Source organism: Proteiniphilum sp. UBA5384, assembly GCF_002410825.1.
Classification (GTDB): Bacteria; Bacteroidota; Bacteroidia; order Bacteroidales; family Dysgonomonadaceae; genus Proteiniphilum.
This window is the reverse complement of record NZ_DHOS01000010.1, coordinates 97,941-155,611: the sequence shown is the minus strand read 5'-3', so window position 1 is coordinate 155,611 and position 57,671 is coordinate 97,941. Positions and strand designations below refer to the sequence as shown.

At 43.2% G+C, this 57,671-nt stretch carries 44 protein-coding genes (1 of these 44 only partly in view); 14 read left to right on the top strand and 30 right to left on the bottom strand.

Going from position 1 to position 57,671, the window contains the following annotated elements; translation table 11 throughout:
• Both recG and glyA read right to left on the bottom strand, forming a co-directional pair.
• Positions 1 to 145, bottom strand: the beginning of a protein-coding gene (recG, locus tag B4G81_RS03540; protein WP_294080180.1) for an ATP-dependent DNA helicase RecG. It extends 1,949 nt beyond the left edge of the window; 145 of the gene's 2,094 nt are visible here — the first part of the coding sequence; it begins with the start codon at positions 143 to 145; the stop codon falls past the left edge of the window.
• Positions 146 to 154: 9 nt separating this feature from the next.
• Positions 155 to 1,435: a serine hydroxymethyltransferase gene (glyA, locus tag B4G81_RS03535; RefSeq protein ID WP_294080177.1), complete on the bottom strand. Its 1,281-nt coding sequence runs from the start codon at positions 1,433 to 1,435 to the stop codon at positions 155 to 157.
• Positions 1,436 to 1,671: 236 nt separating this feature from the next.
• Between glyA and B4G81_RS03530 the strand changes: the two genes are divergently transcribed.
• The 4 genes from B4G81_RS03530 to B4G81_RS03515 all read left to right on the top strand — a co-directional run bounded on the left by B4G81_RS03530 (position 1,672) and on the right by B4G81_RS03515 (position 5,952).
• Positions 1,672 to 2,223, top strand: coding sequence for a hypothetical protein (locus B4G81_RS03530; RefSeq protein ID WP_294080175.1), 552 nt, complete (start codon positions 1,672 to 1,674; stop codon positions 2,221 to 2,223).
• Positions 2,224 to 2,230: 7 nt separating this feature from the next.
• Positions 2,231 to 3,292 (top strand): GDP-mannose 4,6-dehydratase, encoded by a 1,062-nt coding sequence (gmd, locus tag B4G81_RS03525; RefSeq protein ID WP_294080173.1) that lies wholly within the window; start codon positions 2,231 to 2,233, stop codon positions 3,290 to 3,292.
• A gap of 89 nt (positions 3,293 to 3,381) precedes the next feature.
• Positions 3,382 to 4,449 (top strand): GDP-L-fucose synthase family protein, encoded by a 1,068-nt coding sequence (locus B4G81_RS03520; protein WP_294080169.1) that lies wholly within the window; start codon positions 3,382 to 3,384, stop codon positions 4,447 to 4,449.
• A gap of 120 nt (positions 4,450 to 4,569) precedes the next feature.
• The gene (locus B4G81_RS03515; RefSeq protein WP_294080166.1) at positions 4,570 to 5,952 is read left to right on the top strand and encodes a tyrosine phenol-lyase; all 1,383 of its coding nucleotides are present in this window, start codon (positions 4,570 to 4,572) and stop codon (positions 5,950 to 5,952) included.
• 83 nt (positions 5,953 to 6,035) lie between these two features.
• Here B4G81_RS03515 and rfbB read toward each other — a convergent pair whose 3' ends face one another.
• The 5 genes from rfbB to B4G81_RS03490 all read right to left on the bottom strand — a co-directional run bounded on the left by rfbB (position 6,036) and on the right by B4G81_RS03490 (position 11,837).
• Positions 6,036 to 7,082, bottom strand: coding sequence for a dTDP-glucose 4,6-dehydratase (rfbB, locus tag B4G81_RS03510; RefSeq protein ID WP_414703160.1), 1,047 nt, complete (start codon positions 7,080 to 7,082; stop codon positions 6,036 to 6,038).
• A gap of 55 nt (positions 7,083 to 7,137) precedes the next feature.
• Entirely contained in the window at positions 7,138 to 7,677 is a 540-nt protein-coding gene (gene rfbC / locus B4G81_RS03505; RefSeq protein ID WP_294080164.1) for a dTDP-4-dehydrorhamnose 3,5-epimerase, read from the bottom strand.
• 27 nt (positions 7,678 to 7,704) lie between these two features.
• Positions 7,705 to 8,577: a glucose-1-phosphate thymidylyltransferase RfbA gene (gene rfbA / locus B4G81_RS03500; protein WP_294080162.1), complete on the bottom strand. Its 873-nt coding sequence runs from the start codon at positions 8,575 to 8,577 to the stop codon at positions 7,705 to 7,707.
• A gap of 113 nt (positions 8,578 to 8,690) precedes the next feature.
• A complete protein-coding gene (gene trmD / locus B4G81_RS03495) occupies positions 8,691 to 9,365 on the bottom strand; it encodes a tRNA (guanosine(37)-N1)-methyltransferase TrmD (protein ID WP_294080160.1) in 675 nt (224 codons plus the stop codon).
• 21 nt (positions 9,366 to 9,386) lie between these two features.
• Complete coding sequence (locus B4G81_RS03490; protein ID WP_294080156.1) at positions 9,387 to 11,837, bottom strand: outer membrane beta-barrel protein; 2,451 nt, start codon at positions 11,835 to 11,837, stop codon at positions 9,387 to 9,389.
• Positions 11,838 to 12,055: 218 nt separating this feature from the next.
• On the opposite strand from B4G81_RS03490, the gene B4G81_RS03485 reads away from it, so the two are divergent.
• Positions 12,056 to 13,189 carry a metallophosphoesterase gene (locus tag B4G81_RS03485; RefSeq protein WP_294080154.1) on the top strand — a complete coding sequence of 378 codons (1,134 nt, stop codon included), beginning with the start codon at positions 12,056 to 12,058 and terminating at the stop codon, positions 13,187 to 13,189.
• 3 nt (positions 13,190 to 13,192) lie between these two features.
• Here the strand turns inward: B4G81_RS03485 and B4G81_RS03480 are convergent, their stop codons facing one another.
• Positions 13,193 to 14,491 carry a UDP-N-acetylmuramoyl-tripeptide--D-alanyl-D-alanine ligase gene (locus tag B4G81_RS03480; RefSeq protein WP_294080152.1) on the bottom strand — a complete coding sequence of 433 codons (1,299 nt, stop codon included), beginning with the start codon at positions 14,489 to 14,491 and terminating at the stop codon, positions 13,193 to 13,195.
• 19 nt (positions 14,492 to 14,510) lie between these two features.
• Positions 14,511 to 15,680: an aminopeptidase C gene (locus tag B4G81_RS03475; RefSeq protein WP_294080149.1), complete on the bottom strand. Its 1,170-nt coding sequence runs from the start codon at positions 15,678 to 15,680 to the stop codon at positions 14,511 to 14,513.
• A 356-nt stretch (positions 15,681 to 16,036) separates the two neighbouring features.
• Between B4G81_RS03475 and B4G81_RS03470 the strand changes: the two genes are divergently transcribed.
• Complete coding sequence (locus tag B4G81_RS03470; protein WP_294080147.1) at positions 16,037 to 16,489, top strand: hypothetical protein; 453 nt, start codon at positions 16,037 to 16,039, stop codon at positions 16,487 to 16,489.
• Between the two features lie 9 nt (positions 16,490 to 16,498).
• Complete coding sequence (locus B4G81_RS03465; protein WP_294080145.1) at positions 16,499 to 17,149, top strand: ribonuclease H family protein; 651 nt, start codon at positions 16,499 to 16,501, stop codon at positions 17,147 to 17,149.
• Positions 17,150 to 17,153: 4 nt separating this feature from the next.
• On the opposite strand, the gene B4G81_RS03460 is transcribed toward B4G81_RS03465, so the two are convergent.
• The 17 genes from B4G81_RS03460 to B4G81_RS03380 all read right to left on the bottom strand — a co-directional run bounded on the left by B4G81_RS03460 (position 17,154) and on the right by B4G81_RS03380 (position 40,047).
• Positions 17,154 to 18,461 (bottom strand): histidine-type phosphatase, encoded by a 1,308-nt coding sequence (locus B4G81_RS03460; RefSeq protein ID WP_294080426.1) that lies wholly within the window; start codon positions 18,459 to 18,461, stop codon positions 17,154 to 17,156.
• Positions 18,462 to 18,689: 228 nt separating this feature from the next.
• Positions 18,690 to 19,625 (bottom strand): glycerophosphodiester phosphodiesterase family protein, encoded by a 936-nt coding sequence (locus B4G81_RS03455; protein ID WP_414703162.1) that lies wholly within the window; start codon positions 19,623 to 19,625, stop codon positions 18,690 to 18,692.
• Between the two features lie 51 nt (positions 19,626 to 19,676).
• On the bottom strand, positions 19,677 to 20,765 hold the full coding sequence (locus B4G81_RS03450; RefSeq protein ID WP_414703159.1) for an SGNH/GDSL hydrolase family protein: 1,089 nt from the start codon (positions 20,763 to 20,765) through the stop codon (positions 19,677 to 19,679).
• A gap of 195 nt (positions 20,766 to 20,960) precedes the next feature.
• Positions 20,961 to 21,242: a hypothetical protein gene (locus B4G81_RS03445; RefSeq protein WP_294080142.1), complete on the bottom strand. Its 282-nt coding sequence runs from the start codon at positions 21,240 to 21,242 to the stop codon at positions 20,961 to 20,963.
• A 97-nt stretch (positions 21,243 to 21,339) separates the two neighbouring features.
• Positions 21,340 to 23,685 (bottom strand): beta-galactosidase, encoded by a 2,346-nt coding sequence (locus tag B4G81_RS03440; protein ID WP_294080140.1) that lies wholly within the window; start codon positions 23,683 to 23,685, stop codon positions 21,340 to 21,342.
• A 15-nt stretch (positions 23,686 to 23,700) separates the two neighbouring features.
• The gene (locus B4G81_RS03435) at positions 23,701 to 25,323 is read right to left on the bottom strand and encodes a sulfatase family protein (RefSeq protein WP_294080136.1); all 1,623 of its coding nucleotides are present in this window, start codon (positions 25,321 to 25,323) and stop codon (positions 23,701 to 23,703) included.
• A gap of 120 nt (positions 25,324 to 25,443) precedes the next feature.
• Positions 25,444 to 26,487, bottom strand: coding sequence for a family 43 glycosylhydrolase (locus tag B4G81_RS03430; RefSeq protein WP_294080134.1), 1,044 nt, complete (start codon positions 26,485 to 26,487; stop codon positions 25,444 to 25,446).
• Between the two features lie 7 nt (positions 26,488 to 26,494).
• Entirely contained in the window at positions 26,495 to 27,655 is a 1,161-nt protein-coding gene (locus B4G81_RS03425; RefSeq protein WP_294080132.1) for a hypothetical protein, read from the bottom strand.
• A gap of 15 nt (positions 27,656 to 27,670) precedes the next feature.
• Entirely contained in the window at positions 27,671 to 28,849 is a 1,179-nt protein-coding gene (locus B4G81_RS03420) for a hypothetical protein (RefSeq protein ID WP_294080130.1), read from the bottom strand.
• 21 nt (positions 28,850 to 28,870) lie between these two features.
• Complete coding sequence (locus B4G81_RS03415) at positions 28,871 to 30,499, bottom strand: fibrobacter succinogenes major paralogous domain-containing protein (RefSeq protein WP_294080128.1); 1,629 nt, start codon at positions 30,497 to 30,499, stop codon at positions 28,871 to 28,873.
• Positions 30,500 to 30,551: 52 nt separating this feature from the next.
• Complete coding sequence (locus tag B4G81_RS03410) at positions 30,552 to 30,698, bottom strand: hypothetical protein (RefSeq protein WP_294080126.1); 147 nt, start codon at positions 30,696 to 30,698, stop codon at positions 30,552 to 30,554.
• Positions 30,699 to 30,751: 53 nt separating this feature from the next.
• Positions 30,752 to 32,293: a fibrobacter succinogenes major paralogous domain-containing protein gene (locus tag B4G81_RS03405; protein ID WP_294080124.1), complete on the bottom strand. Its 1,542-nt coding sequence runs from the start codon at positions 32,291 to 32,293 to the stop codon at positions 30,752 to 30,754.
• 25 nt (positions 32,294 to 32,318) lie between these two features.
• Positions 32,319 to 33,017, bottom strand: a complete 699-nt coding sequence (locus B4G81_RS03400) for a hypothetical protein (protein ID WP_294080122.1) — start codon at positions 33,015 to 33,017, stop codon at positions 32,319 to 32,321.
• A gap of 95 nt (positions 33,018 to 33,112) precedes the next feature.
• On the bottom strand, positions 33,113 to 34,774 hold the full coding sequence (locus B4G81_RS03395) for a RagB/SusD family nutrient uptake outer membrane protein (RefSeq protein WP_294080120.1): 1,662 nt from the start codon (positions 34,772 to 34,774) through the stop codon (positions 33,113 to 33,115).
• 19 nt (positions 34,775 to 34,793) lie between these two features.
• Complete coding sequence (locus B4G81_RS03390) at positions 34,794 to 38,213, bottom strand: TonB-dependent receptor (RefSeq protein ID WP_294080118.1); 3,420 nt, start codon at positions 38,211 to 38,213, stop codon at positions 34,794 to 34,796.
• Between the two features lie 15 nt (positions 38,214 to 38,228).
• Positions 38,229 to 39,428 carry a FecR family protein gene (locus tag B4G81_RS03385; RefSeq protein ID WP_294080116.1) on the bottom strand — a complete coding sequence of 400 codons (1,200 nt, stop codon included), beginning with the start codon at positions 39,426 to 39,428 and terminating at the stop codon, positions 38,229 to 38,231.
• A 46-nt stretch (positions 39,429 to 39,474) separates the two neighbouring features.
• Complete coding sequence (locus B4G81_RS03380; RefSeq protein ID WP_294080114.1) at positions 39,475 to 40,047, bottom strand: RNA polymerase sigma factor; 573 nt, start codon at positions 40,045 to 40,047, stop codon at positions 39,475 to 39,477.
• A 304-nt stretch (positions 40,048 to 40,351) separates the two neighbouring features.
• Between B4G81_RS03380 and fldA the strand changes: the two genes are divergently transcribed.
• Positions 40,352 to 40,858, top strand: coding sequence for a flavodoxin FldA (gene fldA / locus B4G81_RS03375; RefSeq protein WP_294080112.1), 507 nt, complete (start codon positions 40,352 to 40,354; stop codon positions 40,856 to 40,858).
• A 208-nt stretch (positions 40,859 to 41,066) separates the two neighbouring features.
• Here fldA and B4G81_RS03370 read toward each other — a convergent pair whose 3' ends face one another.
• Entirely contained in the window at positions 41,067 to 42,596 is a 1,530-nt protein-coding gene (locus tag B4G81_RS03370; RefSeq protein ID WP_294080110.1) for a BACON domain-containing protein, read from the bottom strand.
• A 21-nt stretch (positions 42,597 to 42,617) separates the two neighbouring features.
• Entirely contained in the window at positions 42,618 to 45,884 is a 3,267-nt protein-coding gene (locus tag B4G81_RS03365) for a TonB-dependent receptor (protein ID WP_294080108.1), read from the bottom strand.
• A gap of 320 nt (positions 45,885 to 46,204) precedes the next feature.
• Between B4G81_RS03365 and B4G81_RS03360 the strand changes: the two genes are divergently transcribed.
• The 6 genes from B4G81_RS03360 to B4G81_RS03335 all read left to right on the top strand — a co-directional run bounded on the left by B4G81_RS03360 (position 46,205) and on the right by B4G81_RS03335 (position 55,330).
• Positions 46,205 to 46,783: an RNA polymerase sigma-70 factor gene (locus B4G81_RS03360; protein WP_294080106.1), complete on the top strand. Its 579-nt coding sequence runs from the start codon at positions 46,205 to 46,207 to the stop codon at positions 46,781 to 46,783.
• A 41-nt stretch (positions 46,784 to 46,824) separates the two neighbouring features.
• Positions 46,825 to 47,988: a FecR family protein gene (locus tag B4G81_RS03355; RefSeq protein WP_294080104.1), complete on the top strand. Its 1,164-nt coding sequence runs from the start codon at positions 46,825 to 46,827 to the stop codon at positions 47,986 to 47,988.
• A gap of 157 nt (positions 47,989 to 48,145) precedes the next feature.
• Positions 48,146 to 51,454: a SusC/RagA family TonB-linked outer membrane protein gene (locus tag B4G81_RS03350; protein WP_294080101.1), complete on the top strand. Its 3,309-nt coding sequence runs from the start codon at positions 48,146 to 48,148 to the stop codon at positions 51,452 to 51,454.
• Positions 51,455 to 51,471: 17 nt separating this feature from the next.
• Positions 51,472 to 52,980, top strand: a complete 1,509-nt coding sequence (locus B4G81_RS03345) for a RagB/SusD family nutrient uptake outer membrane protein (protein WP_294080098.1) — start codon at positions 51,472 to 51,474, stop codon at positions 52,978 to 52,980.
• Between the two features lie 11 nt (positions 52,981 to 52,991).
• A complete protein-coding gene (locus tag B4G81_RS03340) occupies positions 52,992 to 53,795 on the top strand; it encodes a DUF4843 domain-containing protein (RefSeq protein ID WP_294080095.1) in 804 nt (267 codons plus the stop codon).
• A gap of 23 nt (positions 53,796 to 53,818) precedes the next feature.
• Positions 53,819 to 55,330, top strand: a complete 1,512-nt coding sequence (locus tag B4G81_RS03335; protein WP_294080093.1) for a PKD-like family lipoprotein — start codon at positions 53,819 to 53,821, stop codon at positions 55,328 to 55,330.
• A gap of 100 nt (positions 55,331 to 55,430) precedes the next feature.
• On the opposite strand, the gene groL is transcribed toward B4G81_RS03335, so the two are convergent.
• The gene (gene groL, locus B4G81_RS03330) at positions 55,431 to 57,065 is read right to left on the bottom strand and encodes a chaperonin GroEL (RefSeq protein ID WP_294080090.1); all 1,635 of its coding nucleotides are present in this window, start codon (positions 57,063 to 57,065) and stop codon (positions 55,431 to 55,433) included.
• A 113-nt stretch (positions 57,066 to 57,178) separates the two neighbouring features.
• Positions 57,179 to 57,451 (bottom strand): co-chaperone GroES, encoded by a 273-nt coding sequence (locus B4G81_RS03325; protein ID WP_294080089.1) that lies wholly within the window; start codon positions 57,449 to 57,451, stop codon positions 57,179 to 57,181.
• Positions 57,452 to 57,671: the final 220 nt, after the last annotated feature.

Genomic DNA, 57,671 nt, shown 5'->3' with positions numbered 1-57,671 from the left:
AAATCCTGCTTCTGTCGATATAGCGGTAGGGGTACCACCTCAACAGGTCGCCCACCGTAAAGATATTGATCTCCTTATTCAGGATCTCCGCCTTTTTTGGTCCTACGCCGGGCACGAATTGTATTTCGGTCTGAAGAATACCCATTTGGATAAATCACCATCCAAATAGCGGATATTGCCGCATGGTGGCGTTCACCTTCTCGCGTACTGCAGCGATCGTTGCGTTATTGTCCGGGTTAGAAAGCACGGTATCAATCATTTCCACGATTTCATCCATCAATTCCTCCTTCGCTCCACGGGTAGTGATAGCCGGTGTACCGAAACGCAGTCCCGATGTCTGGAAGGGAGAACGGCTGTCGAAAGGTACCATATTCTTATTCACAGTGATATCGGCTTCCACCAGTGCTTTCTCCCCTACCTTACCGGTCAGGTCGGGGAATTTGGTGCGAAGGTCCACCAGGATAAGGTGGTTATCTGTTCCACCGGATACCACTTTATATCCTTTATCAATAAAAGCCTGTGCCATCCGTGCAGCATTTTTCTTTACCTGTGTCTGATAAGTTTTATATTCGGGCTGTAGTGCTTCATAGAACGAAACAGCTTTTGCGGCAATCACATGTTCCAATGGCCCCCCTTGCATGCCGGGGAATACGGCTGAATCAAGCATCGCCGACATCATCTTCACTTCTCCTTTGGGTGTAGTGATGCCCCATGGATTTTTGAAATCTTTTCCCATCAGGATCACACCTCCACGCGGACCTCTTAAGGTTTTATGGGTGGTAGAAGTAACAATATGCGCATATTTCACCGGGTTATCGAGTAATCCGGCAGCGATCAGTCCGGCAGGGTGCGCCATGTCTACCATAAAGATCGCACCGATCTCATCGGCTACTTTGCGGATACGGGCATAATCCCACTCGCGGGAATAGGCAGAAGCACCGGCAACGATCAGTTTTGGCCTTTCCCTGCGCGCGGCCTCTTCCAACTGGTCATAATCAACCTGCTGGTTATCTTCCCGCACATTGTATTCTATCGGTTGGAACATCAGTCCTGAGAAATTGACCGGTGAACCATGGGTCAGGTGCCCACCATGTGACAGGTTCAAGCCGAGGAATTTATCACCCGCTTTCAGACACGCCAGAAATACCGCGGCATTTGCCTGTGCCCCGGAATGCGGCTGCACATTCGCCCATTCAGCGCCGAACAACTCTTTCAGCCGGTCGATGGCCAGTTGCTCACTCATATCCACCACTTCACAGCCACCATAATAGCGTTTCCCGGGGTATCCCTCCGCATATTTGTTGGTCAATACCGATCCCATGGCCTGCATCACCTGATCACTTACAAAATTCTCGGAAGCAATCAATTCGATACCTTTCAGTTGCCGCTCACGTTCTTTACCTATGATCTCCGCGATCTGCCTGTCTTGATTCATTTTGTTTTTCTTTAAAATTGATTGCAAATATAGTGAAAGCAGAGAGAAAAGCCAAGCTTGCTTAAAATTTTCCGAGGCGCATCCTATATTATTGAAATATAGTGAAAGCAGAGAGAAATGCCACCTAATAAAAATACTGACAATGATTTTTGCGCCCGTAATGAAGTAAGAACAGAATTAACTCACTATATTTGCATACTCATCTTTGGATTATTTACATAATAAAGCATAAAAAAATGAAGAAATCTATCATCATCGTTATTCTGCTCGCCGTCTTGACTATCCAATCGGCAAAAGCGCAGCAATCAAATTACATTCATGTTTCGGTTGATGCCGGCTTGGTAGCCAATACAAGTCGCGACAAGAAATTTGGTCTGGGCGGCACGCTGGGTTGGCTTACGCAGGACAATTTACTCTGGGGCAATCCTAACGCTTATTTTTCTTTAAGTGTAAAAGCATTCAATAATCCTTACGGAGAGGGAAAACTCTTCTCCAGCATCAATAATGATGCTGACGATGCGTTCAATTACATCATGCCGTTAGTTGGTTACCGGATTACCCGGAATGGTATTTCCGACGGTTTTTTTGTAGAGCCTCGGATGGGGGCAGTATTCGGAGCCAACAGTTATGCCGGATTCGTCTTCTCACCCCTGGCAGGTTATGCCTTGCGGCAGTTCGATTTCGCCATATACTGTGACATGGGTTTTGGCAGCAAGGAAAGTGCGATTCTCAAAAAGAGTTTTTTTACACCGGGTATCAGCATTGCATACAACATCGGTTTGAATTAAATCAAATATGAAAAAAGCATTGATTACCGGTATTACAGGCCAGGATGGTTCTTACCTAGCTGAATTCCTTCTTGAAAAAGGCTATGAGGTGCACGGCACATTAAGACGCTCATCCTCTTTCAATACCGGCAGGATAGAACATCTCTATCTGGATGAGTGGATCCGCGACATGAAAAAACGTCGCCTCATCAATCTTCACTATGCCGATATGACCGATTCCAGCTCACTCATCCGTATTATCCAGCATATCCAACCCGACGAGATCTACAACCTGGCTGCTCAGAGCCATGTGAAAGTGAGTTTCGATGTACCCGAATATACCGCAGAAACTGATGCAGTGGGGACCCTCCGTCTGCTGGAAGCAGTAAGGATATTAGGATTGGAAAAAAAGACACGTATCTATCAGGCATCTACTTCCGAGTTGTTCGGATTGGTACAGGAAATACCCCAAAAAGAAACGACACCTTTTTATCCACGTAGCCCTTACGGCGTAGCGAAATTATACGGATACTGGATCACTAAAAATTACCGGGAATCATACGGAATGTTTGCAGTAAATGGCATTTTATTCAATCATGAGAGCGAACGAAGAGGAGAAACATTTGTCACCAGAAAAATCACACTGGCTGCCGCCCGCATTGCGCAGGGTCTTCAGGATAAACTCTACATTGGCAATCTGGATGCGAAACGCGACTGGGGTTATGCTCCGGATTATGTAGAATGTATGTGGCTGATACTGCAGCATGAGGTTCCTGAAGACTTCGTGATTGCCACGGGTAAGATGCACAGCGTTCGTGAATTTTGCACGCTTGCTTTCGCTGAAACGGGAATAATCCTCCAATGGGAAGGAGAAGGTATCGTTGAGAAAGGAATAGACAAAGCTACCGGACGTGTATTGGTAGAGGTAGATCCAAAATATTTCCGGCCAGCCGAAGTAGAGCAGTTATTGGGAGACCCCACCAAAGCCAAAACATTATTAGGCTGGGATCCTCATAAAACATCATTCGAAGAATTAGTCAGGAGGATGGTAAAGAACGATATGGATGCTGTAAAGAGATTTCCCCGATAAACTTGTAAAAAGCGGGAGATTATGAAGTCGGGAAAATTGAGGCAGAAGATCGAAGCGCGAAAGAGAGAGGGAAATAATAAAGAGCAATTATGGATAAAAACAGCAAAATATATGTCGCCGGCCACCACGGTCTGGCAGGATCGGCCATATGGCGAAACCTCGAATTGAAGGGATATACTAATCTGGTCGGCAAGTCGCATATCGAACTGGATTTACAGGATATTGTAGCTGTAAAGGCCTTTTTCGACAAGGAAAAACCCGAATATGTCATTCTTGCAGCTGCACATGTGGGAGGTATTATCGCTAATAACACTTACCGCGCCGATTTCATTTACCGGAACCTGCAAATCCAAAACAATGTCATAGGAGAGAGTTTTCGTCATAAGGTGAAGAAATTGCTTTTTCTTGGCAGCACCTGCATCTATCCCCGGGAAGCACCTCAACCCATGTCGGAAGAGGCACTCCTTACCGGCCCACTGGAATACACCAATGAACCCTATGCCATTGCCAAGATTGCAGGTCTCAAAATGTGCGAAAGTTTTAACATCCAGTATGGTACGAACTATATTGCCGTGATGCCTACCAATCTATACGGTCCTAACGACAATTTCGATCTGGAAAAAAGCCACGTATTACCTGCAATGATTCGCAAAATACATTTGGCCAAGGCATTGATTAATGGCGATTGGAATTCTATCAGAAAAGACCTTAATAGGCGTCCTGTAGAGGGAGTTTCGGGCAGCAATAGTCAGCAGGAAATTGAGGCTGAATTGCAGAAATATGGTATCACTAAGGGCCGGATAGATCTATGGGGCAGTGGGAAGCCGCTACGGGAGTTTCTCTGGAGTGAAGATATGGCCGACGCCTCTGTCTATATTATGGAAAAAATTGATTTTTCAGATCTGGTAGCAAGTAAAACCGAGATACGGAATTGCCATATCAATATAGGAACGGGGAAGGAGATCAGCATACGGGACCTCGCCGCACTGATCAAAAAAACAACAGGCTATACGGGAGAAATTGCTTTCGATATTTCGAAACCCGATGGCACAATGAGAAAACTTACTGATGTATCCAAATTAAATGCATTGGGATGGCGCCATACCATCGATATTGATGAAGGGGTAAAAAAGATGTATGATTGGTATTTGCGATAATGGTTTTTGTATTACATTTAAATAATGCAGGATTCGCCGAGAGAAATGCTTAAATAAATTTGGCATTCCTCTCGGCTTTCACTACATTTGTAAAGGAAAAAACATTAAAACGACATTACTATGAATCTAAACAACTATCCTGCCGAACCATTCCGTATCAAATCGGTAGAACCGGTAAAAATGATCCCGCTTGAGGAACGGGAAAGAGTAATCAGAGAAGCCGGTTTCAACACATTTCTTATTCCAAGTGACGAGGTGTATATCGATCTGTTGACAGACAGCGGTACCAACGCCATGAGCGACCGGCAATGGGCCGGCATGATGATGGGTGACGAAGCCTATGCCGGCAGTCGTAATTTCCTTCACCTGGAAAAAACCGTACAAGAGATTTTTGGGTTCAGGCATATAATTCCCACTCATCAAGGAAGAGGGGCGGAAAACCTTCTTTCCCAAATTGCCATCAAACCGGGGCAATATGTGCCGGGAAATATGTATTTCACTACTACCCGATACCATCAGGAACACAATGGAGGTATTTTTATCGATATTATTCGCGATGAAGCCCATAATGCCGGCCTCAATATTCCATTCAAGGGAGATATAGACCTGAATAAATTACAAAAGCTAATTGATGAAAAAGGAGAAGAGAACATAGCCTATGTATGTCTTGCCGTAACGGTCAACCTGGCCGGGGGGCAGCCTGTATCCATGAAAAATATGAAAGCGGTACGCGAGCTGACTGACTACTATGGCATCAAGGTATTTTTTGATGCCACCCGTTGTGTAGAAAATGCCTATTTCATTAAAGAACAGGAAGAAGGGTACAGTAATAAATCCATTCAGGAGATTGTGAAGGAGATGTTCAGTTATGCCGACGGATGTACCATGAGTGGCAAAAAGGACTGCCTGGTAAATATCGGTGGATTTTTATGCGTAAATGATGATGACCTTTTCTCCGAAGCGAAAGAGCTGGTAGTAGTGTATGAAGGAATGCCGTCATACGGAGGAATGGCCGGGCGCGATATGGAAGCAATGGCAATAGGACTGAGAGAATCATTGCAATATGAATATATAGAGCACCGCGTAAAACAAGTACGGTATCTGGGCGACAAGCTGCGGGAAGCAGGCATTCCGATGATTGAGCCGACGGGAGGTCATGCGGTATTCCTTGATGCGGCACGTTTCTGCCCGCATCTTACCCAAGATCAGTTCCCGGCACAAAGCCTCGCGGCCAATTTATATGTAGAGTCAGGCGTACGCAGCATGGAGCGGGGTATCGTCTCTGCGGGTCGTGACAATAATACCGGTGAACACCATCGCCCTAAACTGGAAACAGTACGACTCACCATTCCCCGCCGTGTCTATACCTACCGGCATATGGATCTGGTAGCGGAAGCTGTTCAATCGCTCTACCGACGACGGGAGACCATCAAGGGGCTCCGCTTTGTCTATGAACCGAAACAGCTACGCTTCTTCACCGCCAGGTTTGAGGAGATCGATTAACCTTTTTGAAATACGAGGGTGAAATCACCCTGTGATCCACCCTCGTACAATTGCGAAGTATGCTAAATATCATATATAAGTAGTTAAAGAGTTGTCATATGCTGATAGGCTCCGCTGGCGATGTCATCAAGCCACTCCTGGTTCTCAATGTACCATCGGACGGTTTTCCCGATACCTTCTTCAAACTGGAGAGAAGGTTTCCATCCGAGTTCATCCTTGATTTTGGTAGCATCGATGGCGTAACGTAAATCATGCCCCGCGCGGTCGGTGACATAGGTAATCAGTTTTTCCGACGCACCTTCCTCACGTCCGAGCAAACGGTCCACTGTCTTGATGATTACCCGGATCAGGTCGATATTTTTCCACTCGTTGAAACCACCGATATTATAAGTTTCGCCGGCCTTTCCTTTGTGGAAGATCAGGTCAATGGCACGGGCATGGTCCTCCACATAGAGCCAATCCCTTACGTTTTCCCCTTTTCCATAGACCGGGAGTGGTTTATTCTGTCGAATATTGTGGATAAACAGCGGGATCAGCTTCTCCGGAAACTGGTTGGGACCGTAATTATTCGAACAATTGGAAATAACAGTAGGTAAACCGTACGTATCGTGATAAGCCCTGACAAAATGATCGGACGAAGCTTTCGATGCAGAATAGGGGCTATGCGGGTCGTAGCGGGTTTCTTCGGTAAAAAGGGTACTGTCGAACCCCAATGCTCCATACACTTCATCGGTGGAAACATGATAAAAAAGCCTATCATCATAAGCTCCCTGCCAATTTTCTTTGGCTGCCTGCAGCAGATTAAGGGTGCCTAATACGTTGGTCCTCGCAAATGAGAAGGGATCGGTAATCGACCGATCGACATGACTTTCAGCCGCTAAATGGATCACATCGGTAATCTGATAGCGTGTGAATACCTCTTTTATTTGTTCGAAGTTGCAGATATCTTCTTTCAGAAACTTGTAATTGGGTTTTCCCTCCATATCTTTCAGATTCGCAAGATTTCCTGCGTAAGTCAGTTTATCGAGGTTGATGATTTGATAATCGGGATACTGATTCACAAATAATCTTACGACATGGGAGCCTATAAAGCCGGCTCCACCAGTAATCAGGATAATTTTTTTCGACATGATATAATTCTCTATAGTGAATAGTGAATAGTGAAAAGTGAATGTCTATACATTTTTAACTTTTAACTAAAAAGGATGGATTTTTCCGGTCTTTTTCCGAGAGGATAACGTCATTGGCAGGTAAGCCCCAGTCGATTCCGATTTGCGGGTCGTTCCAAAGAATAGCGCCTTCGTAACCGGGGGCATAGTAATTGTCGCATTTATAAGCAAAAACAGCCTCTTCACTCAACACTGCATATCCATGTGCAAAACCACGGGGAATAAAAAGCTGTCGCTTGTTCTCTCCCGAGAGTTCCATCGACACATGACGTCCATAAGTAGGAGAATCCTTTCGGATATCCACAGCTACATCCAGCACACATCCTTTCACCACCCGCACCAGTTTCGCCTGTTCATACGGGGGCTTCTGGAAATGCAATCCTCTTACCACACCATATCTCGACGAGCTCTCGTTATCCTGCACGAAAACGGTTGCAGACACTTTTTCTTCAAACTCTTTCTGTGAAAACGACTCAAAAAAATATCCCCGCTCATCGTCAAATACTTTCGGTTCGATAATCACAACTCCTTCTATATCTGTTTTTACTATATGCATATTTTTTCACTATCTCACTTTCCCACCTTATTTTATCAGTCCAAGCAAATACTGTCCATAAGGGTTATTCTTCATTGACGTCCCTATTTCCCCTAACTGTTCATCGGTAATCCACCCATTCCTCCAGGAGATTTCTTCGAGACAAGATATTTTTAACCCCTGCCGTTTTTCCAACACCTCGATAAAAGTCGATGCTTCCGAGAGGGAGTCATGGGTACCGGTATCGAGCCATGCAAATCCCCGGCCAAAGAGTTGCATCTTTAATTGTTTTTCGTTCAAAAAAACTTCATTTACCGAAGTGATCTCCAACTCTCCACGTGCGGAAGGCTTAATTTTCCTGGCAATCTCCAACACCCGGTTCGGATAAAAATAGAGCCCTGTAACTGCCCAGTTTGATTTAGGTTCAGAAGGTTTCTCTTCGATGCTTATCACCTTCCCCTCACTATCCAACTCAGCTACACCATAGCGCTCAGGACTATTCACATAATAGCCGAATATAGTTGCCATATCCTGTTCTTCCACATCCTGTACTGCCTGGAGTAACATAGCGGGAAGTCCCTGTCCATAGAAGATATTATCACCCAGTACCAAACAGACGGCATCATTCCCTATAAACTCCTCACCGATAATAAAAGCCTGTGCCAATCCATCGGGTGAAGGTTGTTCCGCATAACTGAAGTGTACGCCATAGTCAGTCCCATCGCCCAGCAATCTCTGAAAACCCGGCAAATCAAGTGGAGTGGAGATAATAAGGATATCCCTGATGCCCGCCAGCATCAATGCGGAAATGGGATAATAGACCATCGGTTTATCGAAAATGGGAAGTAATTGTTTCGATATTCCTTTTGTAATAGGATATAACCTTGTACCGGAACCTCCGGCTAAAACGATTCCCTTCATGATCAATCCGGTTTTTCCACAAAGATAAGGAAAATTGAGAGCAATCAAGAGAATTTACTCTCTAAAGATTGCCGAGATGCATCCTATTTTCTTGAAAGGTACAAAATTTTTGTCTATCGAAAAAGATCAGGTCTCAATCTTTTTGTACGTTCTACTGCCTGTTCATGCCGCCATTCCTGTATTTTCCGTTCATGTCCTGACAATAGTACATCAGGGACTTTCCATCCCTTGTATTCAGCGGGACGTGTATATACCGGCGGCGCCAATAATCCGTCTTGGAACGAATCGGACAAAGCGGATTGTTCATCCCCGATAGCACCGGGAATGACACGCACCACCGCATCGGCAATCATGGCTGCCACCAACTCTCCTCCGGTAAGTACAAAATCGCCAATAGAAATCTCCCGCGTAATAAGATGCTCTCTTACACGATAATCCACCCCTTTATAATGGCCACAGAGAATAATAATATTCTCTTTCAGGGAAAGTTCGTTTGCAGTAGATTGGGTAAATTGTTCCCCATCGGGAGTAGTAAATATCACTTCATCATAATCACGCTGTGATTTCAGACAACTGATAACCCTATCAATAGGCTCTATCTGCATCACCATACCGGCTTCACCCCCAAATGGATAATCATCCACCCGTTTGTGTTTGTCGAGCGTATAATCTCGTATGTTATGCAGCCCGAACTCTACCAATCCCTTCTCCTGAGCGCGTTTCAGAATACTGGTATGAATAGCCCCCTCAATCATCTCCGGAAGTACGGTAATAATATCGATTCTCATATAATTAAAATATTCATCCACTTATTGTACGGGAACAGTACTGCCTTGGGATGCTCCATCCTGGCCCTGCAGCACATCTTCGTTGGTAATTGTACGTTGCACCTTCTTCATTGAGGACTTCAGGTCTCCAAACCGATAGGTAATACTCAATCCGAAGTTACGCATTGGATTGAGGTATGTGCTTTTTTGGGAGAATCCTACACCGGTTGTGGTGGAAGACATTTCCCTATATTTAGAGAAAACATCTTGTATGTTAAGGGAGATATCCAGATTCTTCTCCATGAGACTTTTCATTATATTGAAAGAATAGAAATAGAACGCAGATTGTGAGGTTTGCAATTGTATGCGATTCAAAAACAATCCTCCATTTGCCCCGATCCTGAGATCTCCCGGAAAAGAGAAGGTAACCCCTCCGAAAGCGCGTCCCGAGAAACCGTTGTTACGTAATTTACTGTTTTGGGTACTCTGGATATCCGTATAATTCACACCTCCATTGATATAAGAACGGATCATTTGGGTGGGAGTCCAACTCAGATACATATTTGTACCGAACATATGATTGCGGCCGATATTGGCGTAAGTGTTATGGGTAACGGCATTCTCAATAAAACTGTAACCGGTCACAGCATTCTTTGCGAATGAATAGCTAAGTGTGACATTGAAATTGAGTTTTTGGGAGAAAGAACCATAATTGATATTGAAGTTATGCTGCTGTTCCGCATCAAGGTTGGGATTCCCATAACTAATATTATTGGGATCGACATCATTGATATATGGATTCAAATACCAGATCCCCGGTCGGGAAACACGCATATTGTATCCGCCACGTAATGTGCGGGTCATCCCCATTTGATAAGACACCGTAACAGAAGGTACCAGATCAAAAAAATAAGTATTGACAATCGTATCCTGGTCGCTATTCATAAAATGAATTTCTTGCGCGGTATACTCTCCGCGCAGGCCGGCTTTAAAACCTAATTTACCGGCTTTATAGCCATATCCGGCATAGCCCGAAGTGATGTTTTGGGAGTGGTCGAGGTCATTCTGTCTCCCAGGATCGGGTTTCCATATCTTTTCTTCGGTATCAAAAAAAGTGTTATCACTCCTACTGGAGTTATCCCTGAAAATATATTTTGCTCCCGCTTCTATACTATGCTTACCATTAAGGGGATTCACATAATCAACCTGACCGGTATGTTCACTTCCGCCGGCATCATTCACGCTTCTTTGCTGATATCCATCAGGATAATAAAAATCATCTTTTACATCCTCATATGCACTACTATATTTACTATCCATAGGACTATGCTCATACCGGTAAGAAGCGGTAAGCATTTCTCCTTCTCTATGGAAACTACGTTGATAATCGGCCGTCAGGCTTATACCCCCATATTCTGAAGTACTATTGCTTCTCGTATTATAGGAATAAAGGCGAGCGCCCTCCGAGACCACATCTAATAAAGACAGCGCTTTAAATTTCCCCGCATGACGGGATGCAGATAAATTAAACAGATTCACCGTGTCGGGTTCAAAACTGAGTGCCCCATTCAGAAAGAGTCCATGTCCCCGGCTATTATTCGATCCTTTCTGCGACAATGTATTTATCGGGTCAGTCTCTTCCCGCAGGAATTCCGACTCAGACTCGGGACGTTTATGGTAATAATATCCCGCATTGCCCGTAAAACCGAATTTTCCGTATTTAGTGGCCAGATAGGCATTCCCTCCATAACCGCCAAAGGTATCCCCGTTGGCACCCACAGAACCGGAATAGCCATCGTCGGTACGTTTATCGGTGACGATATTGATAATTCCCCCTACTCCCTCGGCATCGTATCTGGCTCCCGGATCAGTAATCACCTCAACATCTTTCACACTGTTGGCGGGCATACTTTTCAGTACCTGTGACGGATTGGAACTAATCATATTAGAGGGTTTGCCATTCAGATATATCTTGAAGTTGGAGGAGCCTTTCAGTTGAATCTCATCTTCTCCGTCGACCGTAACAAGTGGCACCTTGCGCAGCAGATCAAGCACGCTGGAGGTAGATGACTCCGGATCGTCCTTGGCATTATAGGTCAGTTTATCGATCTCTACTTTTACCAGAGGAGCCTGTGCCACGACACTGATCTCATCGAGTTCAGTAGAATTTTCAGCCATTTCGATTTCTCCCATATTCATCGGGTTTTTCGATGTGGTGACTTCTATCCTTTTTTCCAACGTGTCCATTCCCACAAAATGAAAAGTAAAGATATATTTTCCGGGATTAAGAATGGTAGAGAATGTACCATCCTCCTGCGTTGCCAGTTTCTTCTCTGCTGTGGTCGGAGTAGCTTCATGTGCTATTGAAACAGTAGCATAGGGTAATCCTTCCCGATCAGACACCGATATTAACTTTCCCTGTATGGTAACATTCTGCGCTACTAATGCTGTTGAAAACAAAAAATTTATCAGAAAAATGAATATCTGTTTCATCGATATATCGGGAATTTTTAATTTTATTTTGAAGGGTTAAAAATACACATTTAATTGCAAGGGCAACGAATCGGATTCCGATTGTTACGAAAATTTAGTAATAGCCATTTCGATAATATTCCTTTTTTGCATATTTAAACATCAGAAAAATTTACAGACGGAACAAACAAAAGTGCCTATTCATTCGTTTTTTACATTGATCTTCAAATTTTTTCATTATGCGCGCATTAATCAATGCTTTTATTATACATCTCACGCTGAATATTTTGGTTTTTCTCAAAGGATGGAACGCCTTTGAAGGAAAAAAAACAGCCCGTATCATAATGGCTGTCATTTTTGGGTTGGAATTGCTTATTTATTCCATTGGTTTTATATTTTACCGTCACCTGCCTGAAGCAGTCACTCAATTTATCCGCGTGATGGGTACCAGCTGGATGCTTTTTCTTTTATATAACGGGGGATTGTGGTTAATTATCGACCTGGCCAATATGATACGACAGAAACTGTCCCATAAACCATGGAGCATCAAGCGGCAATCTCAACGGTTCAAAATAGTCACTTATCTTATTCCAATGGTAGTGGTAACAGCCATCATGGTACAGGGAAGGTACCGGTTTATGCACCCGGTAGTGCAACAGGTACCCATCACGATCAATAAATCCGCCGGAGAGATGGATTCGGTGCGCATCGCAATGATTGGCGACCTCCATATGGGATACATGATCAACAGATATCATACAAAACGGTTTGTAGACCTGATCATGGCACAACAACCCGACTTGATTCTTTTTGTGGGAGATATTATAGACGGCCATATTGAACCGATCGTACAACAGCGGATGGATGAAGAACTGTCACGTTTACATGCCCCCTTAGGAGTGTTTACCTGTACCGGAAATCATGAATACCGCCATGATACAGAAGAAAAAATCCAACTGTTGGATAATGCCGGAATTACCGTATTACGTGATTCTGCGGTGTTGATTGACAGCAGTTTCTATGTGGTAGGGCGCGAAGACAAAGTAGTGCCTACACGAAAACCGTTACGGGAAATACTATCAGGGCAATCCGTGGAGATGTCAAGGCCGGTGATCGTATTGAATCATACGCCTGACAATCTGGCTGAGGAGGCAGATGCAGGTGCGGACATCGCCCTTTACGGGCATACACACCACGGGCAGGTCTTCCCGGGGAACATAGCCACGGAATTAACCTTTGAGGTTGCCCATGGTTACAAGAAAAAAAAGAACACACATATCTATGTTACCTCCGGTATCGGGTTAGTGGGCCCCCAATATCGGATAGGGACAGTTTCGGAAATGGTGATGTTGACCGTAAAATTCATGCCGTAAAGGTTACAAGCTGTCAACGGCTTTTTCCAGATGAACGGAATGGGAGCCTTTCAACAATATATAATAATTGGTCACAGGCTCCTTTTGTAACGATTCTATTAACTCATCTACATTATCAAACAAACGGAAAGTATCATCCGTGGCGCTCCATTTGTTGAAAACGGCACCTACCAGATAGACTTTATCGTAAGGCTGTTCTTTCAGAAAATGTATTATCTTCTCATGCTCTTCATCACTACTCTCTCCCAATTCCTTCATCTCTCCCAGAATCACCATTTTAGGCAATGTGGTAGGAACTGACGAAAAAAATTCTAATGAAGCTTTCATGCTGGTTGGATTGGCATTGTAGGCATCTATGATCAGATCGTTATTATCCGTCCGTTTGAACTGTGAACGATAGTTCGTGGGTTCATACTCTTCCAGGGCTGTACTAATACGTTCGGCATTGATTCCGAAGAATTTGCATACCGCCACCGCAGCGATGGCATTATCGAAATTGAATTCACCCACCAATCGGGTTTTAACATGATAGGAACTATCGAAAAAACTCCAGTCGAATTCAAGGAAAGGAGTGGCATTGGCAATAGTACCCGAAGCGAAAAGTGAAGGATCATTCTTGCCATAAAGGATACGGTCCATGCCTTCTGACCGTTCAAAGAGCAACTGGTTATCTTTATTTACAAATACTTTGCCTCCATGTTCACGGATAAAATCATATAATTCGGCTTTGGTGTTGACCAGATTTTCGAAAGTACCAAAACCTTCCATATGTGCTTTCCCCACATTGGTAATAATTCCGTAGTTTGGTTCGGCGATCCCGCATAATTCCCGGATATCCCCCGCATGGCTGGCCCCCATCTCCACTACTCCTATTTCATGCGATTTATTCATCGACAGCAAGGTAAGCGGAACCCCAATCTGGTTATTCAGGTTCCCCTGTGTATAAGCCACTTTAAACTCTTTAGAGAGAGCCACTGCAATGAGTTCTTTGGTGGTTGTTTTACCATTCGTCCCGGTGATGCCGATAATGGGTATTTTCAATTTCTTCCGGTGACAATTAGCCAACTCCTGGAGAGATTCCAGTACATCCTTCACCCGGATAATCCTGTCACTCCTGCTCTCCGGCTCCTCATCTACCACTGCATACGCACAACCTGCCTCAATCGCCTTCTCCGCGAACAGGTTCCCATTAAACCGCTCTCCTTTCAAGGCGAAAAAAATGGCCCCCTTTGGGCACATTCTCGAATCGGTTGTAACCACAGGATGTTTGAGAAACAAATCATAAAGTGTTGCTGTTTCCATATTGCTTCCGGTCAATAGCTTATAAACCCAGTTTGATTGTAGTCTCTGCGGGGATAGCATCCCTGTGTAATACAACACTCAAAGTCTTATAACGGACAAAAGGGTCAGAGGCATACCAAATTCCCTTATAGGGACCGGCCTCACCCCATGAATTTTTCACCATAAAAAACTTGTTACCGTTCTGGTCTTTTGCAATACCATAAATCTGCATACCATGGTCATCGGTAGTCTGATAGTTGTCGAACGACTCTTGTCTCATCTCCTGTGTAATTTCTTTTTCTGCCAAGACTTCCTTTCCAATACGCGACTTAAGGTCGGCATCCCGTTCACGGGTAGAAAGGCCGAGCCATTTGGCCTGGTCGGAACCGGCATTTTCGGCTGCATTCTCATCGGGTATAATTGCTATACCTTCACGGGAAAAACCAGCCTCACTCACGTCGGAAGCCCAACCGACAGTATATCCCTTCATAAGCGCATTCTCAATCACTTCCATCAACTCATCGATGGGGAGATTATAAGAATTAGCCCAACGCCAGTTATCAGGCACTTCAATTGCGAAGGATTTATAAAACGGATGATGGATGAATGAAGTCAACGAGATATAGTCATCCTGTTTGATTCCAAGGAAATCTTTAAAAGTTTGGGGAGTGTATTGCTTCCCCTGATAAGTAAATGTTTCCGGCAATGGTCCCAGATATGTATCGAGTATGGCTGAAAATCCGTTCATCCAGACTGGCGACAAACTTTTTGCGCCAATAATTCCATCCATGTATCCTTTCAGCACCTTATCTAGTTCGCCATGATTATGTGTCTCAGAACCATAATTCAGTCCGCGATAAGCATCTTCCGGCATTATACCATATTCATTAAGGGTCTCTACCACATCGGCGAAAGACCCCCCGGCACTAAAATTCAGACTGCCATGCAAACGGGCATACTTCCGGGCTTTATCTTCATAATTCCTGCGTACAATATACATCTCGGACAGATCAAACTCCCCTTTTCCCATACGAAGCAATTCTGATTCCAACAGTCCCACGCCGGAGAAACTCCAGCAGGTTCCCGAACTGGCTTGATTTTTAACCGGTGTAACGGGATTTTCCTTTACTACAGAAAAGTTATATGCATTTTGTGACGAAACGGTAATCACCGTCAAAAGAAAAATAAAGACTCCAATTAATCTGTTCATAATTATTATTCGGCTCTTATTCAGTTATTATTCGGCTGTTACTCGGTTGTTATTCGGTGATATCCAGTCGTTCTACGTGCGAAGTACCAATAACACCCAAAGTGAGAATAATACGCGCGGAGCGAATGAATAGCGGCGAAGTCGAATAACTATAAAGCATGAGCACAAATGTACCATTTTTTGAGGAATTCTCTAATGTTTTTCTCGGTGCGATTTCCATAAAAAGTCAAAAAAAGAATATCTTTACGCTCTCATGCAAATTATATGGATAGGAAAAAATATTTATTTTAAACGGTTTCATGTGGAAGTCGGGAAAATCATGTACATTTGCGAAAACATATTTAAATTCGTTTGATATGGATGATTTGAAGCCTAAGAAGAAAAGATTACGCAAAGGACTGGGATGGTTCTTTGGAATACTGATACTCGCTCTTGGAATTTTTATTTATGTTCGTTTCTATTATGTATTTGGGACGGGAGTAAAATCAGGAGAATTAAATTATCTTGTTTATAAGGGAGTGGTCTTCAAGACCTATGAAGGGAAACTGATTCAGTCCGGTTTTCGTGCCGACAAGCCCGGTGGTTTACAGTCAAACCAATTCGAGTTCTCGGTTGTCGACAAGAAGATTGCAGAACAACTAATGATATCAAGTGGCAAACATGTGCAATTACATTACAAGGAATATTTCGGCACAATACCCTGGCGGGGATACACCAAATTTATCGTGGACAGCATCATCATGATAGAGGAGCCGTCCAAGCAAAGTTTGGAAGAGGAGTTAACACCCTATTTCCTTGACTCGATGTAAGGAGGTTTGATGGCAAAAAAGAAGTTTTATGTTGTTTGGAAAGGAATAAAACCGGGGATTTACAGTTCGTGGGAAGAATGCAAAGTACAGGTTTCCGGTTTTGAAAATGCCCTCTATAAGTCTTTTTCGACTCTGGAAGAGGCCGAAAAGGCGCTCTCCTCCAATCCGTGGAAATCGTTGAACAGCCAACAAGGGAAAAAGGTGAAATCGCCTGTCACGTCGAAGTCCCCGACCATATCCGGCACTACCCTCCAAATCATCCACGAGAGTATTGCAGTGGATGCCGCCTGTAGTGGCAATCCCGGCCTCATGGAGTACCGGGGTGTATTTGTGGCAGACGGCAAAGAGATCTTCCATATAGGTCCCATGGCAGAAGGAACAAACAACGTGGGTGAATTTCTTGCTATTGTGCATGCCTTGGCCCTACTTAAAAAGAAAAACAACAATATTCCCATCTATTCCGACAGTGTGAATGCCCTCAAATGGATAGCCAAGAAAAAATGCAATACCAAACTGGCACAGACTGCCGTAAACAGACCGATTTTCGAACTGATTGACCGTGCCGAAACTTGGCTGCGCACCAATCATTACTCCAATCCTCTCCTGAAATGGGAAACAAAACTGTGGGGCGAGATTCCCGCCGATTTCGGCAGGAAATGATTTATCAAATGATATCGGCCACCATTTTTTCGACAGCCGGCAGATGCTTCAAGCCTGCATCCAATTTTGTACGATAATACTGTTCCACATCCTTCCATCGGTAATAAGGCGCCATATCGCTCTCCACGGGAATCATCTGTTCCTCCTCGTTAAGCAGTATTTTGACTAAAATATCCGGATTTTTCTTGTGCCGATAGAATACCAGTTGAATGTTGCTCGCCATGGGGAAGAATTTATAGGCTCTCCATACTTCATGCAGATTCTCTAAATCGTCAGTTTGGTATCCACAGTTGCCCAATTCCATTAAACAAGCCAATGGAAGTAGGCAGGACTCATGCCCAAATCGCAGGGTCGCACTGCTTTCCTTTTTTGTCAGGCAGGTATCCGCCGTGTTCAGTATATTTTCCAATAAATTAGCTTCCACAAATGGGAGTTGTCCGTCCGACAGGGGCGTAGCCGCGGAACGTATATACCAACGGATATTATCCCTCTTCCACAGGTCGTAGCACTCCTGTTTGGTAAAGAAGCTGAACAAATCCAGACCGGTATCATGGCTCTGCATATTACGAGCCATCTCAAACAGCGCAATCATCAGGTTTTCCGAATCAATATGCTCCTCAACATAATTCATATCCTTGAACATTACCTTCATGAGCCGTTCAGGATGGACAAACTTTCGTTGAAGGTCCTTTGTAGCTTTATCGTTTTTCTTCCTTTCCGCCGAAAAGAAATCATCAGAATAATTCATATAATACATATCATGCTCGCTTGCGTCATAGCTGAATGTAAGTTGTGGATTCAACTCCTTCAATTGTAAACACTGGGAAGTCATCGAAAGGATACAACGGATTATAATGGTGGAACGGGCATCGATATGCGCTTTTTTCCGGAATATTTGCGGATAATCCTGATACATTCTTTCAGCAATACCCTGATGTTGGCGTACACCTACCGGAGTGAGTTCTCCATAACGCTTTCTGGCCATATTGGCCATACTGTCCGTAATTATAAGTATTTGTTTGCCCGCCCCGGTCAACACATCTGCTTTATCCGCTGCTTTTAGTACCCGAACCGGTTCGTTATAGGCTTTTTCTTCATTGATCAGAAAGCGGGATCCATGACGGGCATAATGACTTAAATAAAAAGGGGCATATCCTTTTGGGGGTGCCGTATGTTTTCCGGAAGGTGTTGGATAAGCATAATAGTTGCCACCTGCAAGGTTTATATTTTCAAAAATCTCCTCTTGTGCCGTTTGTGCGTGGATACTCAACGTGATGCACAACAGCATCAATAGTCCATAAAAATACTTCATTCCTTTCATCTGTCTGTTATTTAATATTCAAGCCTCTTCACGTAAAAACTATCTACAAATATATCAATCTTATGATCAAACAAAAACTGAAACAGAAATTTTAACAATTTCAAACCTCCATTAGTCTCAAAAGTTTTCACCTTCACGCACCACGCTCCGGATCATAATCATTGGCGCACCGAAATTTCAATCGCGGAAGGGTTCAAATATTACCATCAAAGGAATTATCTAATTGCGCAAACCTCTTCTTTTTAGATATTCCAACAAATAAGCCGGCCGGTCAGTTTGAATCAGGCGTGCCCCCAAAGTATCGATCAGGTAGCCATAGCCTTTATCCGGATCCTCCAGCGACATATCGTCATCATGTCCTCCCGCCATGGTATCCCACAATGTGTTATACCAAATCAGTGATTTCCCTTTTAGATTAGGCACCAACTGTTTGGGGAGAGGATTGGTATCGGAAACAAAAAGTAATTCGAATGCCACAGGATTAAAATCGGATATAAAATCATCGATTATCTTTTCAGCATTTTCCTTATCCAGATTGACAATAGGCATATAGATCACATCGTCGAGATAATTCCCGAACTGCTCTTTAACCTGCCGGGGGGATTTACTTCCTTTCATGATTATTTGCCTTTCAGTACCGGTCTTTTTCAAAAGGGCATATACCTCATCAAAATAACGGTCGGCCTTGTCCAGATTCAGTAAAATCTTCCCTTTCGCCAATAACAGCGCCTCTTCCAGTGTCGGCACCACTTCTTTCGTCCTGATTGCACACCCATTCCTTAACCTTAACGTCTTGATAGAATCCAGGGTCCACTCTGCAACTTTACCTTTCCCGGTAGTGGTACGATCCAATGTGGCGTCATGCATCAGTATGAGCTGTCCATCTTTTGTGCGTTGGATATCCAGCTCCACGATATCCACTCCCATTTTTATGGCATTCTCTATGGCCGGTAGTGAATTTTCCATCGCATAACGCCAATCGCCCCGATGCGCGGCCACAAGCACTTTGTTCAAATTGGGATTTATCAAATCGGCCCTTATTGCCTCGGCATTCCTCACATCTTGCGACACTAACCCCGAAGGACTTTTACATGCTGTAAGAAAAATGAAAGAGCTAAAAATAAAAACGACAGTACCGTGTAATTTATTTCTCATCATAATCGATTGTTTTATCTCTAACTTATATTGGGTCATTCACTATCTCTCTCAGACCCCATATTGCCGGAGGATCTCCAGAATAGGATTTTCAATCACATCCAATATCCTGTCAAAACCCAAATCATTGGGATGCACGCCATCCGTGGTTCCTTCATGATCAGTGCCCAGGAGTTCACCTTCAATAAAATAAAGGTCCTTTATTCCTGCGGACTTTAATTTTTCAAATTCATGTTTGAAGTTTTTGTTTTGGCCGGTCACCCGTTCTTTTACTTTCACATCAAAGTTTCCACCCTCACGCACAACGCTCTGGATCATAATGATTGGTGCACCGGGATATCGATTGCGGATGGTTTTCACAAGGTATCCGGTGCGTTGGCTGATCTCATCCGGGCTTGGGTTAGCGGCACAATCAAGAATATAAGCATCCGCTTCAATATCTGCAAGCATATCGGCTACCGGTTGATGCATTTTCCCATTTCCGCTTAATCCAAGATTAATAAAGTTGATACCCGACTTTCTGGACAAGCGTGCGGGATATGCCATTCCCGGCCTGCTGGCAGATGCCCCTTGGGTGATGCTGGATCCATAAATCAGTACCTTTTTACGGAATGGATTAACAGACGGTTCTATAAAACTATCTTCAGCGACTCCGATTTCTAAACTTTTAATTTCATCATACAGAGGGAGATATAACAAGCATTCTTTCTCTCCATCCTCCATATTTTGCACTACCTGTGCTGTAGTGGAATTGACCGTTGGACGTCCTACTCCGGCAAAAATCCACTCTCCGTCCCGTTTTATATAGAGATCAAGGCCCTTATGCGCGATAGCAGTCATGTTACTACTCGTCTTTGGATTTGCAGTGGTCCACCGTGCCGAAATTGTATTGCTGTTTGTTTTGAAAACAATGGCCAATCCCGCCGAGTTGGTAAATAACTTCTTCACCGCAGCCGGCATCGTCTGATACTGTAAAGTATCAATTCGGTGATAATGATGAGGTGTAGGATTAGCTTTACCTATCAGAGTCAGTTCTTTCGCATCCACATAGACAACATTGCCGATCTGTTGCCCCAAAAGATAGCTGATGGGAGCCATGGTGAAAAGGCAAAAAAGCAGCATTAATTTTGATGTTTTCATTCTTATTTTTTTGATCGTTGGGTATTGAATCGTAAAGGTAATAATTTTATACATCTTAAAAGGAAAACATATTATTATCTCCAAGGGCAACGCATTAAAACTTTAGCAATGAAAGAAGATTATCCTTATCCCAACCGGCTCTCCGTCTTTTGGAAACTAGGCTTCCTTTCGGAACTTTAACCTTTTTCAATAAGTTCAAGGAAATTTTCCATACAATGGCGAAAATTGGAGCGGCGATCTCGTTGTTTTTCGATTCCGTTTTCCTTTGGCCAAAGCATGGGTTCTGTTCCACGCTCCAGGCATGAACCAGATGGATGGGGAATTTACCGTGGAAAGAATCCGGGGAACCCCGATACTCTTCCCGTCAATAGCTATCACCTTGTCCAGTTTGCCGCTCTCCTTCATATGGGATGACCATTCTATAAAGAGTCGTTCGAAGTGGTGTAAATTGATCAGGCCGCATACCCGGTTGATCATATCATAGAAGACAAACTCTACCTGAGAGTCAACCGTGAGAAGTTTCTATTTTCATTCTCCGAAAAGAGAGTAACGTCCATTTTCTTCAACAATCCAGTTATTTGAATAATTTAAAAGGTGAATCCTTTACATATATCCTGTAATCCTTTATCATGCCCGGTTTTCCCGATTCGGGGCGTGGTAGGTATGAAAATCCGCTTATCACCTTGTCTTCCCCTAAATCAATCACGATATGATGAGGATGTCCGGGGTTAGTGGCAGAATAATCGGTATGCCAGAAAGTCGATTCCTGCAGGTCGAATACATTGGATGCAATGTTATTGGCATCATTCGTCTCTTCACTGTCGGCATATACCACTTTCCAATGTTGACGAGAAATAGGTTTTCCATCTTCGCCAAGCAATTCCAGTTCAGCAATAGCTGCATAGTCGTCTCCTCCGTGTGAATTAAGTGATTTAAGACAGAAATAACGGATCAGCTCCTGTTTTCCGAATTTCACATGCTGCCACCCGTTCCCGGGTTTGAATGATCCGGCATAATAGGGTTGCTCTCGTTCGAGATTCAACTCTTCGCCCACTTTCCGGTGTGTATACGCTGAACCTAGTAGTGAGAGTTCATCAAGAGTGGGGGCACGCAATCCTGTCAGCGATGCCTTTTCAGGAGAAGCCATATCCAACACGATTACTTCGTTTTCTCCTTTTTTCAGCCAGCATCCGGGCACATACAATGCCTGTTGAGGCCCAATCTGCCAGTAACGCCCGATGGCATGTCCATTCACCCATGCCATTCCTTTGCTCCATGTACTCATGTCGAGGAAAGTATCCCCGATCTCATCAAGCGTGAAGCTTGCCCGGTAAAAAGCGGGGTGTCCTTCGCTGTTCGCTTCATCCTTGTAAATCCGATTTTTGGCAAATTCGTAATCTACGGGGATGTTGTACACTTTCCAGTCTTTCAGGTCGGTTGTCCCATTTTCAGAAATGAGTTCCACCTTTTCGGTGATTCCCTTCCGGTCATATATCCCTTCACCGAAGTTCATACGTCCCATCGCTTCCACAAGGATATCCAGCACATCGCCCTCCTTCACGGGAGGCAGCACGACGGTTCCTTCCCCTTTTAATCGGCTGAGTGTGGCGATCCGCTCACCATTAAGGAATACCTGTGTCCAGTCGTGGGCCTCGGTGATCACTAATGTCTGGCGTACAGCCAATTCCTTCAGTTTGGTACGATATAAGATGCTTCCCCACCCCTGATCGAAGTATTCCATCGATTTAATATCTTCACTCCGTTTCGGCTCGGGAAGGTTATCGAATAAAACAGCATTTTCTGTCAACTCAAATTCTGAGATCGAAATGGTCGGTATCGAATCCGGCACCGGAGCCAATTGTTCTCCTTCGGGGAGGTATTGTTCCAATAGTTTACGCACTTCGTAGTACTTGGGCGTTGCCCGTCCATATTCGTTGATGGGAGCATCATAGTCATAGGAAGTGGTGGTAGGCGAGAAATTGGGAAAATTGGCGCCGCCCCAATGTCCGAAACTTGTTCCTCCGTGTGTCATGTACAGGCTGAATGAGATATCCTGATCGAGCATTTCCTTCAATCCTGCCACGAGTGCTTCCGCGCTGCTTGTTTCGTGTTGCCCGCCCCAGTGGTCGAACCAACCGGACCAGAATTCGCTGCACATCAACGGGCTTTCGGGGCGCAGTTCTTTCAAGCGGCGGAACTGGTCTTCTATATTCGCACCGGTCCCGAAATTGATCGTCCACAGCAGGTCGTCGAGTGCGTTGTTCTCGAAATTGGAATTCCAGTCGCACTGGAAAAGAGGCACCTCTCCCAATCCCGCCTCTTTCACAATATCGCGTATATTGGCTACATATTCCTTGTTGGTACCATAGGCACTATATTCATTTTCCACCTGGAACATGATAATATTTCCGCCCCTTGTTATCTGCAAGTCTGCCAACTGTTTCCCTACTTCATTCATAAACAACCGTGTACGCTCCAGATAATAGGGATCGTTATCACGAAGTTTAATATCACTCCTCTTCAGCAGCCACCAAGGAAGTCCGCCCATCTCCCATTCGGCGCAGACATAAGGGCCGGGGCGTACGATCACCTGCATCCCATGCTTCTGTGCCAGCCGGCAGAAGGCGGCCACGTCGTTATTCCCTGTAAAATCGAATTTACCTTCTTCCGGTTCATGGATATTCCAGAAGATATAAAGACAGATCGTATTCATTCCTAACGCTTTGGTCATTTCAATACGGTGTTCCCAATATTCGCGGGGGATACGCGGATAATGAAGTTCCGCCGCCTTCACCACGTAAGGTTCGTTATTCAGGAGAAAAGTGTTCTGTCCTATATTGAACGACCCTTTCTCGCGGTTGTTACAACTACTTGTCAGTACAGCCAAAATAACACCGACTAAAAAGATACTTTTTTTCATTTTGGTTTATATTATTTACTCATGTTTCTTATACGCCTCATAATCCGTTGGATTCACCCAGGGGGTCAATGTCCAAGGTTCTTTGATCGTACCGTCCACCACTTTTTCATAAAAATCCCAGGATGACGGGTCGTCATAAGGATAACGGTCGAAGATATCACCATCTCCTACCACCCTCGGATCTTCCTGTTCACGTAAATGTGAGAATAACAACTCCCGCAGTTCTCCCTGTATTGAGGCATACTGCTCTTCTCCGGCAAGATTCCCCACGCAGAAAGAATCCTCCCGGAGGTTATACAGTTCTTCGGCCGGACGCAATCCCATCGAGAGTGTATAATATGAACTGTCAACGCCATCGCGCATCATATCCAGGATAATTGTCTTGGTAGGCGAACCGTCGATATCCAGATAACCCGTTTCCGGATTACCCGCAGGCATCAGATGGGGCTTTAAGTTGTTAATGTACAGAAAATCGCCGGAAATAATAGCCCTTATGGGATAGCCCTGGTTGTCGGGGCGGCCAATATCGTCCCGTTCCCGCCCAAGCAACGTGTAACTTCTTTCCGGATCCACCTTGCCGTCTTTCCGACTTTTAAAAATATTTACCAAACTCTTTCCGGGCGAGGAATGCATTCCGGAGGACTCCCACTCGATAGCTGCCGCGTCAAGGAACGTAGGGGCCAAATCGACAAAATTAACCAGATCGTTGATTTTCCTTCCGGGTTTATTTATTCCGCTTTTCCACATGATTGCCAACGGAAGATGATGGGAATATTCATAATTATTGGCCTTGGCGCGCGGGAAGGGCATCCCGTTGTCGGAAGTGACGACGATGATGGTATTGTCGAGCATTCCCCTCTTCTCAAGCTCATCGAGCATTTTTCCGATCTGTGTGTCAAAATATTCTATCTCGAAGGCATAATCGAGCATGTCGGTACGCACCTCTTCCGTGTCCGGCCAGAAAGGAGGTACTTCGTCAATCATGTCCGTGCTCTTTCCTCCCAGGGTGATACCCGAACCGTATTCGTAAGCCCTATGCGGTTCACGGCTGCCAAACCAGAAAAACCAGGGTTTACCGCCGCTACCGTCTTTATCCAGGAACTCGATAAAATTGGCCACGTAGTCTTCCGTGCTCATTGAAGCTGTCGGGGCGGTCGTCCTATTTTTATTATAGTGCTTGCCTGTCAACAACCTTGGCTGCCCGTCCACCATCCCCGGGTTTCCGGGAGCCCATCCCTTCCCGGTATATGCCACCATATAGCCGTTATCGGAAAGCGCCTCTGTAAAGACCTTGAACTCGGAAGGGAAATTGGTGATATGGTTCCCTCCTTCTTTCAACTGCCATGAATAACGACCCGTGAGAATACTCGCCCGTGAGGGGGCGGATTTCGCATTGGAGGTATAGCAGTTATTGAAGAATAGACCTTCCGAGGCAACCCGGTCAAAAACTGGTGTTTCAACCCAACTGCAACCTGCCATGCCAAAATGATGGAACGAGGCATCGTCCGCAATACAGAAAAGGATGTTAGGGGGCTGACTGTTTCCGGCATGATCCCGGGTACACATGGCTAAATTTCCCGGAATGAGCACGGAGAGAGACAGCGCTTTGATGATGGAGGAGTTGTAATTTATTTTCATCTGACATTGACTTTTAATTCATCACCTTTGATATTGTCCGAAGTGATATTGATTTTGATATCTTCTTTTTACCGGAATAATAATCAATCTTTTACACTCACTCCCCTTCTTATACTCTTTTTATTTTTCAAAAACCGACAAATCCCATTTATCTCTCCACTCTATATTAAAAGTATCTCCTTCTACTTCAATCGGCAGCCAAACGAACAAACCGTCAAAAGGATGTTCCGGTTTCCAGAGGTCAAACATGGCGATAAATGCGTTCTCTTTGCCCTCTACTTTTATTATATAGGATGACTGTCCTCCAAAAGTCTTCTCCTCATTCATACCATTATGCGGATTCACTCCTTTGGTTGGATTTCCTAATTCTTTATAGGGGCCTAAAAGAGAGGTAGCGGTGAACGCCCTGGCAGTATTGGGCTTCCACCCGGTAGAGCCGGAACCCAAGATAAAATAGCGACCATCTTGTACAAAAATAGCAGGAGCTTCCGTGTGTGGAGGTATTTCTTCCATTACCCTATACGCTCCATCGGGATAAGTATATTCTCTATTAAATTTACCAACAACAAATGCTTTATCCGGTTTACGCACGGTGAAATGGTACACTGAACCATCCGTATCCTTGAATAAAGTAAAATCTCCTGATCCTTCTTCTGAATCAGCTGCTAAGAATTTGTGACTATATGTAAATGGGCCACTCGGTGAATCTGCTGTGGCTACGCCTAAATAACCGTATTTGTATCCTTTTCCTTTAGGATAGAGTTTGAAATACATCATATATTTGGAAGTAATTTCATTATAAACAACCTTTGGGCGCTCCAAAATACATCCAAATGCAATCTCACTATCGGGGTTATCGTAATCTACTGAAAGTATTACTCCCTCATCTTTCCAATTGTAGAGATCTGCGGACGAATAGCAATGTACTCCTCCTCCCGCTTTATCATCCTCTGAACGACCCGGGATCTTATGCTCTCCATACCAATAATAAATACCATTTTCATACAACACACCTCCTCCATGCGCGTTGATACGATTTTTGCTGGCATCTTTCCATTCGATACCCGGTATAATCACATTTTCAGTTTCTTTGTTTTGCGCCTGACATGACACACACAATAATAGCATCACAAAAATCCCATAAATTATTTTTAGTCGTTTCATATTTGAATTATTTATTATTAATCTCCTGAAAAATTGTTCCGCTTTCCAGCAATGTCCCATTTTCCCAAATACTATGGTTTTTATTGAGATCAAAGTCGAATAAAAGTGTCATTTCCGTATTACCAATCTTTTCTACAGCTTGTATAAATAGACGGAAATATTGCAATCTTTTTGCTTCTCCTCCGTTATTTTCAAATAGTTCTTTTCTGAATCCCCATTCTGTTATCCAATAAGGCACCGGTTTATCCAACACGTTATTTATTACATCATAATAATAAGTCAGAAGTGAGCCTTCCATATCTTCGAAAAGTTCAGGATAGGCATGAAACCCGATTCCGTCAGCAAACTGAAGATAATTTGTTTTATCAGCCTGATCCGGGTGTTTACCTTGAAGTAAAGTCATGAACATATCGGCTGCAACAATGGTATAACCATTATTAATAGCCCATCTAAAATCATTTTGTTCTCCCCCACTTTTCATACCCTGGGTAATCAATTTTACATTTCTCCCCGTGAAATGAATATCCATTAAGTTCCTGGTAATTTCCAGACATTTACTGTACTTTGTAATTCCCGCATAAGCGTCCTGAAAAGAGGATTTATCAAGCGGTGTATCTAATTTAAAAATCTCACCCTTACCTTCCGGAGTCGGTTGTAAATCGCCATTAAAGTCTGCATGATTTGCCTCATTGAATAATTCCAGGCCAATTATGGCATCTTTCTGTGTATGGAGTGCAAGCTCTTCCAATAACTTATTCATAAAGATACGAAAACGGTTCGGGTCTATATCAGACATACGACTCGGTCCTGACACTTGTTCATAACCTTCCGGATACATCTCTATCCACATGGACTGCATCAGCAGCACTTTAACTCCCTTTTGTGCAAAGGTATTAATGTTATGAATGACCTGGTCTATACTTCCACCTTCTTTTATTCCGTTTATCCTTACTACAGGAATATTGCTCTGAACAATATTATTGGCAATTTCCACAACTTTCCCATAATTCTCTCTCTGCAGATTCATTCGACATACACCATGCGTAGTTTCTTCGATAACTACCTCGTTTTTACCTTCTTCCTGAATAGGGATTGTTTTTGAACAACCTTGCATACTTCCCAGACAGAAGAATAATACAAGCACAAGATAAAAAATTGTTCGTTTCATCCTATTTGTTATTGTTCAGTTAATTTCTTGAAAAATTGTACCGCTTTCCAACAATACTCCATTTTCCCATATACGATGATCTTTATTGAGATCAAAGTCAAATAAAACGGTCATTTCCGTATTACCTATGATTCCTATAGCTTGAATAAAGCTCCGGAAATACTGTAGCCTCCTCATTTCACCTCCATTATCTTCAAATTGCGGTTTTGCAAATCCCCACTCTGTTATCCAATAAGGCATTGGTTCTTCTAATACCGCGTTGATAGGATCAAAATAGTATTCATATAAGATATCTGACATATTATTAGCTAGCGGGGGATAGCAGTGTAGCCCAATAACATCAGCACACCGGAGATAATTTGTTTTATCCTGCTGCTGTGGATGACTACCCTGCAAGATGGTCAAGAACATATCCGGTAATACGAGGGAAACACCCCGGTTGATATGCCATTGAAAGTTAATCCATCCACCACTGCTAACGATACCGTGGGTAACCAGTTTGATATTTTTCTTTGGAAAATGAATGTTCAACAAATCTCTGGTAATTTCCAGACATTTGCCATACTTGTTGATTCCGGCATAGGCATCTTGAAAAGAGGGTCTATCGAGCGGTGTATCTAAATTAAAGATCTCTCCCTTCCCTTCCGGTGTCGGTTGCAGGTCGCCATTATAACCCGCTTGATTTACCTCATTGAATAGTTCCAGACCGATTAGGGCTCCTTCAGGGGTGTGAAGCACAATCTGCTCCAACAGTCTATCCATAAAGATGCGGAAACGGTCTGGAACTATATCAGACATTTTATAAACCAAGAAACTAGGACCGGGTATTTGTTCGTAATCATCTGGAAACATTTCCATCCACATCGGTTGCATCAATACCACTTTGCCCCCTTTTTGGGAAAAGGTATTGATATTATGAATGACCTGATCTATACTTCCTCCCTCTTTTACCCCGTTTATCCTTATCACCGGAATGTTGCTTTGGACAATATTATTAGCAATCGCCACAACTTTCTCGTAACTCTCGTTTTGTAGATTCATCCGGCATACACCATGTATAGCCTCTGTAAGCACTTCTCCTCCATTTCCCTCTGGATCAGGAGTTGAAAACACTGGCTTTTCAGAACACCCCTGAGCACCCATACTGCTAAAGAAGAGCACAAGAATGAAATAATAAATTGTCCACTTCATCATTTTCATTAGTTGTTATTAATGCTACTTATCCCGTACACAGCGAACTGATATCCCTTCTTGTTTGAGAAGAGTATGATCTCTAAATATAGTGTGTCGGTTATTGTTTTGCAATAGTCTCCTAAAACCTCGAAGATCAGTCCCCGGAGCGTTTGTAGAGGTCCAAAACATAACTCTGCTTTGGGCTCCCCAAAAAGAACTATAACTTCCATTATTTGTCCGGACACCTGCAGGTAATGCTTTAAAACCCACATCATCTGTCCCAGGAATATCCCAACCTGCCGTACTACGTAGCTTCAGACTAAATCGGTCACCATCGGAGCCTCTCCATGCTGTGCCATCTGACACTGCTTCTGACATTCCAACTATATATTCTAAATTTTTAAAATCTTCGTCTGTCGCAACACGCCAACCTTCCGGTGCAAGTCCTCTTGCATCTTCAACTGCAAAACCATTATAAAGCAAGCCATATTTTGCAATCATTTCTGCTTCCGAACCCACCATTCCATTAGTTTCGGTATAAGGATAAATAGCATAAGCGCCTAAACGCTCATTATTTGTAGCTGCCCATTCTGCATTAGAAAGACCTGTAGCGATTAGATCACCATTACGATAACGAGTCACCTTGAGGTTTTCAGTCATCCATTCTAGGTCACCGATCACAACTGTTGTGTACACATTGCCTTCAATGTCTTTTAGAGTTCCTGCCTGAATAAAATTCAAGTCTGTCCCATTATAGACAGCAGGAAAGTAAAAAGCTTTTCCAACAGCAGTAACAGATCCACGTGCTGATTTACTATTAGTACTCACGGCCAATTCGGTATCCGAAGCATTTAAGACTTTCAGGTTTATTTCCGGCCAATTCTGATCTGCAACGGGTACAAACCATCCCCAAAATTCCTGCTCCCCTCCGGATGCAAGATTGGTCGCTTCCGACAATTCAAATGTCAATTCATTCCCTGAAGCAGTCCCGGAAATAGTGCCCATAGCCAAATCGAGTACCGCGGTATTGCCATAGACTCCTATAGGTGTCCCTGCAGAAAGTTGAACCTTCTTTATATTATCCCAGGAATATTTACTCCCATTTTTCAATTGAATACAAAACAGAGAGCCCTCATGTTTCAAGTCTAACAAAAGATTAGCCGCTGTCGTTTCTATACCGGTTTCGGCAAAAGCAAGCATTACCGCTTTACTTGTTTTCAAATCATCCAAACTTCCCGAGATGTAGGATTCAGCGGGGGATAATTTCGCTTTAGTCGGATCATTTTTGTCAAGACCTCCTCCGCCATATATTCCATACAAATTAAACGTTTCAATACCTTGCGGAATCTCCACTGAAAAATCTGCTGTTTTCCCATCTTCTGAAATATTAGTGGCCTTTATAGTTTGTATTTCAGTCATTTCCCCGTGCTGTAAACAGACTTCAAGTTCATCACCGACTTCCCATATAAGTTTGATATCCAAATCCTCACGCTCCAAACCGATCCTTGTTTGAGGACCTTCGCCTGGCATCTTCGCAGTAAAAGAGACAACAGTATATTTATCGCCTGTTCCCTGTTCGTCTACTTTCTGTTCATCAACCAAAGATTCGTTAGAACAACCGGGTGTGATAAGCAGGATTGCACAAAGCATACTTAAATATAATTTTTCCATGCTCTATATTTTTTATAGTTCCTATTTTCAATTCATATAAAATCAATCAAGATTACCAATATTCTCCCGGCATATCACGTGGAGAGTTATTATCGCTTGCAGCTTGTAATATGTTCTGTTCAACTGCAATCTCAGTTACTTCAATCATGGGAGTTTCATAAAACCCTGCCATCTCTTGTCCTGTTTTTTGCTTTTCCATATTTATAATATTTTAATTAATATAAAAATCCTCCATAACACCTACATCTATTATTATTGAGGTTGTTTATCCCGAACACAGCGCACACTGGCCCCCACCCGTGTTGTGACCAACTGTCTTAGAATGGGGTGAACCCGGATGGATCTTCTATATATAAAATTAGAACTTCCTCCTGAAGTACTTGTCCAAAGATTGTTCCCTTCCCAATGATTAAATCTTATAAACTCTCCATCGCCTGCTCCTTGCCTATATCCTGAAGATAAACCGTTAAAACCAAATTCATCCTTTCCGGCAGGATCTCCAATAATCCATTCCGTACTACGTAACTTATATGCAATTGAGGCATCCATCCCTCTATCATTCCCTGTCTTGTCAAGTTCACTTTCCGGTAATCCCGCAAAATATTCCAAGTTTTTATAGTCCTCATCAGTAGCGACACGCCACCCTATCGGCGCCAGTCCTTCCGAAGACATTACCGCATAACCATTATACAAGAGACCATGTTTATTAACCATTTCTTCTGCTGAACTTATTTCTCCATTCGTACTCGTATATGGATATACTGCGTACGCCCCAGTAGTTGTTGTTATCCATTCAGTATTAGACAGGTCTGTTGGTATAGGAGCTCCATTACGGTAGCGGGTTACTTTAAGATTTTCTGCCATCCATTCCAAATCACCGATTACAACGGTCTTATAGACATTCCCATCAATATCTGTGAGCGGACCATTCTCATTGGCATACCATTCTGACATCTCCATGGTAATATTACCGCGCACACTTATATTTTCCGGTAAATCTCGACCTTTTTCTACATCATTGACGGATATTCCTCCATAAAACATCGCTATATCACCATAACTCAAATTACCGTCGTCATTTATATCCACATAAGCCAGTGCATATAAAAAGGGGAAATCTTGTACGTTTTCAAAAGTGGAAGTCAAGCCGTTGATTATATCATCTTCCGAAAGTATATGCTCCCAAAATATATCAGGATCACGATCCAACAAAGCTTCCTCTTGGCTTTCGGCATAATATAAACCAAAAGTTAACCTTGATCCCGGTAACGGGGGAGAAGGAAATGTGAAATCAACCTCTAAAGGTGGGCGTATTGAGGAATATACCTGATCCATTGTTAACGTAAGGAATTTCCTGAAACTCACATTTTCTGCTGCTGCAATTCCTTTTATCACTTCACGAACGGATTGGGCCAAGTAACAAATGGCTATATCACCATCACTCAGCACTCCGTTTGCATCAACATCTACATAAGCAATAACATACGCAAAATCTAAAGGTATAGGATCATCAAAAGTCAATGTCAAACCATGTTCTATATCCCGCGCATTAAGAGTATGTTTAAGTATCTTATCCGGATTCCTGTCATAGAATGGTTCATTTTCCTCTTCTGTATAATAGAGATTAGCTATCAATTCCATTCCCGGATCGGGTTTATCAACAAAAGTAAAATGAAGATCCAATCCAGAAGATTCATCTACTTCTAATTTTATATCCCTTAAATCTTCTCGACAGGCGGTAATGATAGATATCAGACCCAGCATAAACCATAATAACAAAGCATGCTTTTTCATCTTGTTTTCCTATTTAGAAAATCTACTATTTACCTTTTCTCCTTAACTCTTCTAAGTTTTTAGCCTGTTGCGGTGTTAATATCTCTGACAGCCTATTATTTCTCTCTTTTTCATTATTCCAAAGAGCATTTTTCTGTACATCACCTGTAGTTTTTTCTTTGATCGACTTCTCTCGTTCCGTAGCAGTAGCCAGTTCTTCATAAACTCTATCAGTTTGCTCATCTGTGAGACCTAACTCCTTTTTCAAATATTGTGAACGTTGCTTCGCCCATTGATTTGAAAGTGGATTTGTGGGGACATTCATTTGTTGGACAGTCTTTTGTATCCCCATCTTCTCTTGCTCTCGTAATTCTTTTAATTTCTTGTTCTGTGAAGGAGTAAGAATAGAAGATATCCTGTCATTTTGTTTTTTATCGACCTGCCAAAGTGTTTTCTTCAGTGCATTACCCGTAGTATTTTCCTTAATATCCTGCCTTTCTTGAGCTCCAATAGTAAGCGCTTCATAGATTTGGTCAGCTTGTTCTTCTGTAAGTTCCAATTGCTTTTTCAGGTATTGTGCCCGTTGTTTTTCCCAACTACTTTCCTGTGCCTGTAACATAAAAGAAAATCCACTAATAAGTATTGTCATCATTATCAGTCTCTTCTTCTTTATTCCAATTATTTTCATAATATTCCGTATTTTATTAATTAATTTATTAACCTGTAATTTTTCGTATTCTTTCATCTAATCTTTTTAATATCAAATAAACAACCACCAGATACAAATCAAGTACGTTTCTTCATAGTTATAATATTTACAAGTAGCAACATCAAAAAAAATCAATAACCGGGATTTTGCTCCTTGTTTAAATTGGGATTAAGTCCTGTTTCTCGCAAAGGAATTGGGAACCATATTTTATAAGGTTTCCAATTCAAGTGCAAATCACGAACTCTTTGATTGGGGTCTCCAGCATTAGGGCTTAACGACATAATAACATCGTTCAACCTATTAAAGCGAAACAAATCTATCCTCCTTTTACTTTCATAACATAACTCCCTGCTCCGTTCTTCAAGTAGCTCATCCACGAAATCATCCCTGTTATATTCAGCATCCAGTTCTTCAACTGTGTGCCCATCTTTCACGCTACGCTCCCGTACTTTAGTCAAATATCCCCTTGCCGATACTTCATCTCCCATGAAATAAAGTGACTCCGCATACTGTAGCAATATATCAGCAAACCGCAAGAGCGGTACAGAAATAGCAGAACCATTAGTCCGAATTGTTTTCTCTTGTGGATCCATGTGTCGATATTTGCCTGTACCATTATTCCAAAATGTAGGGCCGGTACTTGCCATGGGAATATAATAATTCACACCTCCAATATTTTCAAGAGTAGAGTTGGCATTATAAGGGCCGGTAATATTATGTGCATAGCGTATATCCAGCTCCCGATTGTAAGAAGAAGCAAATTCCACCGTTGGCCGGTGAGCTGTCCAAGAACCACCATGCTGTGAAACATTCCCCCCCGGTGCAAATAACATAGTAATATCCGGGAAATTATCTCCCCCCGTCGTGAGTGCATATTCCGCCGTAAATAGGCACTCTTCCTGTTGATGAGATTTCGTGGTTTCCCTGAACAGGTAATCATAACGTTCAATCAATTGATAAGGAGCATTTTCTACTACATCCTCCAACCTTTCTTTGGCATTCTCGCTCATCTGATCGGCATCCACCCATTGAAAACTATTTAATGGGAAATTAAACTCTTCACCGGCTTGATAACGCTTACAAGCAGCCAGATAATTATAAATTACCCCCAGATAACCCTTGGCTGTCCACATATTGGCTCTTCCGATAGACAGATCCGTTGAAGAAAGATTTTCCTCTGCAAATAAAAGATCCGGAATGATCAATTCTGTATAGATTACTTCCAAACTTTCACGGGGAGCCTGAGGATCAGGAGAGGAAGTTGTATTCATCGGAACCCCTCCAAACAACGATGCTAGGTGATAGTAAAAAAATGCACGCAAAAAGTGGGTTTCGGCCACTATCTGTGTCATAGCCTCCTGCTCCTGCAGACTAGGCGTTTCAAACACTGAGGCCTTATCCAATAATACGTTACACCGCATTATTGCGGCATAATAAGCCATCCAAAAACTCCCTATAGGAATATTGGATATTCCATATGAGGCTATACCAAACTGATTACGGTCTACCGCTGTGACATTTGAATTTAAAATCAATTCATCAGTTCCCACACTCAACATATATTGTAATCCATACATATATGTTCCATCCGATACTGTTCTCCCGGGCAGATTTTGCATATTGATTGCATCATAACAACCGATCAGAGCCATTTCAAACTCCTTTATCGTCCTGTAATGATTTTCCGGTGATGAAGTCGAATAAGGTGTCTTATCCAGGAAACCAATATCATCACAGGATATAAATAGCCCTAACATCAGCAACACAACATATAAATAGCTTTTTGTTTTCATTCTCTATATCGTCTTAAAATTAAAAGGTCATATCAATGCCGAATAAATAGGTACGTGCTCTTGGATATGCTAAACGATCATATCCCGGTAAAAGATTATTGCTAGACCGTACATCAGGATCCAAGCCGCTGTAATTCGTCCATACATACAGGTTGTCGATGGAAGCATACACTCTCAAGCTGTTTGTTCTCAAAGCCTTCAATACTTTTGGCCTGAAATTGTACGAAAGTGAAAGTGTTCGGAAACGCAGGTAAGAGCCATCCTCTACGTAATAGGTAGAAATGTATTGGTCTGTATTGTTACTCGTAATCGACGCATAACGATTCGACGGCTTTTCCGGTGTCCACCGATTCTCCCAGTAAGCCCTCGTAAGGTTATATTCATTTGCACCCTGTCCCGCTTCCACACGTGTAGGAAATGCATTGAATATATCGTTACCATATACACCTTCAAAAAACATATGAAGCGTAAAGTCACGATAAGTAAACTCGTTGGCTAAACCTCCGGCAAACTTGGGATTACTATTACTGATAATCCGACGGTCATCCGCATTAATCTCGTTATTCCCATCCAGATCCTTGTACTTGAATACCCCCGGTATTGTAGCTGCACCAGTTAAAGTTGGAATTCCTTCTTTCAACACATAATTACGATCATCGTGCGGAATACGTGGATCACTGTCATTCTGCCAGGAGAAATCCTTGATCTGGTAAATTCCATCCCAGACATAACCAAAAGCTGTTCCCAAAGGTTGTCCTTCTTTCACTATACCAACATCTCTTAAGTAACCATCTCCAAATATTACAGGAATATCGGCCGTACCACCAAGGCTAAGTACTTTATTTCTGTTGAAGTAGATATTAAAGGTTGAATTCCATTGGAAATTCCGGGTATCCATATTGATGGTATTCAGTGTAAATTCTAATCCCTTATTCTCCATATCCCCTATATTTTGCCATTGTCTTATAAAACCGGTTTGACCTGCAATCTCAGAATTCAACAACATTCCGGTTGTTTTCTTATAATAAGCTTCAGCATTAAGGGAGATACGGCTATCCAAGACAGCCACATCAATCCCTAAGTTATACTGTTTCGTAGTTTCCCATTTTAAAAATGGATTATCCGACGTTGTAGGTGCTACACCATACACGGGATTTCCGTTACTCGCATAGTAAACCGGTGACAGTTGTGCTAGACTCTGGTAAGGAGTGATACGGTCGTTACCCGTTACCCCATAACTCAGCCGGAGACGAAGATCTGAAAAAAGATCCTGATTCTTCATGAATGATTCATTGAATGCCCGCCAAGCAAAAGCCACGGATGGGAAATAACCGAAACGGTTTCCTCGCCCAAGATTAGATGAGCCATCTGCACGCAGGGTACCGGTAAAGACATACCTGTTCCGGAGAGTATAATTTAACCGACCGAAAAAGGACATACGATTTGTTTCCGTTATATTGGTCACGGTTGGATGGGTAATAAGCGCCTTGGTCATATCATACGGTCCTGTCGACTGGTCTTCGAAATTTTCGGCCCTCGAGAAAAAAGTTTCCCACTTGTAGGTATTCGTCTCAAACCCTGCAACCCCGTTAATGTGGTGGCCTTTGGCTAGTGTTTTATTATAATTCAATGTGCTGGTTTGAAAAAATGAATTAGTCTGAGTATGCCTTAAAGAAGCCCGGCCATTAGGTACACGCCCCCAAGTTGTATTACTACCGTAGAACTCAGTCAGTTTAGAAGAGGTCGTTGTTCCCCCACCTTGTACTCTTAATCTCAATTCTTTCATTATATTATACTCAAAAAAGGCATTCCCTACAATACGGTTAAAATCGGTTTCACGATGAGATTCCATAATTTGGGACATTAAGCTGACCGGCTCATCTTCGGAAGACTCATCATAGATCAATACCGGACGATAAGTATAAATTTCCTGTATCAATCCATCCCACGAACCAGCACCTCCTCCACTGGAAGCCACTCCTTTATTCAGAGTTTTTCCCCAGAGCATATTGGCTCCAACTTTCACCTTATCAGACACCTGATGATCTAACCTTACCCGTCCCGAGTAAGAGGTAAAATCATTGTTCTTTACCAATGCATCAATTTTTTCATAGCCCAATGAAGCGGTGTAGGTGGTATTGTCACGCCCTCCCTGCATCGAGAGGTTTACTTTGGAAACTGCTCCCTGTCGGAAAAGTTCATCCTGCCAGTTATGACTCGGCAAATGCGAGACATTCTTGGGAGAATCGAGGATACCATCTCCATCAGTATCCATAGCCCAGGCACGGCTGTAAGGCGCCTTCTCATAACGGTAATTGGCGTACTCCTGCCCATCAATCATATCAATGCGTTTCGTGATCTCCGTGATTCCATACGATAAGTTCGCCGTGATATTGGTCTTGCCTGCCTTGCCCGATTTCGTGGTAACCAGGATAACACCATTGGCCCCTCTTGCCCCGTAAATGGCCGCGGCCGATGCGTCTTTAAGTATATCAACGGACTGGATATCGGCAGGATTCAAAAAAGCCAGTGGATTTCCGGAGGTTGAATTACCAATATTGGATGTAGCCACCTCACTTTCATTGACATCCATAGGAACACCGTCAATCACATAAAGCGGCTGACTACCGGCATTGATAGAGTTGGCCCCCCTGATCTCTATATTGATTCCCGATCCCGGTTCTCCCGAAGAGGAATTCACCCTTACACCCGCAATTTTTCCCTGTAATGCATCGGCAAGGGTGGAAGAGCTGGTCTTCATTAAATCTTCCGATCGCACACTCGAGATGGCCCCGGTTAAATCACCCCTTCGCATGGTACCGTAACCCACCACCACCAATTCATTCAGCGACTTAGCATCTTCTTGAAGAAGAACGTCATAAGAGCTTTTATCATCAATTATGATCTCCTGCGTCAGGTAACCGATATATGAAATCTGAATTGTAGCTTTTGGAGCTACCGACAACTTGAAACTTCCATCTATATTGGTAACTGTACCGTTGGTAGTCCCTTTTTCAATTACATTGGCACCAATGATTGTTTCCCCGTTTTTATCCGTCACTTGTCCTATAATTGTTTTTTTCTGTGGCTGGGCAACCTTCTTTTCCTTTTCCGCTTTTTTCATGATATACACTTGCCGTCCATCAATCTTATAGCTGTTTTGCGTATTGGCAAAAAGCTGGTCAAGTATTTTCTCAATCGGTTCATTATCCGCTTGTACAGTGACTTTCCGTTTAAGGTCCACATCGCTGTTATTATAAAAGAATACCACGTTCCCGATGTTCTCAATCACACGAAGAACCTCTTTAACTGTCTTGTCGGTCTGACGAATAGATATTGCCTGTGCATTGGAATTCCAGAGGAAAGACAATTGTAGAAAGCATATCATTACAATGACTGAAACTCTTTTTTGTCTAAACCCCAATTTGACTTGCTTCATGATTTATTAAATAAATTAAAAATGATAAAACTCTATTCTGCACTCGTTTCCTTTTATACCAAAACTGAACGATGCTATTTGCGATAAATTATTAAGTATCTGATAAATATCTTCTTTCAGCTCCAATTTACCCGAACAGACAACTCCTGACGATTGCTGTGGTAATATCATGGTTACATTATAATAACGGGCCAATTGCTGAAGAATATCTTCAATAGGTTCATCCCTGAATACATATATACCGTCACGCCACGAAGTGTATACCTCCACATCTACTGTTTCAACACTACTTCCTTGGCCGGTGTATGTAAATGACTGGTTAGGTTTCAATCGTGTATTTGTGCCGTTCAATGTAACATCCACCACTCCACTCACTAAAACAACCCGTTTCAAGGCATCTTCCTCATAAGCCGACAAATTAAAGGAGGTACCAAGTACTTGAATCTCCAACTGATCAGTTTTGACTAAGAAAGGTCGTTTTTCATCCCGGCATACATCGGCATAAATTTCTCCATTTACATAAATCTCTCTTTTCTGATCGGAAAAGGTAGTCGGATAGATAACCGTTGTACCGGCATTGACCCACAATGCGGTTCCATCAGAAAGCGTTAAGGAAGCCCGCTTCCCATAAGGAACCGTTAACTGATTGTAAGATAGTTTTTCTGTCGGCAAAGTAGTTTTGGGATTTACAGTCTCATTGTTCACGGTAAACAATCCCGTACTATCATATCTTATCTCTGCCTCCTTCCCTTCAATCTCTATCTGCCCCTCTCCTGTGACGATACGTATTTCCTGATGATCCGGCTGCTGCTGAATTGATCGAAACTGAGTATAGTCGATATCCGGACTATAATGCATATCATTTTTCTCAAGAAGAATGAATAGAGATATGACAATGACGATTATGCTACTGGCGGCAATAGATGCATATTTGTACCAACGCATCCGTTTACGCTTGTTTTTCATTGATTTTCTTGTTGTATCTATCCTTTCCCACAAACGATCTTTACGTACCTGAGGCACTTCATGCTGACCTTTCCTTATTGTGTCTAACAACATATTGGCAGCTATGAACTCATTGATATCGATCTTTTTCCTGTCAATAAGTTCAGACCAGAAAAACTCACTCTCCCTAGTCGGGGAAATCATGGACTCAATGAAGAAATCATCATCCAAAAAATCAATATCTTTATAGTGGGTATAATCTATTCGCATTTTCTATCTGTAAATTCATCTTATTTCAGTTAATTTTCCTTTTCTCTTAATCCCGATTTAAGTGAGACGATACATCTTTATTCCGGATCTTAGATACTGACCTGTATATAAGCGTCTTGACCGATTGATAATTAATCTGCATAATCTCTGCTATTTCATCATAGGAAAGACCCTCAAAGAAACGTAAATGCATAGCCTCCCGCTGATTTCGGGTTAAGCCTGATAACAAGCGATTGACTAATCTTTGCTTATCACTCTCTTCTTCATTCTCAATCCATATTTCCTGACTGTTCTTTTCAGCAAACAGATCTGGGGCTTCATTCAAAATTTCCACATAACGTTTGTTTCCTTGCAGCAAAAATAAAAGCCTGTGGCGAAACGCTGTTTTGAGATATTGTTTTAAATTAGAAATATCGACCAATCTTTGCTTATTTGTGTAGATATCAATAAACACATCATGGATGGCATCTTCTATTATGCCGATGTCGGAATGAAGCGACAGACCATACGCATACAGATTATCCGCATACATTCTATACATGAATGCCAGCAGATCTTCATTTGCGTCAAACGTTATATCCTGATCAAATAGGTTTACACGTCCTTTCTTTTTCTTCATTCTCTTCAGTTCAGTCTCCATGATGTTGGCCTTGAATAGGAAGATATAGGTTGTTTAGAAATATATTCCCATCTTGAAATTACCATTTCATATATAATAAGGGAAAAATAATAAAAAAAAGTATTCAATTTAATTGTTAAAAAACAAGGGAAGACAAAAAAGGTACAAAATTGGCATTCATCAGAAATAATACCCATCCCTGATAGTTGTACTTTTTAGAAAAAAAAATAGTCATTTTTGGTTATTGACATATCCAATAAAAAGAGGTTTCTTTGCAGAAAATAATTGATATAAAAATAAACCTATGAAGTCAATTGCTATTATTTATGGTTCCAGTACCGGTAACACCAAATATGCGGCGCAATTAATCGCCGAAAAATTAGCCGGTTATTCGCCAGTATTAAAAGATATCGCCGAGGTTTCCCCTGAGGGATTTCCGGAGGCGGAGGTTCTTATGCTGGGATGCCCCACATGGAGTATCGGAGAATTGCAGGATGACTGGGATACGTTCTTCCCGAAAATCAGCAAACTCAATCTGAACGGCAAAACTGTGGCTTTCTTCGGGCAGGGAGATTGTGAAGGATATCCCGACACGTTTGCCGACGCTCTTGGTATTCTTTATGATGAATTTGCCAAAACAGGATGTACTTTCATAGGGGAAGTCTCTACCGACGGCTATACGTTCGACGATTCCCAGGCTCTCCGTAACGGCGTCTTCGTGGGATTACCGCTGGATGAAGACAATGAGAGCGACAAAACTGATAGCAGGGTTAGCGCTTGGGTGAATTCACTGAAGCAATATCTGGATTGATTTTCCTATAACGATCAAACGATATTAAATGATATTATCGGAAGATCGACCAATAAAAGTCCTCATAAGGGCTCTTCTCTTTTAAATTATTTATTGTGCACTACACTATCAATAAAAAACCCCCACAAATTTGTGAGGGTTTTTTATTATCTGTCACGCAACAAATTTATGTCATGCCGCATTTTACCATTGCTTACGGTAGATTGTATTACTTACTTTCGTGGCTGAAATAAATACCATTGGTAAGTTGAATTGTTGATATTCCTGCTGTACTATTGGTGTAAGTGATCTTCGTTCCAATAACCGTCAGTTTATCTCCCACTTTAATGCCTTTGTCAGCTATCAGGTTTTTTCTAAAATCGCCGGTGGCACCATACCCCGGATAACAGCCGTACACGAAAATCTCACGGCCGCCCTCTTTCAAATAGAGATTACCATATATCCAATTGTCAATCAATGTAATTTCACCCGTTATCATAAAGTAATCTGTATTAGAATCGGGTTTGGCCAACACCTCGGTAATAGTAGCGGCAGTTACGGGAACAACCTCTTCCAAAACGGCACCGATTACTTGTGGAGTACCCTTATAATCGCCACGTTTGCCGACAACGGTGATGATGTCACCCGCTTTCAAGCCTTTCGTAGTGAAATCCTGGATACCATACACATAGGTTTGCCCGGAGAAGTCCCTCAAGTATAAATTACCATACCTATCATCGGCAATGCTGGTGATCACACCGGTCAAACGATATTGGGTGTCACCCACTTCCGCGGCGAGGAATTCAGCCACGGTAGCTGCCACAATCGCTCCTTTTTGGGTAAGCGTTGTTTCTGTAGTATACTCTTTAGAACCATCGGTAGTACGGAATATGAGAGTAGTTCCGCGGTCTCCGCCGGTATTGGCAGCGGCTTTGAACTTCACCACGGCATTCGTTCCTGCCGATTCGATAGAAGAGATTGACAACCAGGATTTGGCATCTTCAGGAATATCTACCGATACGCCTTGCCCTTTGCAGGTAAGGAATGCAGTGAACTCACCCCCTTCGATGGGAAGCACCTCGTTCTCCACAGAATCGACCTTTATCAGTGATTTGGTGATCTGGATAACCGTTACATCCACAAATTGAGGAGAACTGTTGTAGGTCGATTTCGGTCCTTCAATGGTCACTTCATCTCCCACTTCAATGCCAAGACTCAGGAAGTTTTGCTTCCCTCCCTTCGCGTCAAGGGTACCGTATATATACAAGGTGCCTGTTTCATCCGCCAGATACCAGTTACCATACACTGTATTTGCTATTGAGGTACAAACACCGGTAACCCGGAAAGTTTTTCCATCGGGACCGGCATTCGCATCAGCTACGGAGACTTCGGATATTTGCGCTAATCCCTGGATGATATTGATTCTCTGCGTTTGGCCGGCACTCTTCAATAAAACCTCCGCAGTGCGCCCATCGATGGCCGAGGGGGCAGTAAATTTCAGTTCTGTTTCACCGGCACTTCCGGTAGCGGAGGAGATCGTCAGCCATTTCACTGAATCTTTCTCTGTCATTACTTTCTCAGCTGTCCAGTTCTCTTTGGCCGTTACGGTAATGGTTGCTGAACCACCTGCTTCAGGAATGGAGACATAAGACGACGATACCCGGATTTCATCGAGCAACGTTATAGATTCGTCATCGTCACAACTCACCATCAAGGTCAGCATTACGATAAATAACGGGAATAAATATTTTAAGTTCATATTGCCTGTACTTTTAATGAATTAGTTGAAAATATATTTGATACCGATGGAAGCATACCAGCACTGGCCCAATGAGTAACTCGGGGTAAATGTTTTGGTATCGCCATTGATGGCAGCAGGTGTGGAGAAGATAGCCACGCCGTCGGCATCCACACCTTCATACTTGAGGATACGAGGATCTGAACCAATAGCCGGATTCAGGTATTTAGCCACGCCCCACTTGGAATTGAACAGATTCATCACATTTTTGATATCCATGCTCAATTGCAGTTTATGCGTGTCTTTGCCTGCATTAACTACAAAATCGTGCTTCCAGCTAAAGTCGATGCGATGTACCCAGGGAGAGTAAAGGCTATAGGCTTCAGCATACTTGCCTTGACGGTCTTTCAAATAACTGTTGGCATGCACATAGTCCATAAAACGGGTTTTGTCGTCTTCTGTCACAAAGCGGAATTGATTGTCAGCCACTTCCTTGTCGGTAGGCACATAGATTGCATCGTAGTTGTAACCGTCGCCATTGATATCATTGACCATCATGTAGGAGTAACTTGATCCACCGCGCCATCCTTCATAGATAAAGCTATAGTGGTTGCCGCTCTTGTCGTGGGCAGTAAGTGAAGCCACAATACGGTCGGGAGTGTTGTATTGGGAATTGTGCAACCTGATGTGGTTGGGACCTTCTACTGTGGGAACGTATCTAAATGCCGATTCAGCATTGTTGCCGGGCATACCGGTCACATCTTTGGCCACCGTGTGTGTATAGGCGGCCATTACGCTGATATGCTCCGTGGGTTGGGCATTGAGCGTGATGTTGGCTGACCAGCCATACCCGCGGCTTGTGTTGTCCAATACGAATGCCGGAGTATTGATGCGGTAACCTGCAGGATAAATCGGGCGGTTGTCCACACCGTTGAAACGGGCAAAACCACCGGCAGAGGGAGTACTCCAGTCGGTCAAACAGACACCGTTGATAGTTTTATTGAAGATTCCTTCTACCGTTACCGAAGAGGGGAAAGGTGTGGGGAATGCATAATCCGTAGCCAGCGAAATTTTCCATACCTGCGGCATTTTGAATTTTGGATCAACGGCCGCAATAGAGGAAGGAGTTGATCCGGTTTCAGGCGATATGGTGGTAAGATATCCCAACGAGGCTAATTTGTCATAAAGGGCAGAGATGTTAGCTTTTCCGTTGGCATCCGTTACAAGACCGCCGGCAAACTCATTCATCGTAAAACCGTTTTTCGCGGCATTTGCAGCATTGATCTGCGCCTGGTATTGCACCATACCACCGTTGGTGGGCATATTGGTGAAAAACACCAGCGGTAAATTACCGGAGAAAAGGCCGGTACCACCACGTACTTTCAGACTCTTGTCGCCAAAAGTATCCCACACAAAACCTACACGAGGAGAGAGAATGACATTTGCCGAAGGCCATTTACCGGTATCGATATGACGACCGAAATAATCGATCTCCTTGATCGCATTGTTCGTCATCAGGTCACTATTGTTGAAGAAAAGGCCATCGATACGCAGGCCATACGAAAGTTTGAAGTTCTCATTCACACTCCAATCATCTTGCACATACACACCAATTTTGTTGGTCCTTACACGGGCGACAGGTTTTTTTTCGCCATCATACCCGTATGTCAAGTTGACAACTTCGGGTACCCCTCCGTTTAAAAAGTCGTCGAGACTTGTATAGCGATAGTAGCCTGTACCACTACGCATATAAGCGTTATCCGCCATCTTGTATTCATAAGCGAGACCTCCTACGATTTTGTGATTACCCAAGTAATAGGTCAACTCATCCTTGATGTTCCATACATTATTATGCACAGCGTTGTTCCATGTGAAAAGTTCATAGCCCAGGGACATATAGGCTTGTCCATCTTTCAGAATATCGATGAAAGGGAATTCTGTAGAAGGCGACCCGCGCATATCGTCCAATTTGGAGAAGGTGGCCAGGAATTGGTTAGAAAGGTTGTCCGACAAACGGCTGTTCAAGTCGAAAGAGAAGGAATGCACAAGGTTATCCTGCGAATACATCGAGTTGGCAAAAGCCATGGAAGCTTGTGACATTCTTGCTTCAGACATCGTGGTTCCTCCATCCATAGAAGAAGCATTGGGCGATCTCCACGCAACATTCTTCGTATAGTTATAACGCAACGCCAGCCGATGCTGGTCAGTAATATTCCAGTCCAAACGGGCAAGCAGCTTGCGGTTGCTTTCATCTGCCGGAAAATTGGTATAGGAACCGGTTTCATAACCATACTTCTCTTTTACGAAATCAGATACCTTCTGAAGGTCACTTTCCGTGGTACGGGAGATATAATTGTCGGGCACAGCCACACCATTGGTGGATGCTCTCCAACGATTGACGACGGTGGGCGTTTTGGCCCATTCACCGTTTACAAAGAAGAACAATTTGTTTTTGATAATGGGACCACCCAATGTGAACCCGTAGCTTGTATTACGGTCTTTATCCCGCGCTCCCGCGATTTGTTGATTCCTGACAGCATCACCACGCATATTCTCATTTCTGTGGTAAGCATAAGCACTTCCCTTGAAGGTATTGGTTCCCGATTTTGTAATGGCGTTCACGCCACCACCGATAAAATTTGTCTGGCGCACATCATAAGGCGCGATAACCACCTGCAACTCTTCGATAGATTCCAAAGAGATGGGATTGCCTCCACCGGGAAGCGCGTCACTCAAACCGAAGTTGTTGTTGAAATTGGCACCATCCACCGTAAAGTTAGCGGTACGACCGTCTGTGCCGGCAAAACTCATACCATCGCCGCCATAAGGTGAGAGGCGGGTAACGTCCGTGATACTGCGGGTTACGGTAGGCAAATTGGTGATCTGGCTGTTGGTGATGTTGGTCACCGCCCCGGTTTTCTCATTAGAGAATTTGGTTCGGGTTGCCGTCACTACAATTTCGTCCAATGAGGTAGTTTCTTCCGAGAGTACCGCATTCAACACGTAATTTTCACCTAGGCTCAACGTAATGTTGCTTGTGGTGCTTGTACCATACCCTATATATGAAATTTCCACGGAATAAGGCCCACCCACGCGCATACCGTTCAGGTTAAAGCGGCCTTCCATATTGGTCACCGTTCCGAAAGTCGTTCCTGAAGGTTGATGCGTGGCAATCACCGTCGCACCGATCACAACCCCGTCAGCATCCGTAACGCGTCCGCTCATCGTGGAGGTAGTCACCTGGGCCTGCACCACCGTTGCCATCATCAAAGTAAGAGCCAGAGCTAAAAACTTCAATTTCTTTACCATAAATTCAATGTTTAAATTATCAATCCTATTTCTAATAAAGTTAAATTTCGCACACAATATCTCCCACAAAAGTACGATAAATTTATCTAAAATCTGTTACATTTTTGTTACTTTCATTATTCTTTTTTATATATTCAATCGCTGTAAAAATTCCAATACCACAGCTGTAATGAAAACATCCAGATACATTAGTCGTTTTCTCGCTATGGCAAAGTTCAAATAAGTTTAACTTTGCTCATTTAGCTTAACGAAAACGTTCAATTTTATTACCTTTGTACTTTTATATTTCAGACGACTTTCTCCAAAACACTCATTATATAGTGAAAATATCAACTCTTAATAATAACTCGGAAGCTTTTAAACGTTTGTTCAGAGATTATTTTGACAAATTATATGCCTATTCGGCAGGATTATATCGCGACGAGATGCTGGCAGAAGATGCAGTACAGGAAGCCTTCATCAGCCTTTGGAATGCCAGGAACAAAGTCACTTGGGATGCTTCGGCTTATCCCTACCTGCTCAAAACGGTAAAAAACGGCTTTATAAACTATAAATTGCATGAGGATGTAAAACGACGATATACCGAAGAAACATTGCATCTCGAATCGGACACGGTGGATTGGGATCTCCCCGAAGAAGTAGAAGAATTGCATCGCAGTTTGTGGGAGGCGATTGAACGCCTGCCGGAATCCTGCCGCCATACATTTATCATGAGCTGCATAGAAGGAATGAAATATAAAGAGATAGCCGAACAAACCAGCGTATCCATCAATACAGTAAAAACGCAGATACAAATAGGATATAAAAAAATCCGTACCAACCTGAAGATATCAGCTATCAATTCAATAAGATTACTTGCTGCGATAGGTTCAATCTGTCAACCATTGTTAAGGTTTTAATACGTTTACACCCTTTTTGAGGCTATTCTTGTATTTAAATTATGAAAGATAATATTCAATCGGATTCGCCCAAGCTATTGCAACGTTTCCTGGAAGCAAAAAATGCCACTGAAGCAATCTCCCTGATGGATGAATTGCAAAAAAAGGAACATACCGAGGTACGAAAAGCCCTTACGGAGTTACGAAACATGCAGTTGCAACCCGATATCGACGTAATTTGGGACAAGGTACAACAAGGCGTAAAAAAGGAAAACAAAAGGAGAAGGTTTCGCGGAGTATTACGCATAGCCTCCTGCCTGCTGCCGCTGGTAATACTCACCGTGGCTCTGGTGCACAAGAATAGGCCGGAAACAAAACAAGCAGGCAATACGGTAGAAAAAGAGATTAATATTGAAAATAAAGCCTATTTGAAGACGGCAGAAGGGAATACAATACTTTTGTCCGATGGGAAAACCGATACGATATGCGACAGTCGCGGCGAAACCATCGTCGTAAGCGAAAAAAACGGGAAACTCCTTGTAGCAAACAGAGAAAAGGAGAACGAATCACAAGGGGCTGTTGAATACCACACCATAGTAGTACCGCGCGGGGGTAAATACGACCTTGAATTGGCAGACGGCACAACCGTGATGCTCAATGCAGAATCGGAGTTGAAATTTCCGCAAAAATTTAATGGAAACCTGCGCAAAGTATTCCTCAAAGGAGAAGGTTATTTCGATGTGGCAAAAGATGGCCGACACCCATTCATTGTTGAGGTGGAAAACGTCTGCGTGTCTGTATCGGGAACCCAGTTCAACATCAATGCGTACCCCGAAAATAAGAGCGTGGTAACCACTTTGGTAACAGGCTGCGTAAAAGTATCGTTGCCGGAGAATGGGCAGGAAGCAGCTTTGCAACCCGGCAAGCAAGCTATTTGCATGGATAATTCATTAAGTATCCGCACCGTAAACACCATTGATTATACTTCATGGACGAAGGGGCGGTTTTACTTCGAAAATATGCCATTATCCCAAATATTATTCCAAATGGCAAGATGGTACGACATAGAAGTGGACTGGAACGATGAGTCGTTGCAACAGCACACGTTCACAGGTGCTCTCCATCGCGACTACAATGCACAGGAACTACTCGAAATGCTTGCCAAAACAACGAACATAGAATTCACCTTCGATGGACAATCGGTCAAAGTTTCCCGGAGACAGTAAGGGATTCAAACTTTTCCAAGCAGAAATTAACATATTCCAACGATAAAAAAATGATGTTTTTAAATAAAAACGTCATTTTTTATATTATTCATTCACCCTTTCCTGCAGATACCTTGTATTATATAATAAAGTTCATGTCTTATTTAATTATAAACTGATGAAAGAACGATTCAATAAATTACTATGGTTAACCGTTTTGGGCTGGGTGGTTTTAATGCTGCAAACGCCTTTGCAGATGCAAGCGCAAAGCAGAGTACAGGTAGGCGGTATAACTATCAAAGTCGCCAACATGTCTCTCGGGGAGGTCATTGAGTTGCTGAAGACTAAAACAGGAAAAGATTTCATGTTCAGTAACCGGGAAGTAAATATAAAAAAGCCTGTAACCGTCGATTTCAACAACGCGCCACTGCCCACTGTACTGAATGCAATCTTTGGCGACGGATTCCGGTTCGAGATTACACCGAAGATAGTGATAATCAAACCGGTAGAGGCACACACAAAAGATATCAAACAAACAACGCCTGAATGGGTCAAAGGGCGGGTAACAGACTCCTCCGGTGATCCGTTGGTGGGAGTAAACGTTATTATCGAGGGTACTACACGGGGTATCCAGACCGACCTTGACGGCCAATTCAGTTTAAGTGCTGAAAAAGACGCCCAACTGAAATTGACCTACGTAGGGTTCGAGGATATAATAACCAAAGCCTTTTTCGGCAAATCCATGCACATCATCATGATAGAAACGATCAGCGATCTGGGGGAGGTGGTTGTAAACGGATATTTCACACGTAGAACAGAAGGTTATGCCGGCGCGGTCACCACCCTTAAAAGGGAGGAAATTCAGAAACTGGCTACCGGAAATATCTTCACGACCATCAGCGCCCTCGATGCCGGATTCAAAATATCTGAAAATAATAGCATGGGTGCAAGTCCGAATACCATGCCCGATTTCTCGATCCGCGGTAAGGGTTCTTTCCAAGACGGGTCCACCACCCCCCTATTCATCATGGATGGATTCGAAGTTTCCATCGAAAAGGTGTACGATACCGATATCAACCGCATAGAAAGCATCACAATCCTGAAGGATGCATCTGCTACCATTTTATATGGCTCGAAGGCCGCAAATGGAGTTGTCGTGATTGAAACCGTCGCGCCCAAATCGGGACAAATACAAGTGACGTATGACTTCAAACCGACAATCGCCCTGGTTGACCTGTCGGATTACAACCTGATGAACGCAGAAGAAAAGCTGAATTACGAGGTAGCAGCCGGCTTGTATGACAAAGTCAATAGCCCGGCTAACAACTATGAGATACAACAGTCCTATTACAGGAGATACAAAAATATTGCTGAGGGGGTGAATACCTACTGGTTGAAACAACCGGTACGCAACGCATTCTCACAGGCACATTCACTTTATATAAACGGTGGTGAAGGTGCCATACGCTATGGCATCGACGGCCAGTTCAACCAGACCAACGGTGTGATGAAAGAATCCGGACGCGACCGCTATGGCCTGGGGTTCCGCCTGATTTACCGCATCAAGGAAAAAATCACGGTGCAGAATTATGCCTCGTATGCCTATACACATGCGTACAATTCATTGTATGGCAGTTTTTCGACTTATGCCCAACTGAATCCGTACGACCGCATCCGCAACAATAAAGGAGAAATACTACCTACTTTATTAGATGGCAGTCCCAATCCCCTATATGATGCAAAACTTCCCAACCGCGACTTTACAAACACCCAATATTTTACAGACCAGTTAAAAATAGACTGGACAATTACGGAAGAGTGGCGGTTGCGTGGACAATTGGGTATTGAAAAAGGTATCACCAAGAAAGACAACTACATTTCGCCATTCTCCTCCAGGTATATATATGACTCCTCTTCAGGAAGATACACGTCCACTCCTGTAGAAACGCGCGGGGAACTCACACTTCACAATGGTGAAACGATGAACATGTCCGGAAACTTCACGTTGAACTACACCAAATTGATAGGAAAGAAGCATCTGCTATACGCAAGTATCGGGGGTGAAGTGCTCCAGGATAAATTCTCCATCCATGGTTTTACCGCCACGGGATTCAGCGACGACCGCTATTCCGACCCTACCTTTGCCATCCAGTATAAGGAGAATACAAAACCCTATAGTACGGAAAGCATCACCCGTTCGATAGGTACATTTGCCAATATCAATTATCTGTTCGACAACCGTTTCTTTGCTGATTTCTCCGGTCGCTACGACGGTTCTTCCCTGTTCGGCGCCGACCGTCGCTGGGCTCCTTTCGGTTCTATTGGTGGCGGATGGAATATACACAACGAACATTTCTTAAGGAGAGGATCGGCTCTCGACCTATTGAAAATAAGAATTTCCTATGGTATCACCGGTAACCAGGAATTCCAGGCATACCAAGCCCGCACAATGTACCAGTATCAGACCGGACGTTTGTACAACACATTGATTGCCGCAACCCTGATGGGATACGGCAATCCCGAATTGAAATGGCAAAACCAGCATCAAACGAATATAGGTTTAGACCTGGGGATGTGGAAAGACCGGTTGAAAGCCTCCTTCAATTATTACAACAAATTGACTGACGGCATGCTGACGCAAGTTACCGTAGCCCCTTCCATCGGTCTGCCGAGCAACGACTTCACCAGCAACCTGGGTGAAATACGTAACCGGGGATTCGAGGTAAATATCAATGGCGCCATTATCCAGAACGTGAAAAAAAACCTGGAATGGAGAGCCTGGGCACAAATCAGTCATAACAAGAATACGCTGTCGAAAATTTCCAACCAATTGAAAAATATCAATGCGACAAACAATCTGGAGACAGTGATTCCGGGAGCCGTATATGAAGAAGGAGAATCGATGAACGCCATCAAAGCGGTAAAATCATTGGGCATAGATCCCGTCACAGGCCAGGAAATATTCCTGAAAAAAGATGGTAAAACCATTACTTACACCTGGGATCCAAATGACAAAGTGCTATGCGGCGACAAAGATCCTGACATATACGGCAATATAGGTACCAATGTATACTGGAAAGGATGGAACCTGAATATGATATTCGGATATGAGTTGGGAGCCGACTATTACAATAGCACGCTTGCAACCCGTGTGGAAGGGATTAACCCTGCCTGGAACGGAGATCGCAGGGCGTTGACAGACCGATGGAGCGCACCGGGACAACATGCCCGGTATAAGAACATCAAAGAGTATGAAACTAATTATATATCCAGCCGGTTTATACAGAACAGGAGTTACCTGCACCTGACTTCATTGTCATTGTCGTATGATTTCAGGACCCAATGGATGAAACAAGCCCATGTCAGCAACCTGAGGTTATCGTTCTATGCCAATGACCTGTTCTACTTGTCCACCGTGAAAGCCGAACGGGGTTTGGATTATCCGTTTCAACGCAGTTATACCTTTGGGTTAAACATCAGTTTGTAGAATAATAAATAGAAATTATGATGAAAAAATTGATATACTTAACAATGATCAGCGGGGTCATTCTATCTACTTCGTGCAATGACTGGCTCGATATCACCCCTCACGGGCAGACCCAGGCCGAGGAACTTTATAAAACAAGCAGGGGATGTAACTCCGCCTTGGGCGGCATCTACTACACTCTTTCTTCTTCTGACTTATACGGGAAAAATCTTTCTTATGGGGCAATCGATATTCTGGCACACTACTGGGATATTTCCACCAGCACCAACCATGTTTATTACAAGTTATACAGCTATGACTATAAGGATCAGAGTTCGGTTGCTATCTTCGATGCTATCTGGGGTAACATGTACCAGGCCATCACCCAGTGTAATGCTTTACTGCATTATCTTCCCGGAAGTCGTGAAGACATTGAAAATGCCGACTTGATTGAGGGAGAAGCATATGCATTAAGGGCCTTTATACATCTGGAACTGTTTGAAATGTACGGGGCTGTCATCCGGACAAAAGCTGACCTGCAAAAGAAGGCAATTGCCTATCGGACGGAATTTGATGTGACCTCGAAAGATTTTAATACGGGAGAAGAAGTATTGAATTTTGCGGAACAAGACCTGCAGAAAGCGTTGGAATTACTGAAAGACGATCCTGTCAAAAGAACTGATATCGGCAGGAGAGGTGACGCCAACGCTTCATTGCTGGACTATCACGAAGTGTTGAACCGCCGGGGTTCACGCCTCAACTATTTCTGCACATTGGGACTTCTGGCGAGGTTGGAGCAATTGCGGTTAAACCCTCATGAAGCCTATCAATACGCACAAAGAGTGATAACCGAGGCCAACGGGATTATCCAGCTGATCAACAAAGAGAATAACCTGCCTACCAATCCGAGCAGGAATTTCGCCTATAGTATGGAAATGCTGGGGGCAATCTATGTAAACAACCTCTATGATATGACCAACGAATTCTTCTATATGGAAGGAAAAGGAGACAGCAATCTCTCCATTCCGATTGGAGACACCCAATACTCCTCTCTCCTGAACACTATTTATGGACGTACCCCCGATGGGGCAGGCACCGATAACCGACTGAGATATTGGTTCGAAAAGACAGAAAATATTTACAACTTCCAGAAGTTACATGAAGCTCCGGTGCAATCCGGGCTAAGAGCTGCTTACGATCCCGAAATACCGGTTATGCGCATGTCGGAGATCTATTACATTGCCTGCGAATCAAAAATAGGTATCGACAATACATTGGCCTTACAATACCTGAATGACGTGCGCAAAACGCGTAATCTCGAAGAGTTGCCACTTCCTATCGGGGATGTGGAAGTTACGTTAAAGGAATACCTGGTGCGGGAAGCGCGCAAAGACATGATTGGAGACGGGCGCATATTCCTGATGTGCAAACGGATGTTTTATCCTATTTATGTGAAAGCAGGAGAGGAAATAGCACCATCAGACGAGATTTTTGTATTTCCGATACCCGATGATGAATATGAATATACCAACAATGAAAAAGGATAAAAGGAGGTAGTATGAATAAAAAAAGTTTTTTGGCGACCCTGTTCTCCTTGTTTACGTTATTTGCCTGCAATCAACCTATCGATGACTTCGATGCTCAAGGAGACAATTTTATCTATTTTGATATGCCCAACGTATTAAATCAACTCGGGCACCCCACAAAAGTGCGGGATACAGTGATGAGTTATTCGTTCGATATGGACGAGAGCCACGTCACCTTTCACACGTTTAAAATTCCTGTCACCATCATCGGCATACCATCCGCTACCGACAGGAAATATCATGTGGAAGTAGTGGCAGACAAATCCACGGCAACCGCAGAGGACTGGGATAAAACCACCATCAGTAATCTGACCGTCAAAAGTGGAGAGATGAGGGATACCATCTACTTGAAAGTAAACCGGACTGAGATTCTACAAAAAGAAGAAAGGAGATTAGTGTTGAGGATTGTACCCAATGAACATTTCCTGTCCGGATATAACAACCTGCTGGAAATATCCATACTCTTTACCGACCATCTAACCCCTCCGGAATGGTGGGAAAAATGGCAATCTATCTTTGGCGAATTCTCACGCGAAAAATTTACCAAATGGAAGGAAATCTATTACCTGGGGGCCGATCCAAATGTGGAACGTTTTGAAGGTCCCGGGTTGGATAAACCTTTATACTGGGACAATATGCCTTACTATACGATTCTTTCGTGGTATCCGTCAACTGACATGTTCATCCAAATGTTGAGGCAGTATTTTATCGACAACGAGGTGTATCCCGACGGAGACACCTCCAAGCCGCGCATCACAATTCCATACACCGGTTAACAAATCATTAAAACAGCATGATTATGAGAGAAAAAATATTGCATAGCCTCTTTGTAACCGGTCTCCTCCTCCTTTGTGGGTGCTCGGAAGACAAAGGCAATTATGATTATACCGATTTAAATACGGTAACTATTGCAAATATTCCGGCAAAATCATATGCACCGGGAGCAACAATCCAGATTATCCCCGAATTGTCACGCAGCCTGACCGCAGGCGAAGAAAACCTTTCCTTTCAATGGGAAGTGGCCGGAATTGCCATCTCCCAAGAACGCAACCTGGATGCATTGCTTCCGGCAATGCCCTACGGACAAAAGGATTGCGCATTCATTGTGACAGATAACATCTCGGGAATGAAATATTACAGGACATTCGATATTAATATTGTAAACGAATTCAACTACGGGTACTATTTCCTTACCCGCCAACAGGACGGTAGCACAATCGTAGCTTATTTGCCCTCCTTTAGGAATGATGACAAAATACCACAAATTTTACACACTACTGTTTGCGGCGATGTCACTTTCGGTAAGGAACCAATAAAGATTGCCGGATCATTCGGCTATATCAACGCACTCGGCAATTACTTCTGGTCAATGACCATCATCACCAAAGAGGGCTCTTATCCGGTCACATCTACCAATAATGGCACTTTCCTGCCCTCTACACTGGTTTCGGAAGAGAATTTCATGGACAAGAATTCCGGGTACGTATTCCAACCGGAGAAGTATGACGTAAATCCTTATGGACATGAAGTATTTGTAAGTGACGGCAAACTGGTTTTTTATGGCTCCGGATTGCTCTACAGGCCTGCCAAACATGAAGGGAACTATTATTGGAGCCACATAAGAGGTACTTACGATCCCTATACTCTGTGGGCTTTCGACAAACTCTCCCGGAAATTCTATTTTGTTTCACCCAAGCAAAATGATCCGATATCAGGCACCATAGCAGAAGTAAACGCCTACGACCGGGTAATTCCCATCACCGACTCCCCGACAATACGGGAGAATGAATATTTTATCGGATTCTCAAAAAACTCCAGGACAAATATGAACGGGCTGTCAGCATACACAGCAAGCAACGAAGGCATCAATATTCATAGATACGAATTTGATGATGACCCTAAAAGCAATTATGGCATAAACCACAGGTTCCTGGGTTCAACGCTTTTACCTGTCATAGGGGCAAACCAGGATACAAAATGTGTATCTCTGGAGAATGATTGTTTCTTTGGCATTGGGAACAAAATTTATACGACTCCCACAGAATTACCTACACTTAGCGAATTCATCACTATCCCTCCGGAATATGGGGCAATCATCCATCTGGGACTCTCAACCAATGAAACCAGGCTGATTGTAGCCACGTATAATCCAAATAGCACAGCGGAAAAGAAAGGATCCGTACTCTTTGTCGATACCCATAACAAAAGAATAACCGAAACATTCAAAGAGGAGATTGACGAGTGCATATCCATTTTAGGGGCCAACGCCGATGTGTACGGTATGACCAATGGCCTGGGAGATGACAAATAAAGAATAACAACTAAAACAAAAAAGAGACTGTCTCTTCTGAAGGTTCGCTTCATTAGAGACAGTCTCAATTTTCGGGTATTTATTTTACCTATTTTCGGGATTACATCATACCCCCCATTCCGCCGCCGCCCATCGGAGGCATTGGAGCCGGATTATCTTCTTTTTTATCAGTAATCACACACTCTGTTGTCAGGAACATGCCGGCGATAGAAGCCGCATTTTCCAAAGCCACACGGGTTACTTTGGCAGGATCAATCACTCCTGTTTCATACAGGTTTTCATATTGATCGGTGCGGGCATTGTAACCGAAATCAGCCTTACCTTCACGTACTTTCTGTACTACTACGGCACCTTCTTTTCCGGCATTCGATACAATTTGACGAAGCGGCTCTTCGATAGCACGTTTTACAATCTCGATACCTGTAGTTTCATCTTCATTTTCACCTTTCAGCCCTTCAAGAGCCTCAATAGCGCGCACATAAGCCACACCACCACCGGGGACGGTTCCTTCTTCCACTGCCGCACGGGTAGCCGAAAGTGCATCTTCCACACGATCTTTCTTTTCTTTCATTTCCACTTCGGAAGGAGCACCCACGTAAAGTACCGCTACACCACCGGCCAGTTTGGCCAAACGTTCCTGCAATTTTTCACGATCGTAATCGGATGTAGTTTTATCGATCTGAGCGCGGATCTGTCCGATACGGTTGCTGATAGCTTCTTTTTCACCATTTCCATTTACAATGGTAGTAGTGTCTTTGTCGATCGTCACTTTTTCAGCGCTACCCAGCATATCCAGTGTAGCATTTTCCAGTGTGAGTCCCTTTTCCTCCGAGATCACTACCCCACCGGTCAGAATGGCAATATCTTCCAGCATCTCTTTTCTCCGGTCACCGAATCCGGGAGCTTTCACCGCGGCCACCTTCAACGATCCACGCAGACGGTTTACCACCAAAGTAGTCAGCGCTTCAGAATCGATATCTTCGGCGATAAGTAACAGGGGTTTTCCGGTTTGAATTCCTTTTTCCAGGATAGGAAGAAGCTCTTTGATTGCGGAAATTTTCTTATCATGAATAAGGATGAGCGGATTTTCAAAATCCACTTCCATAGCTTCGGTATCGGTCACGAAATAGGGAGAGATATATCCACGGTCGAACTGCATACCCTCTACTACATCTACATAGGTATCGGTACCTTTCGCTTCTTCTACAGTAATCACGCCCTCTTTGCTTACTTTCTGCATTGCTTCGGCAATCAGTTTGCCGATAGTTTCATCACCGTTGGCAGAAATTTTAGCTACGTTTTCAATTTTCTTCAGGTCGTTTCCTACTTCCACAGCTTGTTTTTTCAGATTATCCACCACTGTGATAACTGCTTTGTCGATACCCCGTTTTAAATCCATCGGATTAGCACCGGCGGTCACGTTTTTCAAACCCACACCAATAATAGACTGCGCCAAAACAGTAGCAGTTGTTGTTCCATCACCGGCATCATCATTGGTTTTAGAAGCCACTTCCCTTACCAGTTGTGCCCCCATATTCTGGAAAGAATCTTCCAGTTCGATCTCTTTTGCCACAGTCACACCGTCCTTAGTTATCTGAGGGGCGCCATATTTTTTATCAATAATTACATTTCTGCCTTTAGGGCCTAATGTTACTTTAACGGCATCTGCCAAATCGTCCACGCCTTTTTTCAGAAGGTCGCGGGCGTCCATGTTAAATTTAATTTCTTTAGCCATTTTATTTCGATTTTTGTATTGTTGTTCGTTTATCGAACAGATTAAATCTGTTATCAGATTAATTTAAATTGAACCAAATTGAGTTTCGGTAAATTCCTGTCAATCGGCATCTACTATCCTATAACTCCCAGAATATCAGACTGACGCATAATCAGATGCTGTACTCCATCGATTTCAATTTCAGTGCCGGCATATTTTCCATAAAGCACCTTGTCACCTTGTTTTACCACCATCTCTTCATCTTTTGTACCTTTCCCCACAGCAATCACTTCACCTTTCAACGGTTTTTCTTTTGCTGTATCGGGGATAATTATCCCACTCACTGTTTTTTCTTCTGCAGCGGCCGGTTTTACCAGCACCCTGTCTGCCAATGGTTTAATATTCATACGATTTACTAAAATTGATGTTAATATAATTAGTATTGTTTCTCTAATTGACATTACCACAACTGCGAATTCTGTGCCAAATTTATTAAAGTCTATTTTCTGCCAAAAAAATACATTGAAGGCACAGAAACTGCCAAATTTACTGTCAAAATTTCAGTCTCCTTCAACCGTTTCTTGTTACCTTTGCATTTTGAAAATAGCTATTCGGTTGCACTATGTG

Bases quoted from the DNA above. Each gene is read 5' to 3' on its own strand.
- rfbC (WP_294080164.1), bottom strand. From the start codon at position 7,677: ATGCATATAGTAAAAACAGATATAGAAGGAGTTGTGATTATCGAACCG.
- B4G81_RS03435 (WP_294080136.1), bottom strand. From the start codon at position 25,323: ATGAAAATAAATTACAACTCCTCCATCATCAAAGCGCTGTCTCTCTCC.
- B4G81_RS03350 (WP_294080101.1), top strand. From the start codon at position 48,146: ATGAAAGAACGATTCAATAAATTACTATGGTTAACCGTTTTGGGCTGG.
- B4G81_RS03345 (WP_294080098.1), top strand. From the start codon at position 51,472: ATGATGAAAAAATTGATATACTTAACAATGATCAGCGGGGTCATTCTA.
- B4G81_RS03485 (WP_294080154.1), top strand. From the start codon at position 12,056: ATGCGCGCATTAATCAATGCTTTTATTATACATCTCACGCTGAATATT.
- B4G81_RS03450 (WP_414703159.1), bottom strand. From the start codon at position 20,765: ATGAAAACATCAAAATTAATGCTGCTTTTTTGCCTTTTCACCATGGCT.
- B4G81_RS03390 (WP_294080118.1), bottom strand. From the start codon at position 38,213: ATGAAGCAAGTCAAATTGGGGTTTAGACAAAAAAGAGTTTCAGTCATT.
- B4G81_RS03415 (WP_294080128.1), bottom strand. From the start codon at position 30,499: ATGGAAAAATTATATTTAAGTATGCTTTGTGCAATCCTGCTTATCACA.
- B4G81_RS03355 (WP_294080104.1), top strand. From the start codon at position 46,825: ATGAAAGATAATATTCAATCGGATTCGCCCAAGCTATTGCAACGTTTC.
- B4G81_RS03380 (WP_294080114.1), bottom strand. From the start codon at position 40,047: ATGAAGAAAAAGAAAGGACGTGTAAACCTATTTGATCAGGATATAACG.
- B4G81_RS03365 (WP_294080108.1), bottom strand. From the start codon at position 45,884: ATGGTAAAGAAATTGAAGTTTTTAGCTCTGGCTCTTACTTTGATGATG.
- B4G81_RS03465 (WP_294080145.1), top strand. From the start codon at position 16,499: ATGGCAAAAAAGAAGTTTTATGTTGTTTGGAAAGGAATAAAACCGGGG.
- B4G81_RS03425 (WP_294080132.1), bottom strand. From the start codon at position 27,655: ATGAAACGAACAATTTTTTATCTTGTGCTTGTATTATTCTTCTGTCTG.
- B4G81_RS03400 (WP_294080122.1), bottom strand. From the start codon at position 33,017: ATGAAAGAATACGAAAAATTACAGGTTAATAAATTAATTAATAAAATA.
- B4G81_RS03460 (WP_294080426.1), bottom strand. From the start codon at position 18,461: ATGAAGTATTTTTATGGACTATTGATGCTGTTGTGCATCACGTTGAGT.
- glyA (WP_294080177.1), bottom strand. From the start codon at position 1,435: ATGAATCAAGACAGGCAGATCGCGGAGATCATAGGTAAAGAACGTGAG.
- B4G81_RS03490 (WP_294080156.1), bottom strand. From the start codon at position 11,837: ATGAAACAGATATTCATTTTTCTGATAAATTTTTTGTTTTCAACAGCA.
- B4G81_RS03395 (WP_294080120.1), bottom strand. From the start codon at position 34,774: ATGAAAACAAAAAGCTATTTATATGTTGTGTTGCTGATGTTAGGGCTA.
- groL (WP_294080090.1), bottom strand. From the start codon at position 57,065: ATGGCTAAAGAAATTAAATTTAACATGGACGCCCGCGACCTTCTGAAA.
- B4G81_RS03445 (WP_294080142.1), bottom strand. From the start codon at position 21,242: ATGATCAACCGGGTATGCGGCCTGATCAATTTACACCACTTCGAACGA.
- gmd (WP_294080173.1), top strand. From the start codon at position 2,231: ATGAAAAAAGCATTGATTACCGGTATTACAGGCCAGGATGGTTCTTAC.
- B4G81_RS03325 (WP_294080089.1), bottom strand. From the start codon at position 57,451: ATGAATATTAAACCATTGGCAGACAGGGTGCTGGTAAAACCGGCCGCT.
- B4G81_RS03515 (WP_294080166.1), top strand. From the start codon at position 4,570: ATGAATCTAAACAACTATCCTGCCGAACCATTCCGTATCAAATCGGTA.
- B4G81_RS03335 (WP_294080093.1), top strand. From the start codon at position 53,819: ATGAGAGAAAAAATATTGCATAGCCTCTTTGTAACCGGTCTCCTCCTC.
- trmD (WP_294080160.1), bottom strand. From the start codon at position 9,365: ATGAGAATCGATATTATTACCGTACTTCCGGAGATGATTGAGGGGGCT.
- B4G81_RS03405 (WP_294080124.1), bottom strand. From the start codon at position 32,293: ATGAAAAAGCATGCTTTGTTATTATGGTTTATGCTGGGTCTGATATCT.
- rfbA (WP_294080162.1), bottom strand. From the start codon at position 8,577: ATGAAGGGAATCGTTTTAGCCGGAGGTTCCGGTACAAGGTTATATCCT.
- B4G81_RS03410 (WP_294080126.1), bottom strand. From the start codon at position 30,698: ATGGAAAAGCAAAAAACAGGACAAGAGATGGCAGGGTTTTATGAAACT.
- B4G81_RS03385 (WP_294080116.1), bottom strand. From the start codon at position 39,428: ATGCGAATAGATTATACCCACTATAAAGATATTGATTTTTTGGATGAT.
- B4G81_RS03470 (WP_294080147.1), top strand. From the start codon at position 16,037: ATGGATGATTTGAAGCCTAAGAAGAAAAGATTACGCAAAGGACTGGGA.
- B4G81_RS03530 (WP_294080175.1), top strand. From the start codon at position 1,672: ATGAAGAAATCTATCATCATCGTTATTCTGCTCGCCGTCTTGACTATC.
- B4G81_RS03440 (WP_294080140.1), bottom strand. From the start codon at position 23,685: ATGAAAAAAAGTATCTTTTTAGTCGGTGTTATTTTGGCTGTACTGACA.
- B4G81_RS03475 (WP_294080149.1), bottom strand. From the start codon at position 15,680: ATGAACAGATTAATTGGAGTCTTTATTTTTCTTTTGACGGTGATTACC.
- B4G81_RS03370 (WP_294080110.1), bottom strand. From the start codon at position 42,596: ATGAACTTAAAATATTTATTCCCGTTATTTATCGTAATGCTGACCTTG.
- B4G81_RS03455 (WP_414703162.1), bottom strand. From the start codon at position 19,625: ATGAGAAATAAATTACACGGTACTGTCGTTTTTATTTTTAGCTCTTTC.
- fldA (WP_294080112.1), top strand. From the start codon at position 40,352: ATGAAGTCAATTGCTATTATTTATGGTTCCAGTACCGGTAACACCAAA.
- B4G81_RS03520 (WP_294080169.1), top strand. From the start codon at position 3,382: ATGGATAAAAACAGCAAAATATATGTCGCCGGCCACCACGGTCTGGCA.
- rfbB (WP_414703160.1), bottom strand. From the start codon at position 7,082: ATGTCGAAAAAAATTATCCTGATTACTGGTGGAGCCGGCTTTATAGGC.
- B4G81_RS03480 (WP_294080152.1), bottom strand. From the start codon at position 14,491: ATGGAAACAGCAACACTTTATGATTTGTTTCTCAAACATCCTGTGGTT.
- B4G81_RS03420 (WP_294080130.1), bottom strand. From the start codon at position 28,849: ATGATGAAGTGGACAATTTATTATTTCATTCTTGTGCTCTTCTTTAGC.
- B4G81_RS03430 (WP_294080134.1), bottom strand. From the start codon at position 26,487: ATGAAACGACTAAAAATAATTTATGGGATTTTTGTGATGCTATTATTG.
- B4G81_RS03340 (WP_294080095.1), top strand. From the start codon at position 52,992: ATGAATAAAAAAAGTTTTTTGGCGACCCTGTTCTCCTTGTTTACGTTA.